59 protein-coding genes (1 of these 59 running past the window's edge) are annotated in these 57,671 nt (G+C 43.1%); 56 read left to right on the top strand and 3 right to left on the bottom strand.

Translation table 11 applies throughout. The features are described 5' to 3' along the window. The 35 genes from fliJ to H8704_RS10465 all read left to right on the top strand — a co-directional run. Nucleotides 1-433, top strand: partial view of a flagellar export protein FliJ gene (fliJ, locus tag H8704_RS10635; protein ID WP_022463888.1) — the 3' portion only. 23 nt of this gene lie to the left of the window's left edge; only the last 433 of its 456 coding nucleotides appear in the window; its start codon lies beyond the left edge, outside the window; the stop codon is at nt 431-433. 5 nt (nt 434-438) lie between these two features. Further along, nucleotides 439-1,185, top strand: coding sequence for a MotE family protein (locus H8704_RS10630; protein ID WP_249298253.1), 747 nt, complete (start codon nt 439-441; stop codon nt 1,183-1,185). A gap of 59 nt (nt 1,186-1,244) precedes the next feature. Then, on the top strand, nt 1,245-2,852 hold the full coding sequence (locus H8704_RS10625) for a flagellar hook-length control protein FliK (protein ID WP_249298252.1): 1,608 nt from the start codon (nt 1,245-1,247) through the stop codon (nt 2,850-2,852). 32 nt (nt 2,853-2,884) lie between these two features. After that, nucleotides 2,885-3,751: a flagellar hook capping FlgD N-terminal domain-containing protein gene (locus tag H8704_RS10620; protein ID WP_249298251.1), complete on the top strand. Its 867-nt coding sequence runs from the start codon at nt 2,885-2,887 to the stop codon at nt 3,749-3,751. Between the two features lie 14 nt (nt 3,752-3,765). After that, on the top strand, nt 3,766-4,170 hold the full coding sequence (locus H8704_RS10615) for a TIGR02530 family flagellar biosynthesis protein (RefSeq protein ID WP_330605951.1): 405 nt from the start codon (nt 3,766-3,768) through the stop codon (nt 4,168-4,170). Between the two features lie 181 nt (nt 4,171-4,351). Continuing rightward, a complete protein-coding gene (locus H8704_RS10610; RefSeq protein WP_249298250.1) occupies nt 4,352-5,968 on the top strand; it encodes a flagellar hook protein FlgE in 1,617 nt (538 codons plus the stop codon). A 123-nt stretch (nt 5,969-6,091) separates the two neighbouring features. Next, on the top strand, nt 6,092-6,286 hold the full coding sequence (locus H8704_RS10605; RefSeq protein WP_022463882.1) for a flagellar FlbD family protein: 195 nt from the start codon (nt 6,092-6,094) through the stop codon (nt 6,284-6,286). A 23-nt stretch (nt 6,287-6,309) separates the two neighbouring features. Further along, complete coding sequence (locus H8704_RS10600) at nt 6,310-7,119, top strand: motility protein A (RefSeq protein ID WP_022463881.1); 810 nt, start codon at nt 6,310-6,312, stop codon at nt 7,117-7,119. Beyond that, a complete protein-coding gene (locus H8704_RS10595; RefSeq protein WP_022463880.1) occupies nt 7,119-7,910 on the top strand; it encodes an OmpA/MotB family protein in 792 nt (263 codons plus the stop codon). Before H8704_RS10600 ends, H8704_RS10595 begins: the two co-directional genes overlap by 1 nt. 44 nt (nt 7,911-7,954) lie before the next feature. Next, entirely contained in the window at nt 7,955-8,470 is a 516-nt protein-coding gene (locus tag H8704_RS10590) for a flagellar basal body-associated FliL family protein (RefSeq protein ID WP_022463879.1), read from the top strand. 117 nt (nt 8,471-8,587) lie between these two features. Next, a complete protein-coding gene (gene fliM, locus H8704_RS10585) occupies nt 8,588-9,568 on the top strand; it encodes a flagellar motor switch protein FliM (protein ID WP_249298249.1) in 981 nt (326 codons plus the stop codon). A gap of 4 nt (nt 9,569-9,572) precedes the next feature. Continuing rightward, a complete protein-coding gene (fliY, locus tag H8704_RS10580; RefSeq protein WP_249298248.1) occupies nt 9,573-10,724 on the top strand; it encodes a flagellar motor switch phosphatase FliY in 1,152 nt (383 codons plus the stop codon). A 27-nt stretch (nt 10,725-10,751) separates the two neighbouring features. Continuing rightward, nucleotides 10,752-11,141 (top strand): flagellar biosynthetic protein FliO, encoded by a 390-nt coding sequence (locus H8704_RS10575; RefSeq protein ID WP_118676235.1) that lies wholly within the window; start codon nt 10,752-10,754, stop codon nt 11,139-11,141. A gap of 14 nt (nt 11,142-11,155) precedes the next feature. After that, nucleotides 11,156-12,001 carry a flagellar type III secretion system pore protein FliP gene (gene fliP / locus H8704_RS10570; RefSeq protein WP_022463875.1) on the top strand — a complete coding sequence of 282 codons (846 nt, stop codon included), beginning with the start codon at nt 11,156-11,158 and terminating at the stop codon, nt 11,999-12,001. A gap of 34 nt (nt 12,002-12,035) precedes the next feature. Further along, nucleotides 12,036-12,305, top strand: coding sequence for a flagellar biosynthesis protein FliQ (gene fliQ / locus H8704_RS10565; protein ID WP_249298247.1), 270 nt, complete (start codon nt 12,036-12,038; stop codon nt 12,303-12,305). 27 nt (nt 12,306-12,332) lie between these two features. After that, nucleotides 12,333-13,100 (top strand): flagellar biosynthetic protein FliR, encoded by a 768-nt coding sequence (gene fliR / locus H8704_RS10560; RefSeq protein WP_249298246.1) that lies wholly within the window; start codon nt 12,333-12,335, stop codon nt 13,098-13,100. 104 nt (nt 13,101-13,204) lie between these two features. After that, nucleotides 13,205-14,335 (top strand): flagellar biosynthesis protein FlhB, encoded by a 1,131-nt coding sequence (flhB, locus tag H8704_RS10555; RefSeq protein ID WP_022463872.1) that lies wholly within the window; start codon nt 13,205-13,207, stop codon nt 14,333-14,335. Between the two features lie 24 nt (nt 14,336-14,359). Then, on the top strand, nt 14,360-16,393 hold the full coding sequence (flhA, locus tag H8704_RS10550; RefSeq protein WP_022463871.1) for a flagellar biosynthesis protein FlhA: 2,034 nt from the start codon (nt 14,360-14,362) through the stop codon (nt 16,391-16,393). Then, nucleotides 16,393-17,643, top strand: coding sequence for a flagellar biosynthesis protein FlhF (flhF, locus tag H8704_RS10545; RefSeq protein WP_118676229.1), 1,251 nt, complete (start codon nt 16,393-16,395; stop codon nt 17,641-17,643). Before flhA ends, flhF begins: the two co-directional genes overlap by 1 nt. Continuing rightward, a complete protein-coding gene (locus H8704_RS10540; protein WP_249298245.1) occupies nt 17,643-18,533 on the top strand; it encodes a MinD/ParA family protein in 891 nt (296 codons plus the stop codon). The genes flhF and H8704_RS10540 overlap by 1 nt, the downstream gene beginning before the upstream one ends. A 40-nt stretch (nt 18,534-18,573) precedes the next feature. Beyond that, nucleotides 18,574-19,719, top strand: a complete 1,146-nt coding sequence (gene cheB, locus H8704_RS10535) for a chemotaxis-specific protein-glutamate methyltransferase CheB (protein ID WP_249298244.1) — start codon at nt 18,574-18,576, stop codon at nt 19,717-19,719. A 1-nt stretch (nt 19,720) separates the two neighbouring features. After that, nucleotides 19,721-21,826, top strand: a complete 2,106-nt coding sequence (locus H8704_RS10530) for a chemotaxis protein CheA (RefSeq protein ID WP_249298243.1) — start codon at nt 19,721-19,723, stop codon at nt 21,824-21,826. Between the two features lie 25 nt (nt 21,827-21,851). Beyond that, nucleotides 21,852-22,334: a chemotaxis protein CheW gene (locus H8704_RS10525; protein ID WP_022463866.1), complete on the top strand. Its 483-nt coding sequence runs from the start codon at nt 21,852-21,854 to the stop codon at nt 22,332-22,334. 19 nt (nt 22,335-22,353) lie between these two features. Further along, a complete protein-coding gene (locus tag H8704_RS10520; RefSeq protein ID WP_022463865.1) occupies nt 22,354-22,971 on the top strand; it encodes a chemotaxis protein CheC in 618 nt (205 codons plus the stop codon). Between the two features lie 8 nt (nt 22,972-22,979). Further along, nucleotides 22,980-23,468 carry a chemotaxis protein CheD gene (locus H8704_RS10515; protein WP_118676223.1) on the top strand — a complete coding sequence of 163 codons (489 nt, stop codon included), beginning with the start codon at nt 22,980-22,982 and terminating at the stop codon, nt 23,466-23,468. A 52-nt stretch (nt 23,469-23,520) separates the two neighbouring features. After that, complete coding sequence (locus H8704_RS10510) at nt 23,521-23,811, top strand: hypothetical protein (protein WP_118676221.1); 291 nt, start codon at nt 23,521-23,523, stop codon at nt 23,809-23,811. 37 nt (nt 23,812-23,848) lie between these two features. Continuing rightward, nucleotides 23,849-24,625: a FliA/WhiG family RNA polymerase sigma factor gene (locus H8704_RS10505; protein WP_022463862.1), complete on the top strand. Its 777-nt coding sequence runs from the start codon at nt 23,849-23,851 to the stop codon at nt 24,623-24,625. A gap of 58 nt (nt 24,626-24,683) precedes the next feature. After that, nucleotides 24,684-26,288 (top strand): DUF342 domain-containing protein, encoded by a 1,605-nt coding sequence (locus tag H8704_RS10500; RefSeq protein ID WP_249298242.1) that lies wholly within the window; start codon nt 24,684-24,686, stop codon nt 26,286-26,288. Nucleotides 26,289-26,367: 79 nt separating this feature from the next. Continuing rightward, nucleotides 26,368-26,682: a hypothetical protein gene (locus tag H8704_RS10495; protein WP_022463860.1), complete on the top strand. Its 315-nt coding sequence runs from the start codon at nt 26,368-26,370 to the stop codon at nt 26,680-26,682. A 53-nt stretch (nt 26,683-26,735) separates the two neighbouring features. Next, a complete protein-coding gene (locus H8704_RS10490) occupies nt 26,736-27,497 on the top strand; it encodes a DUF6115 domain-containing protein (protein WP_249298241.1) in 762 nt (253 codons plus the stop codon). A gap of 19 nt (nt 27,498-27,516) precedes the next feature. Beyond that, the gene (locus H8704_RS10485; RefSeq protein WP_022463858.1) at nt 27,517-28,080 is read left to right on the top strand and encodes an endolytic transglycosylase MltG; all 564 of its coding nucleotides are present in this window, start codon (nt 27,517-27,519) and stop codon (nt 28,078-28,080) included. Beyond that, the gene (gene hisA, locus H8704_RS10480; RefSeq protein WP_249298240.1) at nt 28,077-28,847 is read left to right on the top strand and encodes a phosphoribosylformimino-5-aminoimidazole carboxamide ribotide isomerase; all 771 of its coding nucleotides are present in this window, start codon (nt 28,077-28,079) and stop codon (nt 28,845-28,847) included. Before H8704_RS10485 ends, hisA begins: the two co-directional genes overlap by 4 nt. A 342-nt stretch (nt 28,848-29,189) precedes the next feature. Further along, entirely contained in the window at nt 29,190-29,729 is a 540-nt protein-coding gene (locus H8704_RS10475; protein ID WP_118676214.1) for a cell wall hydrolase, read from the top strand. A gap of 170 nt (nt 29,730-29,899) precedes the next feature. After that, entirely contained in the window at nt 29,900-31,573 is a 1,674-nt protein-coding gene (locus H8704_RS10470; protein ID WP_118676392.1) for a glutamine--tRNA ligase/YqeY domain fusion protein, read from the top strand. Nucleotides 31,574-31,602: 29 nt separating this feature from the next. Beyond that, complete coding sequence (locus H8704_RS10465) at nt 31,603-32,454, top strand: DUF2225 domain-containing protein (RefSeq protein ID WP_022463854.1); 852 nt, start codon at nt 31,603-31,605, stop codon at nt 32,452-32,454. A gap of 76 nt (nt 32,455-32,530) precedes the next feature. Here the strand turns inward: H8704_RS10465 and H8704_RS10460 are convergent, their stop codons facing one another. Beyond that, a complete protein-coding gene (locus H8704_RS10460; RefSeq protein ID WP_118676211.1) occupies nt 32,531-33,253 on the bottom strand; it encodes a DUF6062 family protein in 723 nt (240 codons plus the stop codon). Between the two features lie 293 nt (nt 33,254-33,546). Here H8704_RS10460 and H8704_RS10455 point away from each other — a divergent pair, with 293 nt between their 5' ends. The 6 genes from H8704_RS10455 to H8704_RS10430 all read left to right on the top strand — a co-directional run bounded on the left by H8704_RS10455 (nt 33,547) and on the right by H8704_RS10430 (nt 42,455). Beyond that, nucleotides 33,547-33,834 carry a co-chaperone GroES gene (locus H8704_RS10455; RefSeq protein ID WP_022306069.1) on the top strand — a complete coding sequence of 96 codons (288 nt, stop codon included), beginning with the start codon at nt 33,547-33,549 and terminating at the stop codon, nt 33,832-33,834. Between the two features lie 80 nt (nt 33,835-33,914). After that, on the top strand, nt 33,915-35,540 hold the full coding sequence (groL, locus tag H8704_RS10450; protein WP_022463851.1) for a chaperonin GroEL: 1,626 nt from the start codon (nt 33,915-33,917) through the stop codon (nt 35,538-35,540). A gap of 97 nt (nt 35,541-35,637) precedes the next feature. Next, nucleotides 35,638-36,153, top strand: coding sequence for a hypothetical protein (locus H8704_RS10445; protein WP_022463850.1), 516 nt, complete (start codon nt 35,638-35,640; stop codon nt 36,151-36,153). A gap of 173 nt (nt 36,154-36,326) precedes the next feature. Further along, nucleotides 36,327-37,781 (top strand): IMP dehydrogenase, encoded by a 1,455-nt coding sequence (gene guaB / locus H8704_RS10440; protein ID WP_022463849.1) that lies wholly within the window; start codon nt 36,327-36,329, stop codon nt 37,779-37,781. A gap of 129 nt (nt 37,782-37,910) precedes the next feature. After that, complete coding sequence (locus H8704_RS10435; RefSeq protein WP_022463848.1) at nt 37,911-38,609, top strand: peptidoglycan recognition protein family protein; 699 nt, start codon at nt 37,911-37,913, stop codon at nt 38,607-38,609. Between the two features lie 297 nt (nt 38,610-38,906). Then, nucleotides 38,907-42,455 (top strand): InlB B-repeat-containing protein, encoded by a 3,549-nt coding sequence (locus H8704_RS10430; protein WP_249298239.1) that lies wholly within the window; start codon nt 38,907-38,909, stop codon nt 42,453-42,455. Between the two features lie 179 nt (nt 42,456-42,634). Here H8704_RS10430 and rpsT read toward each other — a convergent pair whose 3' ends face one another. Next, nucleotides 42,635-42,898, bottom strand: coding sequence for a 30S ribosomal protein S20 (rpsT, locus tag H8704_RS10425; RefSeq protein ID WP_022463846.1), 264 nt, complete (start codon nt 42,896-42,898; stop codon nt 42,635-42,637). Between the two features lie 204 nt (nt 42,899-43,102). Between rpsT and gpr the strand changes: the two genes are divergently transcribed. From gpr to hemW, 4 genes are all read left to right on the top strand, one after another. Beyond that, nucleotides 43,103-44,017, top strand: coding sequence for a GPR endopeptidase (gpr, locus tag H8704_RS10420; protein ID WP_249298238.1), 915 nt, complete (start codon nt 43,103-43,105; stop codon nt 44,015-44,017). Nucleotides 44,018-44,156: 139 nt separating this feature from the next. Further along, nucleotides 44,157-45,524, top strand: coding sequence for a stage II sporulation protein P (spoIIP, locus tag H8704_RS10415; RefSeq protein ID WP_249298237.1), 1,368 nt, complete (start codon nt 44,157-44,159; stop codon nt 45,522-45,524). Nucleotides 45,525-45,560: 36 nt separating this feature from the next. After that, nucleotides 45,561-47,375, top strand: a complete 1,815-nt coding sequence (gene lepA, locus H8704_RS10410) for a translation elongation factor 4 (protein WP_118676197.1) — start codon at nt 45,561-45,563, stop codon at nt 47,373-47,375. Further along, the gene (gene hemW / locus H8704_RS10405; RefSeq protein WP_249298236.1) at nt 47,365-48,561 is read left to right on the top strand and encodes a radical SAM family heme chaperone HemW; all 1,197 of its coding nucleotides are present in this window, start codon (nt 47,365-47,367) and stop codon (nt 48,559-48,561) included. Before lepA ends, hemW begins: the two co-directional genes overlap by 11 nt. A gap of 132 nt (nt 48,562-48,693) precedes the next feature. On the opposite strand, the gene H8704_RS10400 is transcribed toward hemW, so the two are convergent. Then, a complete protein-coding gene (locus H8704_RS10400; RefSeq protein ID WP_249298235.1) occupies nt 48,694-49,920 on the bottom strand; it encodes a UTP--glucose-1-phosphate uridylyltransferase in 1,227 nt (408 codons plus the stop codon). 174 nt (nt 49,921-50,094) lie between these two features. Between H8704_RS10400 and H8704_RS10395 the strand changes: the two genes are divergently transcribed. The 11 genes from H8704_RS10395 (at nt 50,095) to H8704_RS14545 (ending at nt 57,573) form a co-directional block, all read left to right on the top strand. Further along, nucleotides 50,095-50,760 (top strand): hypothetical protein, encoded by a 666-nt coding sequence (locus H8704_RS10395; RefSeq protein ID WP_249298234.1) that lies wholly within the window; start codon nt 50,095-50,097, stop codon nt 50,758-50,760. 68 nt (nt 50,761-50,828) lie between these two features. Beyond that, nucleotides 50,829-51,266 (top strand): holo-ACP synthase, encoded by a 438-nt coding sequence (acpS, locus tag H8704_RS10390; RefSeq protein ID WP_022463839.1) that lies wholly within the window; start codon nt 50,829-50,831, stop codon nt 51,264-51,266. A gap of 35 nt (nt 51,267-51,301) precedes the next feature. Continuing rightward, complete coding sequence (locus H8704_RS10385; protein ID WP_249298233.1) at nt 51,302-52,849, top strand: NAD(P)H-hydrate dehydratase; 1,548 nt, start codon at nt 51,302-51,304, stop codon at nt 52,847-52,849. Between the two features lie 76 nt (nt 52,850-52,925). Next, complete coding sequence (alr, locus tag H8704_RS10380; RefSeq protein WP_249298232.1) at nt 52,926-54,098, top strand: alanine racemase; 1,173 nt, start codon at nt 52,926-52,928, stop codon at nt 54,096-54,098. Nucleotides 54,099-54,366: 268 nt separating this feature from the next. Further along, nucleotides 54,367-54,711 carry a type II toxin-antitoxin system PemK/MazF family toxin gene (locus H8704_RS10375; protein WP_022463836.1) on the top strand — a complete coding sequence of 115 codons (345 nt, stop codon included), beginning with the start codon at nt 54,367-54,369 and terminating at the stop codon, nt 54,709-54,711. A gap of 18 nt (nt 54,712-54,729) precedes the next feature. Next, nucleotides 54,730-55,209, top strand: a complete 480-nt coding sequence (gene rlmH / locus H8704_RS10370) for a 23S rRNA (pseudouridine(1915)-N(3))-methyltransferase RlmH (protein WP_178658791.1) — start codon at nt 54,730-54,732, stop codon at nt 55,207-55,209. A 283-nt stretch (nt 55,210-55,492) separates the two neighbouring features. Beyond that, nucleotides 55,493-55,960 (top strand): DUF3795 domain-containing protein, encoded by a 468-nt coding sequence (locus H8704_RS10365; RefSeq protein WP_249298231.1) that lies wholly within the window; start codon nt 55,493-55,495, stop codon nt 55,958-55,960. A gap of 193 nt (nt 55,961-56,153) precedes the next feature. Further along, entirely contained in the window at nt 56,154-56,555 is a 402-nt protein-coding gene (locus tag H8704_RS10360) for a GNAT family N-acetyltransferase (RefSeq protein WP_330605954.1), read from the top strand. A 180-nt stretch (nt 56,556-56,735) separates the two neighbouring features. Further along, complete coding sequence (locus H8704_RS10355; RefSeq protein ID WP_118676186.1) at nt 56,736-57,017, top strand: type II toxin-antitoxin system RelB/DinJ family antitoxin; 282 nt, start codon at nt 56,736-56,738, stop codon at nt 57,015-57,017. Next, nucleotides 57,014-57,298, top strand: coding sequence for a type II toxin-antitoxin system YafQ family toxin (locus tag H8704_RS10350; protein ID WP_249298229.1), 285 nt, complete (start codon nt 57,014-57,016; stop codon nt 57,296-57,298). Before H8704_RS10355 ends, H8704_RS10350 begins: the two co-directional genes overlap by 4 nt. 146 nt (nt 57,299-57,444) lie before the next feature. After that, nucleotides 57,445-57,573, top strand: coding sequence for a nucleotidyltransferase domain-containing protein (locus tag H8704_RS14545; RefSeq protein WP_249298228.1), 129 nt, complete (start codon nt 57,445-57,447; stop codon nt 57,571-57,573). Nucleotides 57,574-57,671: the final 98 nt, after the last annotated feature.

The raw sequence follows: 57,671 nt of genomic DNA, 5'->3' as shown, positions 1-57,671 counted from the left end.
GGAGAGCATACTGCAGATCAAACTGAAGCTGGAAGATCAGGCAAAAGCGGAATATGCAGTGCAGATGGCGCAGCTTCAGCGTGAGCAGGAAAAACTGGAAGCACTTCAGAAGCATAAGGAAGAAGTGCAGGCGCAGCTTCGCCGGCAGATCAGTGCAGTGCTGGATCTGTTACGGATACGACAGCTGGAGGATGGCGTGGAAAATATTAAATATAATATCAGCCTGCAGAAAATGGTGGTATTCAATCAGCAAAAACAGGTGACAAAGGCCAGAGAAAAACTGAATGAAGCCATGAAAGAAAGAAAGACATACGAAAAACTGAAGGAAAATGCGTTTGAGGATTTCAAAAAAGAATTGAATGCCGAAGAACAAAAAGAAATAAATGAATTAGTCAGCTTCCGGTTTGGCAGGGAAGCAGGCAGAGAGGGGTAAGTATAATGGCAAAAAATGACGATAATATGTTAGACAGAGAAAAAGGTGGGAGCAGGATTGTAACGGTACTGATCGCTCTTGCGATCATTGCCATATGGCTGGTTATCTTTGCCTGCCTGATCAAGTTTGATGTGGGAGGAATCGGAAGTAATGTTTTGTATCCGGTATTGAAGGATGTGCCGGTGGTGAACCGGATTCTGCCGACACCATCCGAGGAGGAGCAGGCAAAGGAAGGAAATTATGAATACACAACATTAAAGTCGGCCAATGCAAGGATTAAGGAACTGGAGAGCCAACTGGATTCAGAAAACGGAACCACGACGGCCAATGCCGATTATATAGCGGATCTGGAGGCACAGGTTAAAAAGCTCCAAAAGTATAAGGATTCCGAGGATGCATTTAATAAGCGTGTGCAGGAATTTGACGAAAAGGTTGTTTTTAATGATAAGGCACCGGATATTTCAGAATATCAGAACTATTATGAACAGATTCAGCCGGATAATGCCGAGAAGATTTACCGGCAGGTATTAAAGAAACAGCAGTATTCCAAGAAGGCGGAGACTCTTGGTACATATTATGCCAATATGGATGCGGCTGCGGCGGCAGTAAGATTGTCTGAGATGACAGAGGATCTGGATCTGGTGTGTGACATTCTGCAGAATATGCAGGAAAAAAAGGCTGCAGCGATTTTGGAACAGATGGATAGTGCTTATGCGGCACAGATTACCAAAAAGATATCTGCAGTAGATTAGTTTGTTGTCTGCGGAGTAATCCGTTGACATAGATATTTTAAGAAAAAGGAGGTGAAATGATGCAGAAATTGAGTGCGATTATATCGGATGGAAATCTGACCGCACCATCAGCGAATGTTGTAAATTCTTCCAAAAATTCCGGAGATTTTCAAAAGATCATGACAGATATGAAGAATTCCAGAAATGGTAAGAATGTTGTGGAAGGCAAGACCGGAACAGCAAAGAAAAAGAACGCTGTGATCAATCAGACGAATACTTGTGGAAATCCGGATGATAAGGTTTCGCAGATAACGCAGAATGCTTCTCAAAAATCAGATGTCAGCCAGACGGATTCTGCAGCGGAGAGCTTCACCAAAAATGATTTTCTTCAGGCAGAGGAAAAAGTGAGATCCATTGTGGAGGACGTTCTGGGGCTGGATGAGGATATACTTCAGCAGACGCTTGCTTCTATGGGGATTACAGTGATGCAGCTGCTTGATCCCAAAGTGTTGCAGCAGTTTGTCGTGCAGGTAAATGGCGGCAATGATGTGACAGATCTTCTGACCAATGAAAACATGATGCAGCAGTTTTCAGAATTATCGGTCGGTCTGCTTGATATTAACTGGGAAGAGCTCACAGGTCTTACAGGAGAGCAGTTAAGCGATATGTCAGCCGATCAGTTTGATGACAGCGAGCTTTTGCGAAACTTGATCGACCAGCTTGAAGGAACAGCAGTAGCAGATGATGGAGCGGTATCTGTAACAGAGGATGTATCACAGGCAGATGTGCAGATAGTTTCTGAGCAGAAGGAGAATCAGATAAAGGAGACTTTTTCCGTATCAGGGGATACTCCGGAATCGGTATTGACGGAGAGCAGCCCGGATGCTTCGACTGTTGTTGCAGATAACGGCGAAAATGTCAACAGACAGGTGATGGCAGAAAATACCGTTCTGTCGGAAGAAGCGGTTCAGGACAATGTCAAAGTGACAAATGAAGATGTAGTGCCGGTGGCTGCTAATTCTGGTGAAAATTCATCTGATGCAGGCGCAGAGGATCTGATGCAGAATGCATTCCGAAACGGAGAGGAGACAGCCGGCCAGTCAGGAAATCCGACGTCATATTTTGAGGATTCTCCGGTTGCCGTGACAGGATCCCAGACGATTATGAACTTTGTAGAAAACTTGGTGCAGGCTTCCAATGTGGAGCAGGTGCAGGAGCCGGTCAATATGCAGCAGATGATTGATATTGTCAATCAGGTTGTGGAGCGGGTTCACTCCTCGTTGCAGGATGAAACAACAACACTGGAAATGCAGTTAAATCCGGAACGGCTTGGCAAAATGCTTCTTACTGTCAACAGCAGGGATGGTGTGATGACCGCCAGTATTACCGTGCAGAATGCAGAGGCAAAGGCAGCGCTGGAAAGTCAGATGATCACTCTTCGGGAGAATCTGGAACAAAAGAACCTGAAGGTAGAAGCAGTTGAGGTATCCGTTTCTGATTTCGCTTTTTCACAGAGTGGACAGACAGATACGGGAGACCAGAAGAATTTCCGGCAGGGTAATGGAAAACGATCCCGGTTCCGTTTTGACTCGGATGAGGAGGAAACAGACAATCAGGAGGAAACAGCGCAGTCCGTTCGCCGGAGTATTATGCCGGACAGTGGTTCAAGCGTTGATTTCACGGCATAAAATGCAGTTTATAGCAGGAAAGGAGAGTTTATATGAGTTTAGTTGCACCGGTAGACAACGGTCAGGTGAATATTTCAGAGACTTCACAGGAAACGGAAAAGAAAACAGGATCTGCGTTGGACAAGGATGATTTTCTTATGCTTCTGGTAACGCAGATGAAATATCAGGATCCGCTGGAGCCGGAATCCAACACAGAGTATGTAGCACAGCTTGCACAGTTCTCATCTCTGGAGCAGATGCAGAATCTGAACAGCACAGCAACAAATACTTCAGCATACACATTGGTTGGTAAGCAGGTGCGTATCCGGGAGACATCAGAGACAGGGGCAGAAAAAGAAGTACAAGGTATGGTCGAGTACGTTAAGATGCAAAACGGTAAGCCGTATGTATCAGTCAATGGTGAGATGTATTCTTATGATGATATTGTTGAGGTGATTGATGACAATTATCTGATTTCTCAGTATATTCCATCGGTAAAACAGCAGGAGATCACTTATCTGCATCATGATCCACAGAATGCCAAGATTACAGGAATCAGCATGGGATCCAATGGATATGAGGCAACCAGCCTGGCAGTCGCATTGATGGCTGAGGATGGAACGACCACAAAGATCGATGCCGGCAAGCTGAGTTACAAGAATGGTGTATTAACCATTGATAAGAGTGTGTTTGCATCGCTTCCGGCAGGAAAGTATGTTGTTGGAATCGGTTTTGATGACATCAATAAGACGGTAGATTATGCAAGCGTAACGCTTACGATCAAGGGAAATGTTGAAAAAAACCCGGACACGGCTGGCAAGGATACGGAAAATACCGACAAAGTCACGGACGGCACCGATAAGGATGCAGAGAACACGGACAAAACAGAGAATACCGGCAAAGAAACAGCGCAGGCTTAAAGCAGAGGGAGTGGATGTTTATGCATAAGCTGAATGAAAATTACACGTCCATTGATATGATGGCAGGTCAGCTGTTACAGCGAAAAACAGCCACAGGCAGAGAGAATTCCTCCCAGACAGAGGTATCCTTTCAGAAGATTTTAGACACGGCAGAACAGAAACATGATGCCAGCAGACTGAAATTTTCAAAACATGCAAACGAACGGCTTGCACGACGCAACATCAATTTGTCGGAGACACAGATGGAGCGTTTGGAAAGTGGTACAACGAAGGCACGGGAAAAGGGAATTCAGGAGTCTTTGGTGATGGTTGACAATTTGGCGTTTATCGTTAATGTAAAGAATAATACGGTGGTAACAGCACTGGGGGACAGCTCAGATTCCGTATTTACAAATATTGATGGCGCTGTGATTGGATAATTTTATTTTGGGAAATGTCAGATGCCGGACCTTTTCGGAGGCATAAGATCTTGACTGACAGATGGATCTTAGTGACATTCCTGCAGCAAATGCGGCTTCACGGGAGGCGGCAGTTTTTCCGGCAGGGCACACCTGGCGGGAGATATGATTACATAATGTGTGCAGAAATGAGGTTTTTATTATGATGAGATCACTTTATTCTGGTGTGGCAGGATTAAAAATACACCAGACAAAAATGGATGTAATTGGTAACAATATCGCAAATGTAAATACGGTGGGATTTAAATCAAGCAGTGTTAATTTCTCTGATACCTTTTATCAGACAATTTCACCTGCCACCGGTCCAAACAGCACGACAAATACAGCCGGAACCAATGCAAAGCAGATCGGTCTTGGTGGTCTGGTTGCATCCATTACGACAAATATTACAGAAAATGGTGGTCCCACAACGACAAACCGTGCTCTAGATGTGGCGATTAACGGGGAGTCTTTTCTGGTAGTAAATGTAAACGGAGAGCAGCTCTTTACCAAATCAGGTGCGTTAAACGTAGATCCTTCCGGAAATCTTTATTGTACAACAAACAACGGTATTGTTCAGGGATGGATGGCAGATGACGACGGAAATATCGTAAAGGATATTGCAACAGATTTAAAGATTATGACAGCAAAGCAGACTTCTGCGGCACCAACAGCAACTACAGCAGCTACCTTGCTTGGCAATATTGATCCAAATGATAAGCAGCTTACACCGACTCTGGATGCCAATGGAAATATTACAGGTGGTGGTGTACCGGTAACATTCAGCTTTTATGATAAGCTGGGTGAGCTTTATACCGTTAAGCTTATGATCACAAAGAATCCTTCTGATCCAAATGCAACAACTACAAGCTCTGTTGTACCGTATACAGCAAGAGTGGCTGATGTATATAACTCAGAGGGCGAGTCTATCTTTGTAAAGAAGACAGAGCAGGCAGATGGGTCCGTGAAATATTCCAGCAGCGGAGCACAGATTTCTTTTGGTAATAAGGGAGCAAAATTTGGAATTGACACCTCTTTGAATGATGCGGATAGCGGCATTGTAAATGGTGTTAATGAGAATACCGGTGAGTTTACAATGAAGTCAAGTACGATCCCGCTTCTTTTTAACAGCCAGTCAGGAAACTTTTCGGCAGTAGATGCTACGGTAGGAGCCGACGGCTCTATTACGGCAAACAGAAGCAATCAGCAGTATGCCGGAAATTGTGTCAACTTTGCTATCTATCAGGGCGAGGATGCAGAACATGTAGGAAATGACAGTACTTTCCCACAGTATGATGCAACAAATGATAATGGCGGTATAGAGGTTGATTTCTCTTCTCTGACCCAGTTCTCCAAGGGAGGAACCAGTGAGGTGACATATAAGCGTGGTGATAAGGGTGGCAAGAACGCGGGTAACTATGCCGGAACAATGACAGGTATTTCCGTTGATGAGGAAGGAAAGATCTATGGTAAATATTCCAATGGTGAGACAAGATGCCTGGCGCAGATCTGTGTTGCTACATTTTCAAATCCGTCTGGTCTGGAGGCGGAGGGAGAGAGTTTGTTCCGTGCTTCTTTAAACTCCGGTCTGTTTGATGGTATTGGTGAGGAAGTTTCCAAGAGCGGAAGCATTACGGTAGGTGCTCTGGAGATGTCCAACGTGGATCTGGCATCAGAGTTTACCAATATGATCACGACACAGCGTGGTTTCCAGGCAAACTCACGTATTATCACAACATCAGATACTATGCTTGAGGAGCTTGTAAATCTTAAGAGATAATAATACAGAATAATCGTTTTTTGGTGGAATAATTTCCCTGATACAATGAAAATAAGTGGAAGATGGGCGGTAAGTATTTGATACAATACCGCTCATTTTCTTAGTGTAAAGGAAGTGAAGAAAATGATTGATGTAACAAAGATGAATGGTGGAAGCATTACCGTGAATGCAGATCTGATCGAAACAGTGGAAGAAACACCGGATACAATTATTACTCTGACCACCGGCAAAAAAATAATTGTAAAAGAAAGTAGACAAGAAGTAAAAAATCTAGTAAAATCATATAGGAGTGAGTGCAATTCGTTTCGAATTGACTAATCATACATAAGGTGGTGGAAAAAATGGATATAGCTACAATAGTGGGTCTTGTCATTGGTATCGCATGTTGTATCATCGGTATTATTTCATCTGGTGGAGTTACAGCATTTGGTCACTTTGTGGATCCTGCTTCAGCTATCGTAACATTCGGTGGCGCATTTGGCTGTATGCTTACACAGGCGAAAAGTATCCCGGAGCTGGGAAAGTGTGTAAAGACTATCTCGCTGGCTTTTAAGGTGCCAAAGGCAGATGAGGTAAATGTCATTGAAAATATCATTCGTTTGTCCAATATTGCCCGTAAGGAAGGACTTCTGGCATTGGAGGAAGCGGCGAATGATGTAGATGATGAGTTTTTAAAGAAAGGCATCATGCTGATCGTGGATGGTACTGACCCGGAGCTGGTTCGAAGTATTATGGAGACAGAGCTTGGAGCTATTGACGGTCGTCATAATGAAAAGATCAACTTCTGGGCTACATTAGGTAGTATGGGTCCTGCATGGGGTATGATCGGTACTCTGATGGGACTTGTAAACATGTTGTTCAATATGGATGATATGAGCAAGCTGGGACCAAACATGGGTGTTGCCATTATTACGACATTTTATGGATCTATTCTGGCAAACTGGCTTTGTGTGCCGATTTCATTCAAGTTGAAACAGAACAATGCCCTGGAGATCACGATGAAAGAGATCATGGTGGAGGGACTTTTGTCCATTCAGGCAGGTGAGAACCCTCGTGTGATCGAGGAGAAGCTTAAATCCTTCCTTTCACCACAGATTCGCGAGAACATGGGAAATGGTGATGGAGGAGCCGCTGAAGGTGGTGAGGCATAATGGCAAGAAAAAAAGAAGAGGAAGAAATCAAAACCGACCTGTGGAAAGACACATTTTCGGATCTGATGAATCTGCTCCTGTGTTTTTTCGTGCTGTTGTACTCTATGTCTTCTGTGGATGAGGTGAAGTATTCCGAACTGGTCGCCTCTATGTCCAACAGCTTTAGCATATTTAGTGGTGGAGCGCAGGCCATAGGTGAGGGACAACTGATTTCCAGTGGTGCCACACAGCTGAATAATTTGGACGAGTATTATTCCGATATGGGAAAAGCAGCGGAGGATACCGATGCAGACGATCCTATGGCAGAAGAAAAAAAGAAACAGCAAAAGGATACCAGAAAACTTTACAGCGATGTGGTAGAAGGTACGGAAAAGAACCGTATCGAGGATTCTGTCAGTGTTACTATGGATGAGAATTACCAATATGTTATGATTTCTCTGAGTGGTGGAGTGCTGTTTGATTCGGGAAGCGCAGAGATACGTTCCGGAGCGAAGACGATCCTCAGCCGGGTATCCTACATATTAAAGAATTATAAAGATCGTCAGATTAAGATTGAGGGTCATACCGACAGCAATCCGATCCATACCAGAGAGTATCCAAGTAACCGGTGGCTGTCCACTGCGAGAGCAACCAAGGTGTTGGAGTATTTTGTGGAAGAAAAGGGATTAAGTGAGAAACATATGGAAGCCTCCGGAAGAGGAGATGTAGATCCGGTAGCGGACAATTCCACTGCAGCCGGCAGAGCCAAAAACCGGCGTGTAGAGATTAAGATATACAGCGATATTGATTGAACTGTTATATTTGATAAAATGATATAGAAAGGTAAGGAGTTTTTATGAAAAAAAATATTTTTAGTGTAATTATTGCAGCATTAACCGTGATCAATGTTATATTGACCGCGATTATGTTCTTTGTAATGCTACCAACTTTCCAAAAGACAAACAATCTGATCACCCAGGTTGCATCTGTATTGAATCTGGAACTGGATCAGGAGGATTCGGAAGGGGCACAGGATTACACGCTGAAGGATTTGGAGCAGTATTCCGTTGCTTTTGAATCCCAGCAGACATTGAATCTGGCATCTGGTGATGACGGGAAAATGCATTATGCAATGCTGGATGGATATACTCTTTCCTTAAATAAAAAAGCCAAGGATTACAAGGATGTCAATGAAACCTTAAAAGCAAACGAAGCAAAGCTTACCGATGTGATCCGTGGTGTGATCCAGTCACATACAGTAAATGATATTTCCGAAGAAGTTGTTAAAAAAGAAGCATTGGAAAAAATCCAGAGTCTTTTGGATTCCAAGGCTGTTGTGGAAATTTCGCTGACTAATCTCATGTATAATTAGGCATTTGCTTTTTAGCTAAAATGTGATATGATTATTATGAATGTGTTTATATGAAGTGACTAATTTTGGCTGAGCTTCGGACAAGGTTCAGAGAAGTTCAGGTGTGAGGTGAAGAGAATGGGAGATGTCTTATCGCAGGATGAGATAGACAGTTTGCTCAGTGCATTAAATAGTGGTGAGATTAATCCTGATGAGATTGATGATACCCCGAAGGTTGCGGTGAAAGATTATGACTTTGCCAGACCATCGAAGTTTTCAAAAGATCATTTGCGTACTTTGGAGATCATTTTTGAAAATTATGGCAGACTTCTTTCGACAAATCTGCCGGCATATCTGCGTAAATCAGTACAGGTTGAAGTAATGAATGCGGAGGCGAATACATATTCCGAGTTTTCCAATGCATTGTCCAATCCGGTATTGCTGGGGGTTGTAGATTTTGCCCCGCTTAGCGGAAGCATCCTGTTGGAATTAGCTTCTAATCTGGGATTTGCGATTGTGGACCGTATGCTTGGCGGTGGAGGAAATCCTTTGGAAAAGTCCAGAGAGTTTACCGAGATTGAGCTGATCATATTAGAGAGGATCATGGAGGTTTGTACCGGATTGCTGGTGGATCCATGGCAGAGTGTAACGGAACTGCAGCCGAGACTGGAGAGAATTGAGACGAATTCGCAGTTTGCACAGTTTATTTCTCCGAGTGAGATGACGGCAATCGTTACTATGAATGTCAAGATAGGTACTGTAGAAGGATTGATGAATATCTGTATTCCGTATTCATGTGTGGAATCAGTTATTGATAAATTAAATACAAAGTATTGGTATTCTACCATGCGGGAGAGGGATGGAGAACATTATGAGGAAGCGATTGAAGGGATTATTAGTCGTGCCAAGATACCGATTCGTGCATTGTTAGGAAGGAGCACCATATCTGTAAATGATTTTATGAATATACAGATAGGGGATATTATTAAGCTGGATTCCAAGGTTGACGATGAATTAGATGTGTATGTTGGAAATATTATGAAATTCAGAGCACTGCCTGGTGCCATTTCGGATTCTTATGCTGTCCGGGTGACGTCAGTGATAAGGGAGGAGCAATAAATATATGGATGGTATGTTATCACAGGAAGAAATCGATGCGTTGACAGGGGCCGCAGGAGCTGCAACAACAACGGCAGCGCCAACAACGATGACACTGACAGACGCAGAGAGAGATGCGGTCGGAGAGATTGCCAATATTAATATGGGAACCGCAGCAACGACATTATCTACTCTCCTGAATAATAAAGTAACTATTACGACTCCGAAGGTTTCGTATGTTACGATCAATGAAATATCTGCACAATATGATAAGCCGTGTGTTTTTATTCACATTTCCTATATTGATGGAATTTCAGGAAATAATGTTCTTATCTTGAAAGAGCATGATGTAAAGGTAATAACCGATCTGATGATGGGTGGAGATGGATCAAATACAGAAGGAGAACTGACAGAGCTTCATTTGAGTGCGATCAGTGAAGCAATGAATCAGATGATGGGATCGGCAGCGACATCCCTTTCTTCTATGCTGGATAAGAAGGTTGATATCAGTCCGCCTACGGCAAGTGTTGTTGATCTGAATGACAGCATTGATGATGTGACAGTATCAAGTTTCCTGGCTGATGAACTGGTACAGGTATCGTTCACAATGCAGATCGGGGATCTTGTAGACAGTCAGATCATGCAATTATATCCTTTTGATTTTGCAAGAGATCTGTATCAGAAATTTATTGGTGATGCAGGACTGGGACAGGAGGAAGCTCAGCCGGAGCCTGCACCGGCAGCACAGCCGCAGAGTACACCGGATCCGATGGCGGGAGTGAATATGAATTCAGCTGCACAGGCAATGCCACAGCAGCCGCAAATGCAGCCGGATATGGCACAGCAGGTGATGCAGCAGCCATATATGATGCCTGCACCAAATGTCAATGTTCAGCCTGCACAGTTCCAGCCGTTTAATGCCGGAGTCAGTCCGCTGATGCAGCAGGAAAATATTGATCTGATCATGGATGTTCCTTTGGAGGTGACGGTAGAACTTGGACGTTCTAATAAGTCGATCAAAGAAATTCTTGACTTTTCACCGGGAACGATCATTGAGTTAAACAAGCTGGCAGGAGAGCCGGTGGATGTCCTTGTTAATGGCAAGTTTGTGGCTAAGGGCGAGGTTGTCGTGATCGAAGAAAATTTTGGTATTCGTATCACAGAGATTACAAAATAAAAGAAAAAGGAAGCTGGAGGTGTAGATATGTCTGTATTTATAGTGGGTCAGTCTGCACTTGCCAGCTTTTTGAAATTATTGATGCTTTTGATTGCTTTCATATTGATCCTGGCAGCTTCTTATTATGTAACCAAATGGTACGCTAAATCCGGATTTATTAAGAAGCAGACCAACAATATGGAAATTATTGATACGTTTTCTATGGGCCCAAATCGTCAGATCTGCATTATGCGGATTGGTCAGAAATATATAGCGGTATCTGTCTGCAAGGATCAGATCCGTTTTCTGACAGAGATTCCGGAGGATCAGCTGGAATTGACGGCACAGATGCCACAGGTGGATGGGGCACCGTTTAAAGATGTTTTTCGGGATATGATGAGACAGCAGTTTCCATCCGGGAAAAAGAAAGAGAAATAGAAAAGGTTTTAGTTATGAATCCATTGAAAAAAATATTATCTCACAAGTCAATATGGAAAGGAATGCTGACATTTGCGTTATTTATTCTTGTATTCTCTGTTTCTGCGCCGGCATATTCTACCGCAGCAAAGAGGGTGGATCAGACCACGCAGGACGAGATTGCAGGACAGGCCGACGGAGACGATGATACTTTTGATCTGAATATTACATCAAATCTGGGAAGTACCCGCTTGGAATCGACGCTTCAGATTTTGATCATGCTGACGATTCTTGCGCTGGCACCGTCTATTTTGATCATGCTGACTTCTTTTACGCGCATTATCGTGGTATTTCATTTTTTGAGAACAGCTCTTGGTACACAGACCACGCCGCCAAATCAGGTACTGGTGGGACTGGCTCTTTTTATGACGATTGCCATTATGACTCCGGTTTTTACTCAGGTTTATGATGACGGGGTGAAGCCGTATACCCAGGGTCAGATGACAGAAAAGGATGCTTTGGATGCGGGACTTGCTCCTTTGCGGAAATTTATGCTGGGACAGACGAGGGACAAGGATCTGAAGCTCTTTATGGAGATCAATAAGACTTCCTCTGATGAGATTAAGGATTATGATGATCTTTCAATTACAACTATTATTCCGGCGTTTATTATCAGTGAGCTTCGAACGGCGTTTATTATTGGTTTTATTATTTATCTGCCATTTATCGTGATCGATATGGTGGTCGCGTCCACCCTGATGTCCATGGGAATGATGATGCTTCCGCCCACAACCATATCATTGCCGTTTAAAATCTTGTTATTTGTGTTGGCAGATGGATGGAATTTGATCGTAGACCAGTTGGTTCGATCGTTTCAATAGGAATTTCATAATGTTAGGAGAGGAGATGTAGTATATGACGGCTGATGTAGTAATTGATATTGCGAGAGAGGTTGTGTGGGTGATCGTAAAGACCTCGGCACCACTGCTGATCGTATCTCTTGTTGTGGGACTTGTTATCAGTATTTTTCAGACGATCACATCTATTCAGGAACAGACGCTGACATTTGTACCAAAGTTTATTGCGGTGATGGCGGTTTTGGTATTGGCCGGAGGATGGATGTTAAATGACATGACCTCTCTGTTTGTTGATCTTGTGAAGAGCATACCGCAATATATAAAATAATTTTAATTGGAAAGGAGGAGGTGTCCGGTGCAGTTTACGATAGAGTATTTAGAGTATATTCTTTTGGTCTTTATCCGGATTGCATCTATGATGGTGACGGCTCCTTTTTTTAATTCCAAAAATTTTCCGAGACTTACAAAGATGGGACTTAGCTTCTTTTTTTCTTTGGTTGCGGCAAATATGCTTGATTTTACATCCTTGAGTTATCAGGGTGTGGTGGGGTATGCCACTCTTGTTTTACAAGAGGGGATTACGGGTGCCATTATAGGACTTGCCTCCGGATTTTGTTTATATATTCTTAATTTCTCCGGTAATATGTTTGATATGGAGATTGGTTTTTCCATGGCAATGGAATTTGATCCAGCGACCAACGTGCAGTCAACTATTACATCGGGACTTTTCAGTCAGCTTTTTCTGGCGTTATTTGTTGTATCGGATATGCATTATTTTGTGATCGATGCAATCTATGATTCTTATAAATTGATCCCAATTGGAGGGGCAAATCTAAAAGGGGATTTTTTATCTGTGATGGCGACATATATTACAGATTATTTTGTCATAGGCTTTCGGATCATCCTTCCAATCTTTTCATGTATTTTGATTGTAAATGTGGTGCTGGGTATTCTGGCAAAGGTGGCACCGCAGATGAATATGTTTGTGATCGGTATGCAGTTAAAGGTGTTTATTGGTCTGTTTCTGTTGTTTCTGCTGATGGGATACCTTCCAAATATCGTGGATTTTATGTTTGTGGAAATGCAGAAGCTCACGAAATTGTTTATTGAACAGATGGCATGATCTTGAGAAAAGACAGGGTCATATCATTGCTATTTGATATGAAATGAGTTATAGTATATGTTAGGTATGGTGTGATGTATATACCGTTTTGAATGGAGTTGGATATGCAGGAAGGGAGATTAAAACCTTATTATCTGTCCTATAATCTGCAATTGTTTGCAAAAGAAGGACAGGATGGTGAAAAAACCGAAGAGCCTACTGCCAAAAAGCTGGAAGATGCCCGGAAAAAGGGACAGGTTATGCGAAGCACAGAGGTGGTGACGGCTGCGACTCTGCTTGTGTTTTTTCTGATGCTGAAAGTGTTTGTGGGTTTTATTGGAAACCGTTTTATCAGCAGTTTTCATAAGACTCTGGGGAGCATCGGTGATTATACCAGTGAACCCTTTAATACAAATATGGCCAGAACGATTATCCGCAGTTCCCTGTGGGATATCGTGGTAGCGGCGTTTCCTATGATGATTGCCGGTTTTGTTGTAACGATCGTATCTATTTTATTTCAGGTAAAGTGGAAGGTGACAACGGAGCCGCTCAAGCCGAAATTTGACAAATTCAATCCTGTCTCAGGGATGAAGAGGCTTTTTTCTAAAGACAAGATCATGGATCTGTTAAAGTCCACGGCAAAGGTTATCATACTTGCATATGTAGTTTATTCATATCTTAAAGATCAGTGGCCATTGATCTTTAAGATGTATTCCTACACACTTCCGCAGGCCATTGCAGTGATTGGAGATACTGTGATCAGCGTTGGCATCCGGATCAGTTTATTTTTTGCTGCAATTGCCGTTTTTGATCTGTTTTATCAGAAATGGAAGTTTCATCAGGATATGATGATGAGCAAGCAGGAAGTGAAGGATGAATATAAAAATTCCGAGGGAGATCCTAAGATAAAGAGTCAGCAGAGACAGAGAATGCAGCAGGCATCACAAAGAAGAATGATGCAGGATCTTCCCAATGCAGATGTTGTCATTACCAACCCAACACATCTGGCAGTTGCAATTCGATATGATAAAGAAGCGCATGAAGCACCGGTTGTGGTTGCGAAGGGGGCTGATTATCTTGCACAGAAGATTAAGGATGTGGCAAGGGCAAATGCCGTTGAGATTGTAGAAAACAAACCTCTTGCAAGAATGTTATATCATAATGTAGAGATCGGAGCGGAGATACCGCCGGAGCTGTATCAGATGGTTGCAGAGGTTCTTGCATATGTATATAGTCTGCAGGGCAGAGTGAATTAGACATAGAAAAGGAGAAAGTGTATTATGCAGAGATCAGATTTATTACTGGGACTGTACATACTTGTTCCGGTTATCTTTTTGATCATACCGATTCCGACACTATTGTTGGATATATTAATTCTGTTAAATATAAGTCTGTCGTTGATCATTTTATTTACAGCGCTGTTTTCAAAAGAAGCATTGCAGATGTCAGCATTTCCAACACTTCTTTTGATGACTACATTATTTCGTCTGTCGTTGAATGTAGGTTCTACAAGAAATATCCTGTTAAATGGCTATGCCGGAAATGTCGTTGCTACATTTGGTAATTTCGTAGGCGGCGGTAATCTTGTGGTGGGTGTGATCATCTTTGCCGTATTGATCCTGATCCAGATGATCGTTATCAATAAAGGTTCGGAGCGTGTTTCTGAGGTGACCGCGCGTTTTACATTGGATGCGATGCCGGGAAAGCAGATGGCCATTGATGCTGATCTGAATACGGGAGCGATCACCGATGAGCAGGCGAAGGAAAGACGCCAGAAGATTCAGGATGAGTCGGCGTTTTTTGGTTCCATGGACGGTGCTTCCAAGTATGTAAAGGGAGATGCTACGGCAGGTCTTGTAATTACAGCGATCAACTTTGTGGGTGGTCTTGTGCTGGGTGTGATGATGCAGGGGCTGGATATCAACGAGGCTTTGCAGCGTTATACGATTCTGACCATTGGTGACGGACTGGTATCACAGATCCCGTCTCTGATCATTTCGTTGTCTACCGGTATTCTGGTTACAAAGGTTTCCAAGGAGTCGGATCTTGGTGGCGTGCTGGTACGTCAGCTGTTTTCTATACCAAAGGTATTGTATATTGTCGGTGCAACCATGGCATTCCTTGGAATTGCCACACCATTACAGACATGGATCTGTCTGATCTATGCCATTTTATTTATTGTGGTTGGCCGTGTAATGGAATCTTCCATGGAGGTACAGGATATCGAGGAAGAGGTCAATGCAGAGGAAGAGACTGCAGAAGAGATCCGGCGTCCGGAAAATGTGGTTTCCCTGTTGCAGGTTGATCCGATCGAGCTGGAGTTTGGCTATGGTATCATTCCGCTGGCAGACGTGAATCAGGGCGGAGATCTTCTGGACCGTGTCGTAATGATCCGGCGTCAGATCGCATTGGAGCTTGGATGTGTTGTTCCGATGATCCGTTTGAGAGATAATATTCAGTTAAATCCGAACCAGTATGTGATCAAGATCAAAGGTGTACCGGTAAGTGAGGGAGAAATTTTGTTTGATCATTATATGGCGATGAATCCGGGTTATGTGGAGGAGGAAATCACGGGAATTCCAACCTTTGAGCCGTCCTTCCATCTGCCGGCGATCTGGATCACGGAGGGGCAGAGAGAGCGTGCGGAATCTCTGGGATATACGGTTGTGGATCCGCCTTCTATTATTGCAACCCATCTGACGGAGGTTATCCGCAATCATCTGGATGAGCTTTTGACCCGCCAGGATGTACAGAATCTGATCAACAATATTCAGGAGCAGAATACAACACTGATCTCAGAGCTTGTGCCGAAGCTGCTGGGGGTTGGTGAGATTCAAAAGGTACTGCAGAATCTTTTGAGAGAGGGAATCTCAATCCGGGATCTTGTGACAATTTTTGAGACGCTGGCAGACAATGCTGCGACCACAAGAGACACGGATGTGTTGACAGAATATGTCAGACAAAGCCTGAAACGGGCGATTTCCAATAAATATTTCCCTGCAAATGAGATGACCAGTGTGGTAACTCTTGATCCGAAGGTCGAACAGGAGATCATGAACTCTGTGAAGCAGACGGAGCAGGGGGCTTATATTAATCTTGATCCTGACAGAACGAAGGGAATTCTGGCATCCGTGGGGGACGAGGTGGAGAAAATGGAGGAGCTTGGTAAAAATCCGATCATTATTACTTCGCCGATCGTGCGGATGTATTTCAAGAAGATTACGGAAGAGCAGTTTAAGGATTTGATCGTTGTTTCCTATAATGAGATAGAAAATGACGTAGAATTACAATCAATTGGGATGGTGACAGTATAGTGGTTATTAAAAAATATATTGCAAAGACAGAAGAGGCAGCCACAGCGCTTGCCAGAGAAGAGCTTGGAAAAGACGTAGTGATCATGAATGTAAAAAAGAACATTCCCAAGGGCATTGCAAAGTTTTTTCGAAAGGAAAGCGTAGAGGTAACGGCTGCGGTAGATGAGGTGGTTACGGATAGTGCGTCGAAAGAGATGCCGGATTTTTCAAAGCTGCAGGAGGCTATGCAGGGTGAAATAAAACCGGCACCGGATTCCAAAGCAGCAAAGGCAGAGGCGGCAAGGGCTGTTTTGGCCGAGAGGAATCAGGTGATTTTGGAGGAGGAGCCGGAAGAAGAGATTCCATCAGAAAACAACGCCATTGAGCAGAAGCTGAGTGATCTGCAGAAGCTTCTGGAAAAACAGGTTATGACAGAGCCGGAAAAGAAGGAAGAAAAAGAAGAACAGCTTCCGGACAAAAATAAAGCGTATATTCGTCTGATCCGGTCTCAAATGGAAAACAATGAGGTAGAGGAGACATATATTGAGCAGATTCTGGAGGAAATCGAGGGCAGCCTCAAAAAGGATACGTCTCTGGATAATATCCTTTCCGGCGTTTATCAGAAGATTGTATTAAAAATTGGGCGTCCCCGTCTGATCGATCTTCATGCCAAAAAGAAAAAATATGTATTTTTTATTGGCCCGACCGGTGTGGGGAAAACAACAACGATTGCCAAGATTGCTTCTATGTTGAAGTTGTCAGGGAAGGTGAAAGTGGCATTAGTGACATCGGATACCTACCGTATTGCGGCAGTGGAACAGTTGAAAACATATGCCAATATTTTAGGTGTCCCACTTAAAGTAGTATATTCGGCGGATGAAATGGAAAATGCCATGGAAGAACTTGAGGAATATGATCTCGTATTGATTGATACGGCGGGACGTTCTCATAACAATAAGGAGCAGAAGGAAGACATTCATCGTCTGCTGGAGACAGTACCGGAGGAACAGCGGGAAGTATTTCTGGTGATGAGTGCTACAACGAAATACCGGGATCTTGTGAAGATTTCCCAGTCATATTCAGAGATTACGAAATACAGTTTGATTTTTACTAAACTTGATGAAACAGATGCAATTGGAAACGTATTTAATATCCGTATGCTGACGGGGGCACCTCTGTCTTATATGACCTGGGGGCAGAATGTACCAGATGACATTGGAAAAGTAGATGCGCAGAAGATGGCAAAACAGCTTCTGGGAGGGAACAACTGATGGATCAGGCAGAACAGCTAAGGAATATTGTAAAACAACAAAATAAAAAGCAGCGGTCTGCACGGGTGATTACTGTAACCAGCGGAAAAGGCGGCGTGGGAAAGTCCAACGTCTCTGTCAACCTGGCGATCCAGATGAGCCGTTTGGGAAAGCGGGCTGTGATACTGGATGCTGATTTTGGTCTTGCGAATATTGAGGTGATGCTTGGAACGCGCCCTCAGTATAATCTGGCAGATATGATGTTCCGCGGAAAAGACGTGAAAGACATCATCTGTACCGGACCGGAAGATATCGGGTTTATTTCCGGCGGCTCGGGTCTGCGGGAAATGACGAATCTCAATAAAGATCAGATATTAAGTCTGGTCCGCACCATGTATGAGCTGGATCATTATGCAGATGTCGTGATCATTGATACCGGAGCCGGTATTTCGGATACCGTGATCGAGCTGGTTGCTTCCAGCTCAGAGGTGCTTTTAGTGGCAACACCGGAACCGACTTCGATCACGGATGCCTATGCACTTTTAAAGACGCTTCATCGTCATGATGGGTTTGAAGCGGGCAGTACTTCCATTAAAATGATCGGGAACAGGATTCAGAGCTATGAAGAGGGAAAAGAGCTATATCTTAAGCTTAATACCGTGGTAAATAAGTTCCTCGGAATGGAGATGGAATATCTGGGAGCCATTCCGTATGACGAGTGCCTTCCGAGAGCGGTGATGCAGCAACAGCCGGTATCTCTTGCATATCCGGATGCACCGTCTGCCAGAGCCATGCTGGAGCTGGCAATGGTTTTAGAGGATGAAAAAAAAGAGATTGAGCCGATGGATACAGCGCATGGACTGGCGGGACTGTTCACAAAGATATTTAAACATCAGTTCCGGTCAAAATAGTGGGTTATAATTCAGTGTAAACATGGGAGAAACGAATAATATGAAAAAAGTTTTGGTTGTAGATGATTCTGCACTCATGAGAAGAGTCCTATCTGATATAATTAATAAAGATGAAGAATTTCATACGGAACACAGTGCCAGGGATGGACTGGAGGCTCTGAAATTAATGGAGCAGAATGATTTTGATGCGATTGTGCTGGATATTATTATGCCCAGGATGAACGGGATTGATTTTCTTAAGGAGGTCAATGAAAGAGGTTATACCGCCAAAATCATTATTGTCAGTACCATTGCCAGAAAGGGAGCCGGCGAAACGATTGAGGCTCTTGAACTGGGAGCATTCGACTTTGTGACGAAGCCGGGAAATCTGCGGGAGGCCAAGTCAGGTGAGTTTGCAGCCAAGGTGTTAAGCAGGCTTTATCTGGCAATGGGGATGGAGTGGAATAATATTCTATCCGGGGAGATAGAAGCTCCGGAACAGATCCTTCGCAGGATGAGACGATCAGATGCGGGAGTGATACAGGAGCATTCAGAGCGTCTTGAGACGACGGAATATAAACCAGAGAAAAGATTTCCACGTTCTTCTATGGTGAATGTTAATGCCTCCGGAAAGCTTGTGGCTCTTGCTTGTTCTACCGGTGGCCCCAAGGCATTGCAGCAGGTTATTCCGAAGCTTCCGGAAAATCTGGATGCAGCGGTTGTGCTGGTACAGCATATGCCGGTGGGATTTACCGCTTCCTTAAGTGCCAGACTGGATGAAATGAGCGAGATCCGGGTAAGGGAGGCGCAGGACGGAGAGGTTCTTCAAAAGGGAACGGTATATATTGCCAAGGGAGGTTCCCAAATGCGTGTAATAGAAAAAAACAGACATGAATTTGTATTGTCTGTCAGGGAGGAAGGTGCCCGGAATGGATTAAAGCCATGTGCAGATATCCTGTATGAGTCGTTGAGGGAAAGTTCATTTGAGGATATTACCTGTGTGATCATGACAGGTATGGGTGCAGATGGTACCAAGGGTATATTGCAGCTAAAAGAAACAAACAAAATTTATGTAATAGCACAGAATGCAGAAAGCAGTACTGTATACGGAATGCCAAAGGCCATTGCAGAAAGTGGTGCTGCAGATGAAATAAAGGATCTTGATCTGATTGCTGATGCTATCATTAAGCATGTGGGGGTGCGATAATATGGATGTTAGTCAGTATCTTGAAATTTTTATTGATGAGACAAAGGAACATTTGCAGACATTAAGCGATCAGTTGATGATCCTGGAGCAGGAACCGGAAAACATGGATACGATCAATGAGATCTTCCGGGCAGCCCATTCCCTGAAAGGAATGGCCGGAACCATGGGTTATAAGCGTATGCAGCGTTTAACACATGATATGGAGAATGTATTCCAGGAGATCCGTAGCGGCAATATGAAGGTACAGCCGGAGCTGGTTGATGTACTTTTCCGCGGACTGGATGCACTGGAGGGATATCTTGCCAATATTCTGGAATCTGCAGATGAGGGCACTGAGGAAAATGAAGATATCATCAATACATTAAATGAGATAGTAGAAAAAGGAACCGGTAAGGTGAGCCAGACACCGGAGGTAACTGCCCAGGAGACTTCAAAGCAGGAAGAGACAGCAGCACCGGCAGGTGGCGCATTATACGAGTCTATTACTATATCGGATTATGAGATCAATACCTTTGAAAAGGCAAAGGAACAGAATCTTAATATCCTTGGAATTACGGTATATCTGGAGGAGTCCTGTCTTTTAAAAGCGGCGAGAGCATTTTTGGTATTTAAGGCGTTAGAAGAGCTGGGCGAGGTTATGAAAGCAGTACCGGATGTGCAGGATATTGAAGATGAAAAGTTTGATATGAATTTCAGTCTGGTATATTTTACAAAGGAAAGTCCGGAGAAGATCAAGGCAGCCATTGAAAATGTATCAGAAGTCAAAGAGGCAATTGTCGGAGAGTTTAAGCTTCCGGAGAGTGGTGCTGACAAGTCAGAAGAAAAAACATCCCAGGAGGAAGAAAAGAAGAAAGAGAAGCCGGCAAAGCAGGCAAGTGCAACGGCAGTAAAGAATGAGCCAAAGAAAGAGGCAGCCAAGAAATCGGAAAAGAAAAATGTGAAGCCGGCAGTGGGAAGAACCGTTCGTGTAGATATTGAAAAGCTTGATGTTCTGATGAATCTTGTGAGCGAGCTGATCATTGCAAAAAATGGTCTTGTATCCATCAGCTCCAATGCCCAGAACACTAGAAGCGATAACAGCTTCAATGAGCAGATCGAGTATCTGGAGAGTGTAACTACCAATCTCCATGAATCCGTTATGAAGGTACGAATGGTACCAATTGAAAGTGTTGTAAACCGTTTTCCACGTATGATCCGTGATCTGAGCAAAAAGCTTGATAAAAAGATGGAGTTGCATATGTCAGGTGAGGATACCGAGCTGGACAGAACCGTTATTGACGAGATTGGCGATCCATTACAGCATCTGCTGCGTAACTCTGCAGATCATGGTCTGGAGAGCAATGAGGAGCGTCTGGCTCTTGGTAAGTCAGAGGTAGGAAATATCTGGCTTAATGCATATCAGGATGGTAACAATGTTAATATTGAGGTTCGTGATGACGGTGCGGGTATCAATATTGAAAAGGTTAAAAATAAAGCACTGGAGAAGGGAACCATTACACCGGAGCAGGCAGAGGTAATGACAGATAAGGAGGTCATTGATCTTTTATTCCAGCCAAGCTTTTCTACAGCAGAAAAGATCACCGATATTTCCGGACGAGGTGTTGGTCTTGATGTAGTAAAAACTAAAATTGAAGGTCTTGGCGGAAACATCGAGTGCCGTTCTGTTGAGGGAGAGGGAAGCAGCTTTATTATTCATCTGCCATTGACTCTTGCAATCATTCAGGCATTGATGGTTGAACTTGGAGATGAGAAATATGCAATCCCTTTGGGAAGCATTCAGACCATAGAAGATGTTGCCATATCTGATATTAAGTATGTTCAGACAAAAGAAGTGATCAATCTTCGTGGTACCGTTATTCCGTTGATCCGTCTGGATCAGATCCTTGATGTAGAAAGTACCTTAGAGGATTCGGAGAGCCTTACGGTTGTTATCGTGAAGAAGGGAGATAAGCAGGCAGGTCTTGTTGTTGACAATCTGATCGGTCAGCAGGAGGTCGTTATTAAATCAATCGGAAGCTACATTAACTGCAGTAAGATCATCAGTGGAGCAACGATTTTGGGAGATGGAGAGATTGCTTTGATCTTAGAAGTAAATACTCTGGTATAAAAGGGAAAGGCATGGTGAGATTAGTATGGAGAATAATAATGTACAAAATCTGGATACTGTGGGAAATGAGAAGCAGTATATTGTTGTAAGACTTGGTTCCGAGCAGTATGGTATTGATATACAGTATGTAGATAATATTGTCCGCAAGCAGAGAATTACAAGAGTACCAAAGGCACAGCATTATTTTAAGGGCGTGATCAATCTTCGTGGTGAGGTTATTCCCGTAATGAGCCTTCGTTTGAAATTTAATCTGGAGCCGGATGAGTATACAAATGCAACAAGAATTATCATTATAAAGCTGGAGCAGCATTCTGCAATCGGTATTATTGTGGACGAGGTGAAGGAGGTTGTAACCCTGTCTGAGGATGCCATTGATAAACCAACCAGCGCAGACAGCTCAGGAGATACCAGAATACAGTATCTGAGTGGTGTAGGAAAGCAGGAGAACGGGTTGATTTCTCTGCTTAACATTGCTAATGTAATTAACGATAAAGAGGCAGTATCATAAATAATACGAGGTGATGTCGATGCAGAAGGATGAAGAAAACATGGATGACATGGAATTTGATATTCTTACAGAGATAGGAAATATAGGAGCCGGAAATGCAACAACAGCACTGGCCAAGCTGATTGATGGCCGTGTTGACATGCATGTGCCCAAGGTGGAGATGCTGGCATTTAAGGATCTGGCAGAGATCCTGGGCGGAGCAGAGGAGCTGGTGGCCGGTATTTTACTGAGTCTGGAGGGGGATATTGAAGGCTCTATGCTGTTTGTTCTGGAAAATAAAGCAGCTCATCATCTGGTACATAAGCTGATGGGAAGTGACGGTAGTACATTGGAAGACAGCTTTACGGAAATGGAACAGTCTGCTTTGGTAGAGATTGGCAATATCATATCAGGAGCATATCTGACAGCGATATCACAGCTGACAAATTTAAATATTATTCAAACCGTTCCGAGTCTTGCCATTGATATGGCCGGTGCAATCTTAAGTGTGCCGGCGATTGAGTTTGGTAAGCTTGGAGATAAAGCACTTTTGATAGAATCACAGTTTGAGGATGATGAAATTGATGTTTGCGGGTATTTCATTTTAATACCTACGCTGGAGTCATATACACGTATTTTGAAGTCATTGGGAATGTAGGTGGAGAAATGGATGGAACAATGATCAAAGTCGGAATGGCAGACGCGAACATTTGTCATTCTCCGGATGTAATTACTACACTTGGTCTTGGATCCTGTGTGGGAGTTGCGTTATATGATAAAACGACAAAGATTGCCGGCCTTGTGCACGTAATGCTTCCGGACAGTACGAAGGTGCGGCAAAATCAAAATAAAGCTAAATTTGCAGATACCGGGATTGATATGCTTATCGATATGATGCGAAAGGAAGGGGCAAACAGGTCTTTACTGACGGCAAAGATCGCAGGAGGAGCCCAGATGTTTGCATTTGGCAGCAATAATGATATGCTGCGGGTAGGACAGCGGAATGTAGAGGCGGTCAAGGCAAAACTGAAAGAATTAGGGATTCGTATTCTTGCGGAGGAGACGGGAGAAAATTATGGACGGACTGTGGAATTTTATCCGGAAACCGGTGATTTTCTGATTAAATCAGTGGGACGAGAACAAAAGATTATATGATTTGTGCCTGCAGTCCAAAGTTTGCGGGCTGAGAAAGGAATGTAGGATTAGTATGAAAACAGAGTATATTCCTAAGGTGATTACACTTTTGGCAGGTGCTGTTGTGTGTATTATATCCATCGTCAGGCATATGGATACAACATACAGTTTGGAAATCCTGCTGGCAGCTCTTATTATTTTTTATATCATAGGCTGTATTACAAGACGGATTATTGAAAAGGTTATGACGAGCAATCGTTTCATCAAGGAAGTAACTGATGAAACAGAGAAAGTTCAGGATGGCTCGGAAGACACCGGGGATGCAGACAACGGAGAGAACGATGTCCAGTCGCAGGAGAGTTAAAACAAACCCGTGATCATAAAGGGGATGAGGGGAATTTATGAATGAGAAAGAAAGAGCATCTTTGTGGGAGGAATATATAAAAACCCGCAGTCCGAAGATCAGAGAACAGTTGATTGTAGAATATGTTCCATTAGTGAAGGTTGTTGCCGGTAGAATGGGGATGTATCTTGGATATACGGTGGAATATGACGATCTTACCGGATATGGAATTTTTGGACTGATTGATGCCATTGACAAATTTGAGCTGACAAAAGGTGTTAAATTTGAAACGTATGCCAGTTTGAGAATCCGGGGTGCTATTTTGGATCAGATTCGGAAAATGGATTGGATTCCGAGAACACTGCGCCAGAAGCAGAAAAAGCTGGAGACGACCATGGGACAGATGGAAACGGAGCTGGGAAGAACGCCGACGAATGAAGAGCTTGCTGCAGCACTGGAGATGACACAGGAAGAGTTAGATGCGTTGATCAATCAGACACAGGTAGCTAATTTGGTATCTTTGGATGAGTATCTGGAACAGGGAAGTGAGGTTCGTGTTGAGGCGGGAAACAAATCTGCCTTTTTGCAGCCGGAGCAGGTAATGGAACGACAAGACCTGAAACGGCTTTTGGCAGAGGCAATCAATTCCCTGACAGAAAAAGAACAAAAGGTTATTGCACTTTATTATTATGAAGAAATGACATTAAAGGAGATCAGTAATATTCTGGAGGTTTCTGAGTCCAGGGTATCACAGCTTCATACAAAGTCTCTTCGTAAAATGAAGGAAAAATTAGGCGCCCGTAATATGGGTGTCCTTGGAATTTGGAATATATAGGCTGCCGCACAGCTGTGGCAGCCTTTCACATTATTATGTGTCAAGGAGGGAGATTGGGATGAAGAGAAATGCCTTTTTTCAACTTGTACAAAAGAAGGACGGTGTGTATTTGAAGTCATATCCTGCACTGCATGGGGGAGCACCTCTTTCAATGGAAGATATTATGCAATATCTGGAACAAAAGAAAATTATGGATGTTCAGCTGGGAGATATCGCAGCTTTTGTGGAAGATGCGGCGCAGCAGAAGAACGCAGAAAAAAAGATATTATCCGAGGATCGTCTGCCGGAAAAGGAATTTCCGTTGATTACCATAGACCCGAAGCGCAGATTTGCCAAAATTCGTCTGTATCCACCATCAAATGGTGGAATGCGTATTTCAAGTGAAGAAATTCTGGATCGTGTGGAGCAGATGGGGATAAAATCAGGACTTTTGCCGGAAAATATCAAGCTTATGCTGAAGGGAAGATTATATTGTACAGATGTGCTGATCGCCAGGGCAACGCCGCCGGTGCAGGGAAGTGATGCAGTCATTACCTACCATTTTGACGTGGATAAAACCTGTAAGCCGGCAATGGATGAGTCCGGTAATGTTGACTTTCATCAGCTTGATATGATTGAAAAGGTCAGCGAAGGGCAGCTTTTGGCAACCTTGCAGCCGGCTGATCTCGGAACACCGGGAACAGATGTGATGGGAGGGGAGTTAAAGCCGATAAAAGTTAAACAGCTATTTTTAAAGCATGGCAAAAATATACATTTATCCGAGGATGGATGCGAAATGTATTCGGATGTTCCGGGAAATGTTACGTTGGTGGATGATACGGTATTTGTGGCAGATCAGTATGAGGTGCCGGCAGATGTAGGTCCATCTACCGGCGATATTGAATATGATGGAAGTGTTGTTGTAAAGGGAAATGTCCTGACAGGATATGCCATTAAGGCGACCGGAGATATTATGGTTAATGGCGTGGTGGAAGGAGCCAGCCTCACTACAGATGGTAAGATTGTGCTGAAGCGGGGAATTCAGGGAAAAGGCGAGGCAACTTTACAGGCCGGCGGTGATGTCATAAGTAATTTTATCGAAAGTGCCAATGTAACATGTGGCGGAAAGATTATGACAGAAGCGATCATGCACAGCAAGGTGACAGCGGAGGATGATATTGTTGTCAAAGGAAAGCGGGGGATGATCGCCGGAGGTTATCTCAAAACAAAAACAAAAATAGAAGCAAAAACCATTGGTTCTACCATGGGAACTTTGACAGAGCTGCAGGTGGGCATTGATCCTAAGATTGTGGAGCAGCACCGCTTTCTGGAAAAGGAAGTGGAACAGCTTACTTCTGAGAGAGAAGGACTGATGCAGAATGTCCTGTTATTAAAGAAAAGAATGGATACCAAGGGAAAGCTGGATGATGAAAAAATGGCTTCTCTCAAAAAGACAGGGAAGAGAATTCAGGAGATTGATACACGATTGGAGGAAAACGCTGCCGAGAGAGAAGTTTTAGAGGTAGAATTAAACAAGAAAGATAACGGTCGTATTATTGCGGAAAATATTGTTTATCCGGGAGTCAAAATGACTATATCCAACGTCAGCAATACGATTAAATCTGAGGTACAGCATAGTGCTTTTGTAAGAGATGGAGCTGATATCCGGATCAGAGCCATTTAAGAAATGTATGTAAAATACAGCAGATCTGTGTCTTTGTTACAGAGTTTACAGGTATTGCGCAAGGAAGGGAGGGATACCTATGTCATTATCCATTGATTATATTACCATGCCGCCAAAATCACAGGAAGTATCGCAGATACAGCATGGAGATCAGGTGCGGTATGAACATTCCCAGCAGGAAGTGGCTTCGCAGGTGCAGCAGCAGGTACATCAAAATTCCCATCAGACAATTCGGCGTGCCAAAGCTGAAAATAAGGACTATTTGAACGAAGAGGAAAAGAGAAGGGGGAAAAAGGGCTCCGGAGGAAAGGGCAGAAATCATTCGGAGAAACATCAGCAGGAGACGGAAAAGGATCCGAGAGCAGGTGGAAGCTTTTTTGATATGAAGGTATAATGTGGCAGCACTGCCGGATAATATCCAAATAAAAAGATAAGGAAACGACAGCAATGGTTATTTTGGAAATAATAATGATCGTGATCGGACTGGGAGCAGTGGTTATGAGTTACCGGATCACGGATCAGAAGAAGGACAACATACAGAATATTCCGAAAGAGGAGAAAATATTACAGGATTCCCCTGTAGAAATTGAGCAGGCAAGGGAAGAAATGGAACATTACAAAGAAGATGTGATAACCTCTGCAGAGGAGGAGCTTAGCAGATTATCCAATGACAAACTCATGGGAATGAATGAATATTCAGAGGAAGTATTAAATCGTATGGCCAAAAACCATGAGGAGGTTGTATTTTTATATGATATGCTCAAAGAAAAGGAAGAGGATATCAAGGATCTGGTTCATCATGTAGACTCTGTGAAAGCAATGATCCATGATGAAACAGCGAAGGAATATCAAAAAATGATGGATGCCCTGAAGCTTCTACAGGAGAGCAGAATTGCGATAGAAAATGGAGCGGGGGAAAAGGACGGTCATATGCAGAAAGGCAGTGTGGTAGAGGAAGGATATTTAAAAAGCACACAGGCAGAAAAGCTGGCGTCTAACATGGAACAGCAGGAGCAGCATAAGAAACCGGCGGCAGAAGAGAAGGAATCTTTTTCTGTGGAAACTTCTTTGAAAGAAGATAGCGACAATCATAATACGGAGATCATTCACCTTTATAAAAAAGGATATTCTGTGTTGGAAATATCCAAAATGTTGTCTCTCGGTCAGGGGGAAGTAAAGTTTGTGATCGATCTTTATGAAAACCGTTAAGATGGAAGTGGAGGAAGAAATGGATAAAAGATCCTTTATACGCGGATTTGGAATGGGCGTGCTTTTTGCGGCAGTGATTTTGGGGATATCCTGTCTGATGAGGACATCGGATTCTGCTGTGATCAAAAGGGCAAAACAGCTTGGAATGACATATGCTGCACAGGAAGAAAAACTGTTTCAGACGTCAGCCCCGAAAAACAGTGCGGCTGCAAAAACGCCGGAACCGTCATCAACATCGGTCTCATCGGATAAAAAGCCTTCGGCAACCATGAAACCAAAGGAAACCAAAAAGCCGGATAAAACTCTTCAAAAGGAACAGACTGACCAGAAAGAATTTGATCAGGAAAAGAAAAAAATAACGGATGATTTTGAAAAATCCACAAAAGAACTGCAGATTCAGGCAGGGGACTGGTCTGCAGATGTCAGCCGGAAGCTGGAGGAGATGGATGTAATCTCCGATGCGGAGGCATTTGATGCCTATATGGATAAGCACGGGTACAGCAGCAAGATTAAAGCAGGAAATTACAGCATATCCCCAGGTGCGGATTTTGACCAGATTGCAAAGGAGATAACTTCAAAATGAGATTTCGACCATGTATTGACATTCATAATGGAGCGGTAAAGCAGATTGTAGGTGGAAGTCTGCGGGATAGCGGAGATCAGGCAAGAAACAACTATGTTTCTGAGTATGATGGAGCGTATTATGCTAATATGTATCAGAGAGACGGTTTCCGGGGAGGTCATATTATACTGTTAAATCCTGTAGGCAGTGAGTGGTATGAAAAGGATCTGGAACAGGCAGAGGGAGCACTTAAAGCATATCCAGGTGGAATGCAGCTTGGCGGAGGTGTATGTCCGGAGAATGCAGAGAAGTTTCTGGATATGGGAGCAAGCCATGTTATTGTGACATCTTATGTGTTTCGTAATGGAAATGTTGACTTTGAACGTCTGCAGAAGCTGGCTTCTATGATCGGAAAAGAGCATCTGGTACTGGATCTGAGCTGCCGCAGATATGAGGATGGATATTATATTATGACAGACCGCTGGCAGAAAAAGACCCAGGTCTGCCTGACGGGAGAGACTCTGGAGGAGTTGCGGAGCTACTGCGATGAGTTTCTGATCCATGCTGTAGATGTCGAGGGCAGACAGAGCGGGGTGGAGAAGGAACTTTTGACATTTTTGGGACAGAATGTATCCTGCCCGATCACATATGCCGGCGGTATTCATAATCAGGAAGATCTTTTCTACATCGAAAGCTGTGGAGCAGGAAAAATTGATTTTACCATTGGCAGTGCGCTGGATCTGTTTGGGGGGAGCCTGGCTTATAAAAATATGCTCAAATACCGATAAACAGGAAGCTGACGACCGATTTCCTGTTCTGTTGAGAGATTGTACCAAAGATTGCGTCGTAATTTGTTACAAATATTACATGAAAAAAACTTACATTTTATTTTTTGACAGAGAATTTGATGATTTTAATAAAAATATATCGAATTTTCTGTTATTTTTTGTTGTATTTTGACAATAAAAAACGTTTTCGATTTCATGCAGAGCCAGAAATATTGCAAATTGGGTTGATTTTTTAAAATAATGTGATATAATTGTTACATAAATGTTAAGTGACAAGCAGTCATACAACAGAATATATTTCCGTTGCGTAATTCATATGTCACTTTCATTCAGGAGGTTATCATGAAGTTTAAAAAATATGCAACACTTTTACTATTTGCAATGTTGATTTTTGGTTTTTCTAAAAATACAGTATCAGTTGCTGCAAAGGTAAGTACCACAACTACAAAGTCTGCGGTAAATACAAAGAATAAGAAGTCTGGAGCAAAATCCTACAATAAATCAGATCTTCGTCTTATGGCATCCATCATTAACTGCGAGGCTGGAGCAGAGAGCTATCAGGGTAAGGTTGCCGTTGGTATTGTCGTTATGAATCGTGTTTCTTCAAAAGCGTTTCCAAATACAATTCGTAAAGTAGTGTATCAGAGGGGACAGTTTTCACCGGTTCGCAATGGTGCATTAAAGAAACGTCTTGCACAGTACGATGCAGGCAAGATAAAGAACAGCCAGTGGAAAGACTGCATTAAGGCGGCAAAGAATGTCTTATCAGGTCAGAATTATATTATGTACCGTGGAAATAAAAAGAATTTCGACAGTTTCCATTTCTTTAGTGTGTATCTTTCCGGAGCACGTTTCCGTCTGGGAGGACATCGTTTTAAATAAAATTGCAAATAGTCGGGGGATTTCTGAGAGAAATCCCTCTTTTTTGTTGGTTTTATTTGTAAAGTATGTGTTCATAAAAAATAACTTTGCGAAAATCATTTAATGTGGTATGATGTAAGGAGTATTTTGTCACCAAAGGAGGAGACACAGTGAGTAAAGAATTAGAGAATGTGACAGAGGAGACAGAGGTGGTTTCCCGTAATTTTATCGAGAATATCATTGATCAGGACATTGAAGAGGGGCATTGTAAAAAGGTGGTTACAAGATTTCCGCCGGAGCCAAACGGCTATCTGCATATCGGACATGCCAAGTCGATTTTGTTAAATTCCGGACTGGCCGAGGAGTATAACGGAACATTTCATCTTCGTTTCGATGATACCAATCCAATGAAGGAAAAGACAGAATTTGTTGATTCCATTATGGAGGATGTAAAATGGATCTGTGGAGACCTCGATCCGGCGCAGGTATATTATGCTTCTGATTATTTTGATCAGATGTATGAATGTGCTGTTAAGCTGATCAAAAAAGGCAAGGCTTATGTTTGTGATCTGACGGCAGACGAGATCAGAGAGTATCGTGGAACATTGACAGAGCCGGGAAAGGACAGTCCGTACCGAGAGCGTTCTGTAGAGGAAAATCTGGATCTGTTTGAGAGAATGAAAAATGATGAGTTCCAGGATGGTGAAAAAGTATTAAGAGCCAAGATCGATATGGCATCACCAAATATCAATATGCGTGATCCGATCATTTACCGCGTGGCTCATATGAATCATCATAATACGGGAGATAAGTGGTGTATTTATCCGATGTATGATTTTGCACATCCGATTGAAGATGCGATCGAGGGAATCAGTCATTCTATCTGTACCCTGGAGTTTGAGGATCATCGTCCGCTTTATGACTGGGTAGTCAGAGAACTGGAGTTTGAAAATCCGCCAAAGCAGATTGAGTTTTCTAAGTTGTATCTGACCAATGTTGTGACAGGAAAACGTTATATCAAAAAGCTGGTAGAAGAAAATATCGTTGACGGTTGGGATGATCCGCGCCTTGTATCCATTGCCGCACTGCGCCGCCGTGGATTTACGCCGGAGTCTATCCGTAAGTTTATGGAACTTTGTGGTGTATCGAAGTCCCAGAGTTCTGTAGATTATGCGATGTTAGAATACTGTATCCGTGAGGATCTGAAGTTGAAGCGTCCCCGTATGATGGCAGTGCTTGATCCGATCAAGCTTGTGATTACAAATTATCCGGAGAATGAGATTGAGTATCTGGATGTTTCAAACAATCAGGAAAATGAGGAAATGGGCACCAGAAAGGTTCCATTTGGCAGAGAGCTGTATATTGATCGGGAGGACTTTATGATTGAGCCGCCGAGAAAATATTTCCGTCTGTATCCGGGAAATGAGGTTCGCCTGATGAACGCATACTTCGTAACCTGTACAGACTATGCAACAGATGAGGAAGGCAATGTAACAGAGGTCTATTGCACCTACGATCCGGAGACAAAGAGTGGTTCCGGTTTCAATGCACGAAAGGTAAAGGGAACGATCCATTGGGTATGTGCTGACACAGCACAGCAGGCAGAGGTTCGTCTGTATGAGAATATTATTGATGAGGATAAGGGTGTTTACAATGAGGATGGAAGCTTAAACTTAAATCCAAACTCCCTGACCATCATGGAACATTGCTATGTGGAGCCTGCTTTGGCAGAGGCAGAGAAGGCAGAGAGTTTCCAGTTTGTGCGTCATGGCTATTTTTGTGTGGATTCGAAGGATTCTTCGAGGGATCATCTGGTGTTTAACCGTATCGTATCTTTGAAAAGTTCTTACCGTCCCAATAAATGATTTATAACCGGTAGAATGGAGGGGTTACCATGAAGGGTATTTTTTCAGGTCTTGAAAAGCTTGGTCTGGGAAAATTGGAGAAGGTGGAAGTATTTGAGGATGCTTCCAAAAAAGAGGAAGAAGCAAAGAAAGGAAAAAGAAAGCCGGCGGCTGTTAGCGAGGCAGATTTTCTTTTTGAAAAAACGTATGTATGTCCGGTATGTGATAAGGAGTTTCATTCCAAAAAGATCCGTACCGGTAAGGTTAAGCTGTTGGCAGCAGATACAGATCTGCGTCCGAAGTATCAGTATGTGGATTGCCTGAAATATGATGCGGTTGTTTGTCCGCATTGTGGTTATGCCGCTCTGGACCGGTTTTTCAAATTTATGATGCCGGCACAGGCAAGGCTGATCCGGGAGAATATCTCGGCCAATTTTAAAGGGCTGCCTGCCACGGAGAATATTTATACCTATGATGATGCGATTGAGAGACATCAGCTTGCATTGTTAAATACCGTTATTAAGAAAGCAAAGGAAAGTGAGAGAGCATACACTTGTCTTAAGATGGCATGGATCTACAGAGGAAAGGCGGAATCTCTTCCGGAGGATACACCAGACAGGAAGGAGCAGATTCAGGAGCTTCAGAATCAGGAAAAGGAGTTGTTGGAGAATGCATATACCGGTTTTGAGGCAGCTTTTTCAAAAGAGTCTTTTCCAATGTGCGGCATGGACGAGATCACGGTCAGCTATCTGCTGGCAGAGCTTGCCAGACGTATTGGCCGGTATGAAGAATCAAGCCGCTGGATCTCAAGAGTTCTGATCTCAAGAGAGGCAAATGAACGCATCAAAAACAGAGCACGGGAAATTAAGGAACTGCTCAATAAAGATATGAATAGAGCATAATGTTTTATAATCATATAAAAATCCCAACTGTGATTTCAGACAGTTGGGATTTTTAAGGTTATAGAAACAAAAGATGTTATTGTGGAAGAATACTGTTTGTTTTATTCATACTGCGTGGAAGAGCATCCTTGGAGTTTTTCCATGGTTTGTCCTCGTTGCGGTAATCAAACTTGTCTGTAAACCATTCCAGATCATCTGTCACACGCTTCATATTGGTCAGATAAACCTGATTCAGGGTCTGGATAAACTCCGGCAGGCGTTTTCCCGACAGGGCAGACGGTGCACCATCATAAAGCATACCGAAATGCTTTGTACAAAATCCCTTGGAGGAAGCAAATTTCTGGCGGAATTCTTCGTCATGTTCATAGCAGTGGTAGATTGTGGCGAGATATCTTGAAAAGATCCGGTCGATCCGGTTACAAATATAACAGGAATGATTCAGAGTTTTGATGTATTCTGTCACAGGAGAAGCATTCTCTGTCTTTTTGGAAAACAGCCCCTTTTTAACAGGCTTGTCAGAGGCGAGCAGTTCCTCCAGATCCCGGTTGGTGCGCTGCATATGTGTGTGGAGGATCAATGCGAGTCCCAGACGGTTCTGATGCTTATAGAGCTGTTTTACGTGATGACTGCAGAAGCCAATCTTATTTGTTTCCATTCGGATATCATCCTCCATGTAGCTGGGTCCCATGGTAAATTCGATGGCATCGCGCTCCAGTGAGTCGTACATAGAGCAGACCGGGCACTCACAGTCAACAGCAAATGCATCATTTACCGGAATAGTATAAAGCTGTTCTTTCATTATAATTCTCCTTTACATAAAGTCGTTCGTAAATTTGTGCAGGAAACAGGCTTTCCTGCCATATAAATTCATTATAGAGCAATCTGTGTAACACGTCAAAGAATATGGAAAAAAGAGATTTAAAGAGAAAAAGATAGAAATAGAAAGATAATTAACGAATATAATTGAAATGCAATGATTTACTTGCTTGGAAAACTTGCACAAAAAAACGAAATGCAATATATTATGTTTATGGTTAGCACTCAGATAGAGTGAGTGCTAATAGAAAAATAGTCAATAAGGAGGTCATTTTCATGAAATTAGTACCATTAGGTGACAGAGTTGTTTTAAAACAGTTGGAAGCAGAAGAGACCACAAAATCCGGCATTGTTCTTCCGGGAAATGCACAGGAGAAACCGCAGCAGGCAGAAGTTATTGCCGTTGGACCGGGCGGAGTTGTTGATGGAAATGAAGTAAAGATGGAAGTTGCAATTGGCGATAAAGTAATCTACTCAAAATATGCAGGAACAAATGTAAAGCTTGAGGATGAAGAGTACATTATTGTTCGTCAGAATGATATTGTAGCCAAGGTTGAGGGCTAATAAGACAACGAATAATTAATAATTGCTGCTTTATTTGATAAGAGGCAGCAGTAATTGAAAAGATTGGAGGATTCATTAACATGGCAAAGGAAATTAAATTTGGCGCAGATGCCAGAGCTGCTTTGGAAGCAGGTGTTGATAAACTTGCAGATACCGTTAAAGTTACATTGGGACCAAAGGGAAGAAATGTTGTTCTTGACAAATCATTTGGTGCTCCGCTCATCACAAATGATGGTGTTACGATCGCAAAGGATATTGAGCTGGAAGATGGCTTTGAGAATATGGGTGCCCAGCTTGTAAAAGAGGTAGCAACCAAGACAAATGATGTGGCTGGTGACGGTACTACCACAGCTACCGTACTTGCTCAGGCAATGGTAAATGAGGGAATGAAGAACCTGGCTGCAGGTGCAAATCCTATCATTCTCCGTAAGGGAATGAAGAAGGCATGTGATTGTGCAGTAGAGTCTATCGCAGAGATGAGCTCAAAGGTTACAGGTAAAGATCAGATTGCCCGTGTTGCTGCTATTTCAGCAGGAGACGATGCTGTTGGCGAGATGGTTGCAGATGCAATGGAGAAGGTTTCCAACGATGGTGTTATCACGATTGAGGAATCCAAGACTATGCATACAGAGCTCGATCTTGTAGAAGGTATGCAATTTGACCGTGGCTATGTATCTGCTTATATGTGTACAGATATGGATAAGATGGAAGCAAACCTTGATAATCCATATATTCTGATCACAGATAAGAAGATTTCAAATATTCAGGAAATTCTTCCGTTACTGGAAGAGATTGTTCAGAGTGGCGCAAAGCTTCTGATCATTGCTGAGGATGTTGAGGGCGAGGCTCTGACAACACTGGTTATTAACCGTCTGAGAGGTACCTTCAATGTAGTAGCAGTTAAGGCTCCGGGCTATGGTGACAGAAGAAAAGCAATGCTGGAGGATATTGCAATCCTTACCGGTGGTACTGTGATTTCTGACGAGGTTGGTCTTGATCTCAAAGAGACAACACTGGAGCAGCTCGGCCGTGCTAAATCTGTAAAGGTTCAGAAAGAAAATACTGTTATCGTAGATGGTGCGGGTGATCAGGATGCAATCGCTGCACGTATTTCACAGATCAAGGCTCAGATTGAGGAGACAACATCTGATTTCGATCGTGAGAAGCTTCAGGAGAGACTTGCTAAGCTTGCCGGTGGCGTTGCCGTTGTTCGTGTCGGTGCGGCTACTGAGACAGAGATGCAGGAAGCAAAGCTTCGTATGGAAGATGCTCTGGCTGCAACAAGAGCTGCAGTAGAAGAGGGTATTATCTCCGGTGGTGGATCTGCTTACATTCACGCATCCAAGAAGGTTGCTGAGATGGCAGCACAGCTTGAGGGTGATGAGAAGACAGGTGCCAACATTATCTTAAAGGCTCTGGAGGCTCCATTGTTCACAATTGCATATAACGCAGGTCTTGAGGGCGCTGTGATCATCAATAAGGTTCGCGAGTCTGAGCCGGGTGTTGGCTTCAACGCACTGACCGAGGAGTATGTTGATATGGTTCAGGCTGGTATCGTGGATCCTGCAAAGGTTACAAGAAGTGCTCTGCAGAATGCAACAAGTGTTGCTTCTACACTTCTTACCACAGAGTCTGTTGTTTCAAATATTAAGGAAGATGCTCCTGCAATGCCTGCAGGCGGAGCTCCTGGTATGGGAATGATGTAAATAGCGAAACCTTCGGTTTCGCATTAGAAGTTTTTCGAAACTTCCAAAAAATTATATATATGATCAGATAAAACCTGGATAAGGTGAAAGGATAGCTATGTATAACGAGGGATTGTATTCAGACACATATGTACATTCCCGGTTGACACAGCAGGAATTAATGCGTAGGCGGCTTATGTTGGCCGCCTGCGTTATTTTACCGATTCTTGCGCTGGTGGCTGTGCCGGGAGCATTTAAAATTTTGGGCCTGTTGGTGGCTGTGATCGCCGATATTGTTATGATCTATTTTCTGCCGAATCCTCATATTGATTTCGAGTATGTTTTTGTAGATGGTCAGATTGATTTTGACCGTATTATTGCGGAGAATGCAAGAAAGAATATGTGCCGGACAGATCTGGAAAAAACAGAAGTAGTAGCTCCGGAGGGATCTCATTATCTTGATGGATTTCAGAATCTGCCGATACAGGATTATTCCTCACGGAATGAGGAGGACAGACAGTATATTATCGTGGCGAAGGGGGAAAAAGGAAATATTAAGATTCGCTTTACGCCGGATGAGAGACTATTAGATCAGATGAAAACGAAATCACGCAGTAAGATTAAAGATGAATAAATAACAGAAAACGGCTGGATTTTGGTTAAATTGATTAAAATCCAGCCGTTTTGTTGTTGACAATTACCATAAAAAAGGTGTATAATTTCTCAAATATCTATATTCATGTTTTTGACACGCAGGAATACCCCCTGCGTGTTTGCTAATACAAAAATGATAAGGAGGACAATAAAATGGGTAAGATTATTGCTGAGGGAATCACCTTCGATGATGTGCTTTTGGTACCACAGTATTCTGAGGTTATTCCTAATCAGGTGTCTTTGGAGACACATCTGACAAAATCTATCAAGTTAAACATTCCTATGATGAGTGCTGGAATGGACACTGTTACAGAGAACCGTATGGCGATCGCTATGGCGAGACAGGGTGGAATCGGTATTATTCATAAGAATATGTCGATCGAGGCACAGGCTGATGAGGTAGATAAAGTTAAGCGTTCCGAGAATGGAGTAATCACAGATCCGTTTTATTTGTCACCAGAGCATACTCTGGAGGATGCCAATGCATTGATGGCAAAGTTCCGTATTTCCGGTGTACCGATCACTGAGGGGACAAAGCTTGTCGGTATTATTACAAACCGTGATCTGAAGTTTGAAACGGACTTCTCCAAGAAGATCTCCGAGTCCATGACTTCACGTGGACTGATCACTGCAAAGCAGGGCATTACTCTTGAGGAGGCAAAGAAGATCCTTTCCGCTTCCCGTAAGGAGAAGCTTCCATTAGTAGATGAAGAGGGTAATCTGACCGGTCTTATTACTATTAAGGATATCGAGAAGCAGATTAAATATCCACTGGCAGCCAAGGATGCGCAGGGTCGTCTCCTGTGTGGTGCCGCAGTTGGTATTACAGCAAATGTGCTGGATCGTGTGGCTGCTCTTGCGGAGAAGCATGTTGACTGTATCGTACTGGATTCCGCACATGGACAGAGCAAGAATGTATTAAATTGTGTCAAGATGATCCGTAAGGAGTTCCCGGATATGCAGATCATTGCCGGAAACGTAGCAACAGGAGAGGGAACCAGAGATCTTATTGAGGCCGGTGCAAACTGTGTTAAGATTGGTATCGGACCGGGATCTATCTGTACTACCCGTGTGGTTGCAGGTATTGGTGTACCTCAGATCACAGCGATTATGGATGCTTATGAGGTCGCTAAGGAGTATGGTGTGCCGATCATTGCCGATGGTGGTATCAAGTATTCCGGAGATATGACAAAGGCTCTGGCAGCCGGCGCAAGTGTTTGTATGATGGGAAGTATCTTTGCAGGATGTGATGAGAGTCCGGGAACATTTGAGCTGTTTAAGGGACGTAAGTATAAAGTATATCGTGGTATGGGATCTATCGCTGCAATGGAGAACGGCAGCAAGGATCGGTATTTCCAGAGCAATGCCAAGAAACTTGTTCCTGAGGGTGTTGAAGGACGAGTTGCTTACAAGGGAACCGTTGAGGACACTGTATTCCAGTTGATCGGTGGTATCCGTTCCGGTATGGGATATTGCGGAGCAGAAAATATTCCGGCATTACAGGAAAAGGCCAAGTTTGTTAAGATTACGGCAGCATCTTTAAAGGAAAGTCATCCACATGACATTCATATTACCAAAGAGGCTCCAAACTATAGTATTGAGGAGTAATTTGCTGGCGGAAGTATAAAGCGGATAGAAAGGGGTGCTGCATAGTACCCCTTTTTATTAAGTTTGTGCTTATAACATAGTGGAAATCAAGGGTAAAATGTTAGTTTTGCCTTCTGAATAGGTGTTTGAATGAAAAAGATGACAAAGCGGAAAAAGCAGCAGATACGCAGAACGGCTGTTTTGGTGATTGCAGCAGGTATTATTACAGCAGCGGTATTGGGCGTGATCCTGTCGGTTACCGGATACATATACAATCGGTATTTCGCAAAAAATCCTGTGATCGCATATGATAAAATTCGTGTCGATCGGCCGGAGATTACGGAAGATTTTCTTACAGTCAATGAAAATTCCAGGCCGGGCATTAAGCTGGAAAAAGTTAATGGAATTGTGATCCATTATACTGCTAATCCGGGAACGGGGGCTAAGGCGAACCGTGACTATTTTGAAAGCAGGAAAGATCAGGAAAATACGGCTGTCAATAAGGTCAGCAGTCATTTTGTGGTGGGGCTGGACGGAGAGATCATACAGTGCATTCCGTTGAATGAGATTGCCTATGCATCCAATGACAGAAATCAGGATACGATCTCCATTGAATGCTGTCATCCCGGCAAAAACGGCAAATTTAATAAAAAGACATATCATTCTCTGGTGAAGCTTTGTGCATGGCTTTGCGTCCGATATGAGATTGCGGACAAAACAGATATCATTCGTCACTATGATGTGACAGGAAAACTGTGTCCGCTGTATTATGTCAAACATCCATCCAAATGGGACGCGCTGCGGACTGATATTTGGAATGATCTGCTGGATAGCCAGTATAAAAATTAGGGAGCATTTTAAGCGCTCTTTTTGTGTAAAAAAGCGAATTATATGTTTTTTGGAAAGAGTATATATGTTTTTATATATACTCTTTCTGTTATTTTGACGATTTTTAAAATTTATTTTTAGCGAATATGACCTATTGTCATTGATATAACGGCTTGTTATAATGGCAGTCATAAAAACAGAGAGTTTATTCCATGATACAGATTTTGATATCAGGTGTGCATATTTGGGAGAATACAGCTGATGATCAAAGCAATTTATTTACATGAATCTGCGCAAAAGGCAGAACGGGAGGTTATCATGGAAGGAAAAAGAGTGTTTCGACAATCATTAAAATGTTTCGGACTATTTTTTATATTCTTATTTATTCTGATGTTCCGGAATGAAAAAGCACAGGCGGCTACAGCTTCTCTAACGGAGAACCCCTATAAATGGGTTTCCTCAACGGATGTCGGTGTTGCCTATTCTACGGAGGGAAATCTGCCCTCGGTATCAGGTATACGAATTACTAAGGATAATGCGCCGGAGATGTATGGTTATGACGTATGGGCATATTCGAAAGACGGCGGCTGGGCGTTTCAATATATGGATTTAAATGGATTGCGCCGGGATAACAGAGAGGCATTCAAAAGTTCGGATGTGTATATTATTGAATTCTTATCTTATAGAAATTGGCGTGGGCGTTTTCTTCTCCATGGAAAAAATGCTGCCTTACCTGTCAAGAACACGCCATGTTATTCTATTGAAACAATAAGATATCAAAAAGGGCAGCTTTTAAGTAAGGAAGAGGAATACAGTACAGACAGTCGTTCGGAGTGGCTGGACTCCAGATATTCTCTAATGTATGCGATTCATACGGAAAATGATTATGTTGTGGGAGATGGGTCCGCAAATCAGATTTCCTATATCTATAATATTAAGACAGGTGTTTATATTGCGCCGGGAGAGGCTGTCTCGCTGGAGGCAGACGGCGCACAGGTGATCGGTAAAGGAGAGGCATATTTTGATTCCAAGGGGAAATATAAGGTGCGTAAATTGCCGGTAGCTGTAAAAAAGCGGGATCAGAAGGTGTATTATTTTGAAGGATGGTATACAGAGCCGGAAGCAGGAATAAAAATATCTGAGGGAGATCTGGTAGAAAAGGGGATGAAATTGTATCCTCATTGGAAGGCAGTTGAACAAAAATGTAACGTAACCTGTATAGACATATTGAGAACCTCCACTGGAGAAGAAAAGCTTGGGACAAGCACCTGGCAGGCAGAGTATGGAGATACCGTTAGTGGTGCTGCTGCGGGCTGTACTTCAGGAGCAGGTATTTATTATCCGGGACGGGAGTTTGTGGGATGTTCTGAGACTGTTGTGTCGGAACAGGACAACACGGTATATCGTTATTTTCAAAATGCCATGATCGATGTTATGTGTATTGATCTGGTGCATGCAGGTCCGGATACGGGGCGGCAGTTAGGCAATCATATCTGGAAGAGTGAATACAGCACCACAACGAGCGGTAGTGTGATCGGCTGTGACAGAGAGGTTGGTGCGTATTATCAGGGATATCGTTATATGTATTGCAGTATGAAACAGGTTGGCGAGGATGGCTGTACCGTATATCGTTATTTTACGCCGATCTTGTATAATATTGAGTTTGTTGCCAACTGTGAAGCGGCAGGTAATATGTCAACCTTAAGAAATTTATATTACGGTCACGACTACAGTCTTACAAGCAATTCATTTATTAACCGGAAGACCATCACATTAAATCCAAATGGACAAAATGCGGTGTGTGATACATCAAATCAGGTGGTATATTCGGACTTCCTTGGCTGGTCTACGGTTGCAAGCGGTGGTGGAGTTCAGTATTCCGATGGATGTACCATAAACGGAATCACACGGAATGAAGAAACAATTTCGTTATATGCTGTTTGGAGTGATAAGGAAGTGACATTGACGGCCCAGCCAATAAGACAGGGTTATGAATTTGCAGGCTGGTCAGAGGATCCTTTGGCAGAAACAGGTCAAAAGCAGTTTAAGGTGGACAGGGATTTTGATTTATATGCGACATGGAAGGCGGTGCCAACGACATATCATATCGAATATTACAAACAAAAAACAGATCAGCGGTATGAGCTTGCTTCAAGTTATGATTTACTGGGAACGACAGACACAGAGGTAAGCGTGGGAGATATCAGGGATCTTTTTCCGGGGTTCATTTTGGATGAGGATTCTTCCCGGTTAAAGGGGATTGTCAAAGCGGATGGTTCCCTGATCTTAAGTGCATATTTCCGAAGGGGAAAATATACGGTAACCTTTGATGCAAACGGGGGAAGACTGATGTCAGAAAACGAAGATATGGAGCCGATAACCGGAATGTTTGAGGAAACGATCACATTACCGGAGGTTAAGCTGCAGAGAACAGGTTATGATTTCGGGGGATGGACAGACAAATCGGATGGAGAAATGATTGTTGCAAATCCGGGAGAGGACTACAGGATGCCAAATCACGATCAGGTTTTGTATGCACATTGGATACCAAGAGATGATACATCCTACAAAATTATTCCGTTTTATGAAAATGTAAATGGAATAGGTTATACACGGGGAAAAGAGGTAGAATTAAAAGGAACGACAGCGGCAACGGTTAAGGATGATCTGGCGAAGCAGTATGGAACCGGGCAGAGTGACCGGATTATTCGTGAGATTTTTGGAGAAGGTTACCGTCTTCTGGAGGAAAATGTACTTACCGATACAGTAATCTCACCATATGGAAATACATATGTTGAAGTATATCTGCAAAGAGAGGCCTTTGATTTTACATTTGTTATGAAATCGGAGAGCGGGACAAAGATTCTCGCGCATGAAAAGGTATTCTATGGACAAAACTTTATGATGCCATATGAGATCAAAGATATTACGGGGATCCAAGGATACAGTGATGAAACGGGAGAGGTTTATAAGGCAGGAGATCAGGTGACAGTTACAGAAAGTCATAAGTTTTTGATTTATCAAAACAGCATTCCCACCGGCAAACCGGCTTCCAATCCGTTGCCTGGGTTTGGGGATACAGAAGAACCCTCCGGAGAAAATACAGCAAAACCATCGGGCGGGAGTACCAATGAGCCATCGGGAGATATGCCAGCTGCCGGAGAAACAACAAGGCCGTCAGGAGGAAATACCAATGCACCGGCAGCAACAAAAACACCGGGACCATGGGGGACGAAAGCACCGGCTCCGTCATCAGGAATAACACCGGCACCTGCTGTCAGTAAAACACCGTCATCGGCTTCACCGGTGCCGTCATCCGATAATCCGGCAGAAACCGGAAAGCCATCTGAGATTTCTAAGGATGGCATGAGTGTTATCTCAACCTGGGCAGGAGCTGACAGAAATGAGATTGCGTCAAAGCTGGCAGCAAATGCAAGAGAGGCATTTCTAAAGAAAGGACAGACAGTAAAGAAAAAGGGGTTGCTCTACCGTGTTACCAAAACAGGAGTGAAAAATAGAACACTTCGTGTGGAAGGATTAAACAAAGAGAAAAAAACAGTTAAGATTCCGGCGCAGATTTCCCTCCGTGGTTACAGCTATCAGGTGACACAGATCAAAAACGGAGCCTTTGCAAACAAGAAAAAGCTTCAAAAGGTTATTGTTGGTAAAAATATCAAAAAAATCGGAAAGAAAGCATTTTGTAACAGTCGGAAACTGCAGCAGATCACATTTCAGACTACCGGTTTACCAAATATTCAGTCAAAAGCATGGAAAGGCTGCAGGAAAGGAATGAAGATAAAGTTTAGTAAAAGCTGTAGTCAGATGACCAGAAGATATATATTAAAGAAAAATGCGGCAATGAGATAGAAAGTAAAGTCCATCGGAGAGGAAAATACATGCAAAAAAGGGCAAAACCAGCGTTTTGCCCTCCAAGAATTGCTTCGCAATTCTCGTTGGCTTCCCTCTACGCTACGAGCATTTTCCTATACACCAAAAAAGAACTGCCCACACCTAAGCAGTTCTTTTTTGTATAAAAATTGATTTCATTATGCAATCTTATTGACAGCAAGTGTCAGACGGGAAATCTTTCTGGAAGCAGTCTTCTTGTGATAAACACCCTTGCTGGCTGCCTTATCGATTTCTGAAATTGCTGCAACCAATGCACTGTCAGCTGCGGTCTTATCCTTAGCAGCGATAGCAGCGTCAACCTTCTTAATAGCAGTCTTAACGCTGGACTTGATTGCTTTATTTCTCTCTGCATTTCTGCGATCAACTAAAATTCTTTTCTTTGCTGATTTAATGTTAGCCATTCTCTTTACACCTCCCAATCGTGAAATCTACTGTTTCATCAATTTGTGGACACGGTCACTATGATGTAAACATACTCATATATAATAGGGGATTCTCGATTGCTTGTCAATACATATTTTTCATTTTTTTACAAAAAATAGAATATAGCGTGTGCAGAGAAAGGTAAAAAGATAAAAAAAGTAAATAAAAAGGAGAAAAGGTATATGGAAAAGAGAACAGACCTGGCACTGGAGGTACGGGAAAGCTTTCCGGAGGATGATGTTGAGGTATCTGGTGTTGTTCTGGAAGAAGAAACCTATCTGGACGGACGGATCCGGAAGAGCACGGTGGAGATCAAAAATGAACAGGGTGAGAGACAAATGAATAAGCCCATTGGAAATTATATTACTCTGGAGTTTACTGACAGGGGAAAATACGATGATCCGGAGGAGAGGGAGAAAACGAGAAAAACTGCAGCAGGAATGATTGCGCAGATTATTGAAAAACTGGCTCCGGAGAAGGGAGAGGTATATCTGGCAGCGGGTCTTGGAAACCGTTTTGCAACTCCGGATGCTCTGGGTCCTTTTGTTTTGGATGATGTGATGGTAAATCGTCATATCAAAAAACATTTTCAAGATCTGTATCCGGAGGGCAAAAGAACCCTTTGCGCTGTGACACCGGGTGTGATGGGGCAAACCGGAATGGAAACAAGAGAGATCCTGGGCGGGGTGGTTGAATCGGTCAAACCCTGCTGCCTTCTGGTAGTAGATTCTCTTGCTTCAAGAAGTATTAATCGTCTCTGTTCCACGATTCAGATCACAGATACGGGAATCTGTCCGGGAGCAGGAATCGGAAATAACAGGAATGCATTGAATGAAAAAGAATTAAAGGTACCGGTCATTGCGATTGGTGTCCCTACAGTTGTGGATGCTTATACGATCGTTTCTGAGTGTATGGAGAAGAGTCTGGTTCAGGAGGGATATACTGCAGAACAGATTGAATTATTTCTTCGCAGCTTTGCAAATGAATCTATGGGAGAACTGTTTGTTACTCCGAAGGATATTGATGAACAGATTCGTGATATTGGAAAGCTGGTGGCTGAAGGAATCAATCTTTTTGTGAAGGAGGAGGGACCGTGAGACATATCTCTGCGGATCACAGCATACAGTGTAATTAGTACAGTGAATTTTTGATATGGGAAAGTGATTGTAAATCATAACATTCACTATGCTGATGGAGACACAGGAGACAGTGCGTGGGAAGGATATGTGAAATCGTATGGGAACAGTTATGACGCAAAAAAGGAAAGCGGGCTTTCTTTTTTTCTTTGTTCTGGGGACAGGTTGTCTCCTGGCGTTATTGTGGAAGCAAAATACCATTCTGGATCGAATGAACCGCCAGAGCATAAAATGGCTGGTGGAAATGGGGGCGGATGGAAGTGATACCCTGGCATATTTGCAGAGGAGTGATCTGGATGCAAAAGAAACCTGGGCGTTAAAGGCGGTGCCGGTTCTGTCTTATCTGGCAGGAAGTCAGGAGGAGCTGACTCTTCGGGAGGACAAAAGCATGAGTGAATTTGCCATGATATATCCGGGGAAAAAATGCGAAAGTGGTGTGTGGAGCGGTGCGGCAGGTCATTGGAGCAGGGGAACAAGATTTCTGGAGGAGACGGAGTCTGCTCAACAGAGCAGGCAGGACAGTACTCCGGCGGATTCCGGCAAAGAGGAATCGGAGGCAGTGGAGACTTCTCTGGAATATGATGCGGATGCTGCGGTTCTGGATGCTGCATTACAGGAAAATGAAACCTACAGGGAAAAAAGTACAGAGGAAGCCAAAGAGGAGCTGATCATGTCCCAGAGCGGTGATAACCGCAAGAAAATTCAGTATCTGCAAAGGACGAAAAGCCTGAATTATCTGCTTCGCAATTTTTATATTGTAGATTCCTCTACGTCGATCAATAAAAAAATCTTTGATGTTGAGACATTATTAAACACAGAGCTTGCTATGAAAAAAAGCAGCGAGCCACAGATTTATATTTTTCACACTCACGGGGCATCGGAGCATTTTGTGGATAGTAAGCCGGGGGACAAAGCGGAGTCTGTCGTGGGAGTCGGTACATATCTGACAGAGATACTGGAAAAGAAATATGGTTATCAGGTGATCCATGATGAGACAGAATATGACAGGATCAATGGAAAGATTGACAGAAATAAAGCATATAACAAAGCGGCAAAAGGATTGAAAAGCGCATTAAAAAAATATCCGTCCATTCAGGTGGTGATCGATCTTCACCGGGACGGGGTAGGAAATAAGGTGCACAGGCTCACAAAGGTCAATGGAAAACGAACGGCACAGCTTATGTTTTTTAATGGGTTGTCGAGAAACCGGAAGGGAGAGATCAAATATCTGAAAAATGATAATCTGCAGGCAAATCTGTCCTTTAGTCTGCAGATGAAGCTGAAATGTATGGAACTTTATCCGAATCTGGCAAAGCCTGTTTATCTGAAAAGCTACCGATATAATCTTCATATGAGAAAGAGATCTTTGTTGATCGAGCTGGGAAATGAGAATAATACCATGCAAGAGGCAAAAAATGCAATGGAACCATTAGCGAAGGTACTCAATCAGGTGTTGTCGGAGGATTAGTTTTATGTTACAATGTGCGCGGAGGTAACGTAAATTATGGAACGAATTGATCAATCACATATCAGAAATTTTTGTATTGTAGCGCATATTGACCATGGAAAATCTACTCTGGCAGACCGTATTATTGAGAAAACAGGACTTCTTACCAGCCGCGAGATGCAGGCGCAGGTTCTGGATAATATGGATCTTGAGAGGGAGAGAGGTATTACCATTAAGGCGCAGACGGTGCGTATTGTATATAAGGCGAAGAATGGCGAAGAATATGTATTTAATCTGATCGACACGCCGGGGCATGTAGATTTTAATTATGAGGTATCACGAAGTCTTGCAGCCTGTGAGGGAGCAATCCTTATTGTAGATGCTGCGCAGGGCATTGAGGCACAGACTCTTGCAAACTGCTATCTGGCACTGGATCATGATCTGGAGATCATGCCGGTGATCAATAAGATCGATCTGCCAAGTGCGGAACCGGAGCGTGTTAAGGAGGAGATTGAAGATATTATCGGACTGGACGCTTCTGACGCTCCGCTGATCTCGGCCAAGATGGGAACAAATATTGAGGAGGTGCTGGAGCAGATCATTACGAAGATCCCGGCGCCGTCCGGAGATATCCATAAGCCGTTGCAGGCATTGATCTTTGATTCTTTGTATGATGCATATAAAGGAGTTATCATTTTCTGCCGTATTTTTGACGGCTCTGTCAGAAAAGGACAGGAGATCACCATGATGGCGACCGGAGCGAAGGCGGAGGTTGTGGAGGTCGGTATTTTCGGTGCCGGCCAGTTTATTCCTGCTGAAGAGCTGTCTGCGGGCATGGTAGGCTATATTACGGCAAGTCTGAAAAATGTCGGTGATACCCGTGTGGGAGATACGGTGACATTGACGGAGAATCCATGTGAGGAGGCACTTCCGGGCTACAAAAAGGTTCAGCCGATGGTATACTGCGGATTATATCCGGCAGACGGTGCCAAGTACGGGGATCTGAGAGATGCATTAGAAAAACTGCAGCTAAACGACGCTTCCCTTCAGTTTGAGGCAGAGACATCTGTTGCTCTGGGCTTTGGATTCCGATGCGGTTTCCTTGGACTTCTTCATCTGGAGATCATACAGGAACGTCTGGAAAGGGAATATAATCTTGATCTGGTAACGACAGCACCGGGCGTTATTTATAAGGTATATAAGACAAACGGAGAGGTTGTGGAAGTGACCAATCCATCTAATCTGCCGGATCCATCCGAGATTGAGCATATGGAGGAGCCTGTGGTTTCTGCAGAGATTATGGTAACTACGGAGTTTGTAGGCGCTATTATGAATCTTTGCCAGGAACGCAGAGGTGTTTATAATGGGATGGAATATCTGGAGGAAACCCGTGCGGTATTGAAGTATGATCTTCCGCTCAATGAGATCATTTATGATTTCTTTGACGCACTGAAATCCCGTTCCAGAGGTTATGCTTCCCTGGATTATGAGATGAAGGGCTATGTACCGTCACAGCTTGTAAAGATGGATATCCTGATCAATAAAGAGGAGATTGATGCGCTGTCCTTTATTCTTCATGCAGATACTGCTTATGAGCGTGGCCGCAAAATGTGTGAAAAACTCAAGAAGGAGATTCCGAGACAGCTCTTTGAAATTCCGATCCAGGCAGCTATCGGCAGCAAGATCATTGCCAGAGAAACAGTTAAGGCGATGCGTAAGGACGTGCTTGCCAAGTGCTATGGTGGTGATATTTCCCGTAAAAGAAAGCTTTTGGAAAAGCAGAAGGAAGGAAAGAAGCGGATGCGTCAGTTTGGTAATGTCGAGATTCCGCAGCAGGCATTTATGTCTGTATTAAAGCTGGATGAAGAGTAAAAAAAGATTATCCTTATATATTCATATTCCGTTTTGTGTGCAGAAATGCCGTTATTGCGACTTTTTTTCGGCAGCAGCCTCAGCACAGGAAAAGCATCAGTATACAGAGCTTTTATGCCGGGAGATCCGGTCCTGGGGGAGGATGCTTCGAGAGAAGTATTCTGTGTATACGATTTTTATAGGGGGTGGAACCCCCACATGTCTGTCTGCGGAGCAGCTTCAGAAAATCGGTGCAGCAATACGGGAGAGCTTTGATTGTGATGCATTGACAGAATTTACGACGGAGGCAAATCCCGGTACGGTTATGCCAGAGCATCTGACCGTATGGCAGCAGATGGGCATTAACCGGATCAGTTTGGGATTACAGTCAGCACAAAACAGGGAACTGCAGATGCTGGGAAGGATTCATTCCTATGAGGAGTTTTTGACGACGTATCAGATGATACGTCAAAGTGGGATGGATCAGATCAATATTGATGTGATGGCAGTGATTCCTGAGCAGACCTTAGAAAGCTATCAGGATACGCTGGAAAAGATTGTCTCGCTAAATCCGGAGCATATTTCTTCCTATAGTCTCATCATAGAGCCTGGGACCGTATTTGGGGACTGGGAGAAAAATGGAACACTAAAACATGTGGATGAGGATGTTGACCGGCAGATGTATGAATGGACCGGAAAATATTTGCAGCACATGGGTTACCAACGTTATGAAATTTCCAATTACTGCCGGGATGGTATGGAATGCAGGCATAACTGTGTCTACTGGAGCGGAGGAGAATATCTGGGGCTGGGGGTAAATGCGTCCTCCTATTTGACGGGATACCGCTTCCATGTACCTGTGTCCCAAAAGACGTACAGGTCTTATGTGGATCGGATCTGTGTACTGGCCGAAAAGGAATCAGAAGGACTTAAAAAGGCTGTTCAGGAGATGGATGAGCTGGAGTTTATTGATCAAAGGGCACAGATGGAGGAGTTTATGTTTCTGGGACTTCGTATGATGGCAGGAGTGTCAGAGCAGGAGTTTTATCAGAGATTTGGCATTTCCATGATGGAAGTGTATGGAGATATCATAAAGAAATATCAGAATATGGATCTGCTCTGCCGCAGAGATACCGGGAGAGTGGCATTGACAGAAAAAGGAATTGATGTGAGTAACAGTATCTTATCGGATTTTTTGTTGAATTAGAAAACGGCAGATATTGGACAAAGAAACAGAAAAACATGGCGTATATCTGATAACGATATGCCCCATGTTTTTATTATGCAATGCATCCGGTTAATCAAAAGATCCGGAAGTACCGTAAAATATTGTTTTCTCTTACAGTGTATATCCGTTCTGTTGTAAAAGAGCTCGTGCACTTTCTACAGAATCTACGCCCGTTTTATTTTTGACCGGAGCAAATTCCTTTTCCCGTACCACCTCATAAGGAAGACAGGTGTCAAGGAGATGGATCATATCAAGGATCAGGGATTCAAATTTGTATCCGTTTGGCTCCTCCGGTTTGATGAATGTGCCATTTTCATCAATATAAGGAATTTTCTTTTCTACAATATGGAGAGGGAGCGTGGTATCACAGATCTCTTCCAGAGACTTTTCATGGAACAGATAATTTAAGATTACGCCAAAATTGTAAGCCGGTTCTCCATCTGCATTTTTCGTGTTGCGGAGCTGCTCGGTCTGCTCATAGTATTCTACGATTGATGGTCTGCCATCCTCCAGACACATTACACCGACTTTTTCGTCCGGATCTGCCTTGCGTACCACCTTAGCACCGACCTTGCAGTTTCTGGCAAGTGTAGCTCCGATAAAACAAGGATCTGCAATACGTTGCAAAACATTGTCCACAGCGAAAACATTGAGCCATTCAATTCCCGCTTCGTGGATCAGGGAGAGAAGACCTGCCTGCTTCATAGAAGCAAACCAGCCGCCGTTTCCATTTGGAGAGGTGGCAATACGGCTCTTTGATTCCATATACACTTTACCCTCGTAAGTGGCTGCAGGAGCCATTTCCTGACGGAAAAAGTGGATGTATTCCGCATTATAGCCAAAATAATTTTGCTTTTCGAAGAAAGTAGTAGTTGCCTCATGGTTTTTATCGCTTGTCATAACAAACAAATGAATCCATGTTCCGGACTGATCCACAACATCAAAAAGATTGCGGACGATCCGTTCAAAAATATAAACCGGTTTCGTAAGTCCGATGTCGTACATTCCCTTCGGATCATCAGATCCAAGGCGGGTTCCCATGCCACCGGCAAGTAAAACAGCAGCAACCTTACCGGCACGGATCGCTTCCAGGCCATTTTCTGTAAAGGCTTTTGCATTTGCCTGGATCTCCTGGAGAGTCATGGCATCGATCGGGGTGATCACGCCGCGGGTCTGTTCACTCTGGCTCGCTGCGATCTGCTTTGTGACAGAAAAATCTGTCTCATCAATCTGCTGTAAAAGGGAACTTTTTTCTGTTTCGGAAAGTGTATCAAAATATTGGAGGACATGCTCCTGACCATAAGTTTTCAGCTTTTCTTTTGCATTTTCAAATGTCATAGGGTATCCTTTCTCTGCTCTTGCCATAGGACAAAACAGTATAATGTAATTTATAAAATTAACATATTTCGATATTATTCATTAGTATACAAAAAAAAACATAAATAATCAAATGTTGTTCAATATTTATAGGATGTGGTACAATAAAGTAATCAACCGGAAAGGAGAAAAACTATGGGAAATAAAAAAAAGCGACAGGAAGATGAGATCATGACAGAATATTTTCTGGATGCGCTGGCAGGAAAAGAGATTCCTTTATTACCTCTGGATGCCCGATGGCATGAACTTTTCCCGGATTTTCGGAAGACACGCGAGATAAAGACATTGGAAAAACAGCTAAACAAACTGATCCAGAAGCAGGGCCAGACCAATAACGACCTGAAAGAGTACGAAAAGGCCAAAAAGGTTTTAATGAAAAATATCGTAAATAACATGACAGATGGTCATGAGGTGGATAGTCCCATTCGCTCCATGAAGCAGGATCGCAATCAGAAACTTCTGGCGGATCTGAAAGAAAAGAAAGAGCAGGCAGAGCAGGTGAAACGGGAGATACCGGGACAGATTGAGGCTGCCAACAGAGAGCTTCTGGTGGAGTGCATGAAGGTCTGCTATCAAGAGCTGATGGACAATACATATGAGATTGAAGAAATTGAAGAGTGGGTTAAGGCAACCAGAGAGAGGTTAAAGGATGAAATCCTTAGAAAACAGGATATGGAAATGAGAAATACCCAGATGTATAAGTATATGCATAATCTTCTCGGGGCTGAAGTGGTTGAGATCTTTGACCGGAAGCATCAGGTCTGGAAGGGCAACATGGAAGAAAATCAGTTTGAAGATTGATGAAAGCCGGTATAAATGTGGGGGTACACGGATCAGATAACATATTTAGAAAGGGTTGATTTGCGATTATGATTTATGGAATTGGTACTGATATTGTAGAAATTGCAAGGATCCAAAAAGTCTGCGAAGGAAATAATCGCTTTCTAAAAAGATATTATACAGAGCGGGAGCAGGAAATGATCTGCCAGAGAAAGCAAAGAGGTGCTGCCTGTGCCGCTGTTAATTTTGCCGGAAAGGAAGCGGTTGCAAAAGCGTTAAAAACCGGAATTTGTGTGAAGGTCAGACTGGAACAGATTGAAATTCTCAGGGGAAAGGCAGGAGAACCATATGTTGTACTATATGGGGAGACAAAAATCTATGCGCAGGAGTGTGGTGTTGAGAAGATCCATATATCATTGAGTGATTCTTCTTCTGTTGCGATTGCGTATGCCGTGGCAGAAGGAAAAGAGAATACATGTCAGAGTGATGTCAGGAGTCACAAGGATTATGAAAGCGCACAAAAATGAAAGCACAAAGAGTTGAATGGAAAGGAGAGTTGCAGATGCAGTATATTACAGATGTTCGGGAAGCAAAGGAAATTGACCGTATGACAATACAGGAAATCGGAATTCCGTCTATGGTTTTGATGGAAAAGGCGGCACTTGCAGTTGCCGGGTGTGTGAAGAGTAATGCCGCACCGGAAAGCCATGTGCTGGCAGTCTGCGGTATGGGAAATAATGGCGGTGACGGCGTTGCTGCTGCAAGAATGCTGTGGGAGGATGGATATCCGGTAACCGTCAGTCTGATCGGAAATGAAGAGAATGCCAGTGAGGAGATGAAAAAACAACTGGATATTGCAAGAAAGCTTGGAATTCATATATGCACCGGACTTCCTTCCGGCGAATATGATGTTATACTGGATGCACTTTTTGGAATTGGACTTTCCAGAGAGGTAACAGGGGAGTTTGCGGATGCTATTAACTGGATCAATGAGCAGGATGCTCTGCGGTTTGCCGTGGACGTTCCCTCCGGAGTCAATGCATCTACGGGAGAGATTCTTGCAGTGGCGGTCGTGGCAGACTTTACGATCACCTTCGGAACCAACAAACGGGGAATCGTTTTGTTTCCGGGATGTAATTATGCGGGAAATGTAGTGGTGGCAGATATTGGTTTTCCTAAAAAAGTAGTCGAAAAAGTATTGCCAAGAACCTATACCCTGACGAGAGAGGATGCCATGGAGATGATGCCACCACGTATCCTTCGTTCTAACAAAGGAAGTTATGGAAAGGTACTTGTCATTGCCGGATCGCCGGAAATCAGTGGTGCCTGCTATCTCAGTGCGGCGGCGGCATATCGTATGGGCTGCGGACTGGTCAAGGTGTTTACGGCGGCGGAGAACGGTCCCGTGATCAAGAATCTTTTACCGGAAGCATTAGTAAAGACATATGACAGCGAGCTGGACTATACCCAGTCTCTGAATCGCTTTGACATCACAAAAAGTCTGCAGGAGGAGATCAAATGGGCCACCTGTATCGTTATCGGTCCCGGAATTGGGACAGCGGAGCCTGCAGGAATTATGCTGGATGAAGTGTTAAAAGAGAAAAATAAAGCTGTTGTCATAGATGCTGACGGACTTAATGTTTTGGCCAAAAAGGAAACATATTTTGTAAAGAGAGAGGACGGCACAAGAAAAATCTGCCTGCCGGAAAATGTAGTCCTGACACCGCATCTGCAGGAGATGACCAGATTAACACGGTTTGAGCTGCCGGTGATCCGTGCAAAGATCGTGGAACAGGCACTTTTGTCTCTGGAAAGTGCAAATTGTCAGACCTTGGTATTAAAGGATGCGAGAACGGTTGTCACAGACGGCGGCGAGGTGTATATTAATACTATCGGAAATAATGCGCTGTCCACAGGAGGCACCGGTGATGTTTTAAGCGGCATGATCGCCGGTCTGCTGGCACAGGGAATGCGCCCAACGAAGGCGGCTGTGCTGGGCGTCTGTCTTCATGGCCTTGCAGCGGAGGAGTATGTCCGCAGGAAGGGGGGGCGTTACAGTATGATGGCAGGTGATCTGCTGGATATGCTGCAGGAAATATTACCAAAATAAAGAAGGACAGTTTGCGGGATTCCGGGAAATGGAAAGTTAATCAAAGATTACGATAAAAATGGAGAATACGAGTAAAATGAGAGATTATTATAGAGTATATGCAAATATTGATCTGGATGCCATTCATGAAAATGTGGTCAACGCCAAAAAGCTGACAAAGCCGGGAACAAAGCTCATGGCGATCATTAAAGCGGATGCGTACGGACATGGAGCTGTGGAAGTAGCAAAAACTTTGGATGATGTGGCAGATGCTTATGGTGTGGCAATTTTAGAAGAGGGAATTGAGCTGCGGCAGGCAGGAATTCAAAAGCCTGTCCTGATTTTGGGATATACCCCGAAGCCGTTGTATCCGGCAATGATCCAATATGATATTGCGACGGCTGTTTTTACCTGGGAGATGGCAAAGGAAATCGATGTGGAGGCAGCTAAGCTTGGTAAAAAGGCGAAAGTTCATATTAAGCTTGACACCGGTATGAGCCGAATTGGGTTCCGGCAGGATGAGGAAAGCTTTGAAACGATCTGCCGCATTGCAAAGCTGGAAAATCTGTCCATTGAGGGCTGCTTTACTCATTTTGCCCGTATGGATGAGACGGACAAAACCTGGGCCAGAAAGCAGTTTCAGCGTTATGAGAGCTTCGTAAAACGTCTGGAGGATGCAGGCGTGACATTTCCTGTCAAGCATGTATCCAATAGTGCCGGCATTATTGAAATGCCGGAGGTTAATCTGGATATGGTCCGTGATGGTATTGCCGTTTACGGAATGTATCCATCGGAGGAAGTTGATAAGACAAGGATCGCACTTCGTCCAGCCATGGAATTAAAGGCATATGTTTCTTATGTCAAGACATTGGAGCCGGGAGTGCAGATCAGTTATGGAGGAACCTACACAACAACTAGAGAAACAAGAGTTGCCACGATACCGGTTGGGTATGCCGATGGGTATCCGCGGGCGTTGTCCGGAAAGGGACGTGTCCTGATTCACGGACAGTCTGCACCAATCCTCGGCCGGGTATGTATGGATCAGTTTATGGTTGATGTCACAGATATCCCGGATGTGGTACAGGGAGATGATGTGACATTAGTGGGACACGATGGAGATGGCTATATTTCCATTGAGGAAGTGGCAGATATGGCATATTCCTTCAATTATGAATTTGTCTGTGATGTAGGAAAACGTGTACCAAGGGTTTATTATCGTCATGGAAAGAAGGTTGAGACGAAGGACTATTACCCGGAGTTTGAAATTTAATTACCGGAACTTCTGATGTATTACAGAAGCGTCAGGGATAGAAATGTATAATCATTCCATTTGTGGGTAATACTGGAAATAACAATTCCATGCGGGTTTACAGCACAACGAACCTGCCAGGTTACATAGTATGAAATGATCACAAGGGCAAATTGCCATGGAAGATAATTGTTTTCATACTGAAAATGATAACGGTACGGTATTGAAAAGACACAGGCTTCAAAGCCCGTATGGGATATGAAATTTTCAGAATGGAGAGTGGAATGGTTTGAATATTAAGCGCGGAGATATTTATTTTGCAGATCTCAGACCGGTAGTCGGCTCGGAACAGGGAGGCGTCCGGCCGGTTCTGATCATACAGAACGATATGGGAAACTGCCATAGTCCCACAGTGATCTGTGCGGCGATTACATCAAGAATGAACAAGGCAAAGCTTCCAACGCATATTGCACTGGATGCAAAGAAATATCATTTAATGAAGGATTCTGTAATCCTTCTGGAACAGATCCGTACCATTGATAAATCGCGTCTCAAGGAGAAGGTGTGTCATCTGGATGAAGCCATCCTGAAACGGGTGGACTATGCCATCTCGATCAGTCTGGCGCTGGAATAGTATGAAGCGAGGAAAACATTGAAGATAACAATTTTAACAGTAGGAAAAGTAAAAGAGAAATATTTTACCGGGGCCATTCAGGAGTACAGCAAACGTCTGAGCCGGTATTGCAAGCTGGAGATCATAGAGGTTGCTGATGAAAAAACACCGGACCATGCAAGCGAACGGGAAGAAGAACTGATCCGCCGGAAAGAAGGAGAGCGGCTGACGAAGTATATCAGGGAGGATGCCTATGTGATCGCTCTGGCAATCGAGGGAAAACAAATGCCCTCCGAAGCGTTTGCTAAAAAGCTGGATCGACTGGGAATCGAAGGGAAAAGTCATATCATTTTTATTATTGGCGGCTCCATCGGACTTGATCCGGATATCTTGCAAAATGCGGATGAACTGTTGAGCTTTTCTCAAATGACATTTCCGCACCAGTTGATGCGGGTGGTGCTGCTGGAGCAAATTTACCGGGGGTATCGGATCATACACGGGGAACCATACCACAAATAGGGTGCAGGACATCCGGTGGATGTCCGTTTTGCACCGACCGAAGCGGAGACATTGAAAACCTCAGAGGTATAGAATTGACTGAGTTTTTTAGAATGAGGGATGCTTCTTGTCCGAAGGGCAGGAAAATACAATTTAGAAATATTAAAAATGGAAAGTGTAAGGAAGAGTAGTTGATTGGGCTGCTCTTCTAATTTTTTGCACGAAGGCAAAGTGAGAATGTTTACAGGAAAAATGGATGTATGATAGAATATTGAAAAACTTGAAGTTGCGGAGGAATAAAAAAATGAACAAAAGTGAAATTATTAAAAAGGTTGCACCATGTTCTTTAATGTGTCACACTTGTTCGGCATATAATGATGGTACCATTTGTGTGTCGGCTAAAACATTATTAAAATATTTAGAGGGCATAAAAGAATTTTATGAGGTACATATGCCCGATGCCGTAGAAAGTTATAACAACTTTGAGGGAGTACTTAGCATATATGCGGACGCTTCTTGTTCAGGCTGCCGTAGCACAGAACATAATGGTTGTAGCATCGAAGGGTGTTTTTTGCTTGAGTGTACAAAGAACCATGGCGTTGATTTTTGTGGAGAGTGCAATGAATTTCCATGTAAAAAAACGCAGGGATTGTTTGAAGAAACAGTATATCGGCAGTGGTTGGAAGGAAATCAACAAATTAGAGAATATGGTATAGAGGCATTTTGGAAAAATAATTCCGAAAATCCGCATTATAAACCGTATAAAAAGTAATTAAAAATCCGGTTTTGAGAACTGGATAGCTTGGGATTTGGTGAAGTCAGTGAAAACTTGAATTATGGAGGAAAAATAGATGATTTCCATTGAAACGAAAAGACTACATCTGCGCAATGTATCGCAAAATGATGTACAGGCAATGTTTGATTATAGAAATAACGAAATATGTGCCCGATATCAGAGAGGGTAGATAAAAGACTTTAAAGAAATTCAAAATTTAATTGAACGTAGAAAAAATGATGAAATATCAATTGATTCGCCTTGTATGATTGCAGTAGCCCTAAAAGAAACAAACGAACTGATTGGTGAAATAATTGTTAAGCCAAAGGATAATACAATTTCCTTAGGGTATACGTTTTCTTATAAATATCATCGGCAGGGATATGCTTTTGAGGCTCTGACTGTTTTGCATGAACACCTGCATAAGGTGGCTCCGGAATGGGAGTTTATTAGTTATACAGAATGCGAAAATATAGCCAGTATCGAATTGCTTAAGAAATTAGGGTACAAGGATCTCGACTATGTTCCAAGTATGGATTCTAAGGCATTCGGCAAGTGGACAACATTGGTTACAGAGGAGAAATTTGTCTGATAAAGTAAATAACTTCAAGTTTGTTGGAATGAAGAATATTTACAGTATTTAGATAGGCAATTGGCAGAATTAGTAAAGTTACAGAGTGCAATTCACCATTTTTATATGAATATATTCGTGCAATATATTGAAATTTTTGTGCAAACAGCATATAATATAAGTGAAAAGGAGCGTGATATTATGGCTAAATCAAACACAAGTAATATTAGTATTCGCATGGATAGTAATTTAAAGGCTGCTGCTGAGGAATTATATGAAGAACTTGGTATGAACCTAAGTACTGCTTTTAATATTTTTGTCAGACAATCTTTGCGTGAAAGAGGAATTCCTTTCAAAATCACAGAGGGAACTCCGAATCAAGAAACCGTCTCTGCTATGTTGGAGGCAGAAAGGATTGCAAAGAATCCTAATGTGAAAGGTTATCGTGATGTGGATGAATTCTTTGCAGATCTTGATAAATGACAAAGTATGAGATTAAAAATACAACCCAGTTTAAGAAAGATTATAAACTTGCTAGGCGTCGAGGATTAGATATTTCATTGCTCAAAAGTATTGTAACAAAACTTGCAAATGGCGAATCTTTAGATCCAAAATATAAGGATCACCCTTTGACTGGTAACTGGATTGGTCATAGAGAATGCCATATTCAACCTGACTGGCTTTTGGTATATCGTTATGAAGATGATGTATTGGTTCTTACACTTGTTCGTACAGGTACGCATAGTGATTTGTTTGATTTATAATCAGGTTATGGCAAAATAAACTTCGTAATCCTCAGAGAACAAAATTTTCAAAATTCCGCTGAGGAACAAAAATCTGAAATGGCGTTACGGTGAACCATACCACAAATAGGGTGCGTTATTGAAATTATAAGGGGGTGGCACGGAATATGAAATATGATCTGTCAGATCGAATATTGAGGGAACTTTCTTTTTTGGCACACAAATATTCTGTCACCAAAATTGTATTATTTGGTTCCCGCGCACGGGGTACAAATTGGTCCTATGTCAAGATTTAGTACAAGTTAAAATGAGTTTTTCTCATTCTAACCTGCCAGCAATTCCGAAGTTGCCTGTTGATACAATCTTTCAAAATCATCGGGGGACATATAATCGC

This window comes from Jutongia huaianensis (assembly GCF_014384985.1).
GTDB lineage: Bacteria > Bacillota > Clostridia > Lachnospirales > Lachnospiraceae > Jutongia > Jutongia huaianensis.
Note: the sequence above shows the minus strand (reverse complement) of the source record. Positions and strands in the feature narration are given on the sequence as shown.

Coding starts and splice junctions, on each gene's coding strand:
- H8704_RS10630 (WP_249298253.1), top strand. CDS start 439: ATGGCAAAAAATGACGATAATATGTTAGACAGAGAAAAAGGTGGGAGC.
- H8704_RS10625 (WP_249298252.1), top strand. CDS start 1,245: ATGCAGAAATTGAGTGCGATTATATCGGATGGAAATCTGACCGCACCA.
- H8704_RS10620 (WP_249298251.1), top strand. CDS start 2,885: ATGAGTTTAGTTGCACCGGTAGACAACGGTCAGGTGAATATTTCAGAG.
- H8704_RS10615 (WP_330605951.1), top strand. CDS start 3,766: ATGTTTATGCATAAGCTGAATGAAAATTACACGTCCATTGATATGATG.
- H8704_RS10610 (WP_249298250.1), top strand. CDS start 4,352: ATGATGAGATCACTTTATTCTGGTGTGGCAGGATTAAAAATACACCAG.
- H8704_RS10605 (WP_022463882.1), top strand. CDS start 6,092: ATGATTGATGTAACAAAGATGAATGGTGGAAGCATTACCGTGAATGCA.
- H8704_RS10600 (WP_022463881.1), top strand. CDS start 6,310: ATGGATATAGCTACAATAGTGGGTCTTGTCATTGGTATCGCATGTTGT.
- H8704_RS10595 (WP_022463880.1), top strand. CDS start 7,119: ATGGCAAGAAAAAAAGAAGAGGAAGAAATCAAAACCGACCTGTGGAAA.
- H8704_RS10590 (WP_022463879.1), top strand. CDS start 7,955: ATGAAAAAAAATATTTTTAGTGTAATTATTGCAGCATTAACCGTGATC.
- fliM (WP_249298249.1), top strand. CDS start 8,588: ATGGGAGATGTCTTATCGCAGGATGAGATAGACAGTTTGCTCAGTGCA.
- fliY (WP_249298248.1), top strand. CDS start 9,573: ATGGATGGTATGTTATCACAGGAAGAAATCGATGCGTTGACAGGGGCC.
- H8704_RS10575 (WP_118676235.1), top strand. CDS start 10,752: ATGTCTGTATTTATAGTGGGTCAGTCTGCACTTGCCAGCTTTTTGAAA.
- fliP (WP_022463875.1), top strand. CDS start 11,156: ATGAATCCATTGAAAAAAATATTATCTCACAAGTCAATATGGAAAGGA.
- fliQ (WP_249298247.1), top strand. CDS start 12,036: ATGACGGCTGATGTAGTAATTGATATTGCGAGAGAGGTTGTGTGGGTG.
- flhB (WP_022463872.1), top strand. CDS start 13,205: ATGCAGGAAGGGAGATTAAAACCTTATTATCTGTCCTATAATCTGCAA.
- flhA (WP_022463871.1), top strand. CDS start 14,360: ATGCAGAGATCAGATTTATTACTGGGACTGTACATACTTGTTCCGGTT.
- H8704_RS10540 (WP_249298245.1), top strand. CDS start 17,643: ATGGATCAGGCAGAACAGCTAAGGAATATTGTAAAACAACAAAATAAA.
- cheB (WP_249298244.1), top strand. CDS start 18,574: ATGAAAAAAGTTTTGGTTGTAGATGATTCTGCACTCATGAGAAGAGTC.
- H8704_RS10530 (WP_249298243.1), top strand. CDS start 19,721: ATGGATGTTAGTCAGTATCTTGAAATTTTTATTGATGAGACAAAGGAA.
- H8704_RS10525 (WP_022463866.1), top strand. CDS start 21,852: ATGGAGAATAATAATGTACAAAATCTGGATACTGTGGGAAATGAGAAG.
- H8704_RS10520 (WP_022463865.1), top strand. CDS start 22,354: ATGCAGAAGGATGAAGAAAACATGGATGACATGGAATTTGATATTCTT.
- H8704_RS10515 (WP_118676223.1), top strand. CDS start 22,980: ATGGATGGAACAATGATCAAAGTCGGAATGGCAGACGCGAACATTTGT.
- H8704_RS10510 (WP_118676221.1), top strand. CDS start 23,521: ATGAAAACAGAGTATATTCCTAAGGTGATTACACTTTTGGCAGGTGCT.
- H8704_RS10505 (WP_022463862.1), top strand. CDS start 23,849: ATGAATGAGAAAGAAAGAGCATCTTTGTGGGAGGAATATATAAAAACC.
- H8704_RS10500 (WP_249298242.1), top strand. CDS start 24,684: ATGAAGAGAAATGCCTTTTTTCAACTTGTACAAAAGAAGGACGGTGTG.
- H8704_RS10495 (WP_022463860.1), top strand. CDS start 26,368: ATGTCATTATCCATTGATTATATTACCATGCCGCCAAAATCACAGGAA.
- H8704_RS10490 (WP_249298241.1), top strand. CDS start 26,736: ATGGTTATTTTGGAAATAATAATGATCGTGATCGGACTGGGAGCAGTG.
- H8704_RS10485 (WP_022463858.1), top strand. CDS start 27,517: ATGGATAAAAGATCCTTTATACGCGGATTTGGAATGGGCGTGCTTTTT.
- hisA (WP_249298240.1), top strand. CDS start 28,077: ATGAGATTTCGACCATGTATTGACATTCATAATGGAGCGGTAAAGCAG.
- H8704_RS10475 (WP_118676214.1), top strand. CDS start 29,190: ATGAAGTTTAAAAAATATGCAACACTTTTACTATTTGCAATGTTGATT.
- H8704_RS10465 (WP_022463854.1), top strand. CDS start 31,603: ATGAAGGGTATTTTTTCAGGTCTTGAAAAGCTTGGTCTGGGAAAATTG.
- H8704_RS10460 (WP_118676211.1), bottom strand. CDS start 33,253: ATGAAAGAACAGCTTTATACTATTCCGGTAAATGATGCATTTGCTGTT.
- H8704_RS10455 (WP_022306069.1), top strand. CDS start 33,547: ATGAAATTAGTACCATTAGGTGACAGAGTTGTTTTAAAACAGTTGGAA.
- groL (WP_022463851.1), top strand. CDS start 33,915: ATGGCAAAGGAAATTAAATTTGGCGCAGATGCCAGAGCTGCTTTGGAA.
- H8704_RS10445 (WP_022463850.1), top strand. CDS start 35,638: ATGTATAACGAGGGATTGTATTCAGACACATATGTACATTCCCGGTTG.
- guaB (WP_022463849.1), top strand. CDS start 36,327: ATGGGTAAGATTATTGCTGAGGGAATCACCTTCGATGATGTGCTTTTG.
- H8704_RS10435 (WP_022463848.1), top strand. CDS start 37,911: ATGAAAAAGATGACAAAGCGGAAAAAGCAGCAGATACGCAGAACGGCT.
- H8704_RS10430 (WP_249298239.1), top strand. CDS start 38,907: ATGGAAGGAAAAAGAGTGTTTCGACAATCATTAAAATGTTTCGGACTA.
- rpsT (WP_022463846.1), bottom strand. CDS start 42,898: ATGGCTAACATTAAATCAGCAAAGAAAAGAATTTTAGTTGATCGCAGA.
- gpr (WP_249298238.1), top strand. CDS start 43,103: ATGGAAAAGAGAACAGACCTGGCACTGGAGGTACGGGAAAGCTTTCCG.
- spoIIP (WP_249298237.1), top strand. CDS start 44,157: ATGGGAACAGTTATGACGCAAAAAAGGAAAGCGGGCTTTCTTTTTTTC.
- lepA (WP_118676197.1), top strand. CDS start 45,561: ATGGAACGAATTGATCAATCACATATCAGAAATTTTTGTATTGTAGCG.
- hemW (WP_249298236.1), top strand. CDS start 47,365: ATGAAGAGTAAAAAAAGATTATCCTTATATATTCATATTCCGTTTTGT.
- H8704_RS10400 (WP_249298235.1), bottom strand. CDS start 49,920: ATGACATTTGAAAATGCAAAAGAAAAGCTGAAAACTTATGGTCAGGAG.
- H8704_RS10395 (WP_249298234.1), top strand. CDS start 50,095: ATGGGAAATAAAAAAAAGCGACAGGAAGATGAGATCATGACAGAATAT.
- acpS (WP_022463839.1), top strand. CDS start 50,829: ATGATTTATGGAATTGGTACTGATATTGTAGAAATTGCAAGGATCCAA.
- H8704_RS10385 (WP_249298233.1), top strand. CDS start 51,302: ATGCAGTATATTACAGATGTTCGGGAAGCAAAGGAAATTGACCGTATG.
- alr (WP_249298232.1), top strand. CDS start 52,926: ATGAGAGATTATTATAGAGTATATGCAAATATTGATCTGGATGCCATT.
- H8704_RS10365 (WP_249298231.1), top strand. CDS start 55,493: ATGAACAAAAGTGAAATTATTAAAAAGGTTGCACCATGTTCTTTAATG.
- H8704_RS10355 (WP_118676186.1), top strand. CDS start 56,736: ATGGCTAAATCAAACACAAGTAATATTAGTATTCGCATGGATAGTAAT.
- H8704_RS10350 (WP_249298229.1), top strand. CDS start 57,014: ATGACAAAGTATGAGATTAAAAATACAACCCAGTTTAAGAAAGATTAT.
- H8704_RS14545 (WP_249298228.1), top strand. CDS start 57,445: ATGAAATATGATCTGTCAGATCGAATATTGAGGGAACTTTCTTTTTTG.